The 56,489-nt window shown below is 31.6% G+C and carries 51 protein-coding genes, 1 other RNA gene and 1 riboswitch (1 of these 53 cut by a window edge); of the genes, 5 read left to right on the top strand and 47 right to left on the bottom strand.

Features of this window, described 5'->3' with window-relative positions:
- The 9 genes from BDW31_RS12710 to BDW31_RS06100 form a co-directional block, all read right to left on the bottom strand.
- Positions 1 to 4,192 (bottom strand): YSIRK-type signal peptide-containing protein (locus BDW31_RS12710; RefSeq protein WP_258365729.1); only part of this gene is annotated, 4,192 nt, incomplete at its 3' end.
- A 383-nt stretch (positions 4,193 to 4,575) separates the two neighbouring features.
- Positions 4,576 to 5,454, bottom strand: coding sequence for a 5'-3' exonuclease (locus BDW31_RS06135; RefSeq protein ID WP_053024442.1), 879 nt, complete (start codon positions 5,452 to 5,454; stop codon positions 4,576 to 4,578).
- Between the two features lie 16 nt (positions 5,455 to 5,470).
- Entirely contained in the window at positions 5,471 to 8,914 is a 3,444-nt protein-coding gene (locus BDW31_RS06130) for a dynamin family protein (RefSeq protein ID WP_110709342.1), read from the bottom strand.
- Between the two features lie 232 nt (positions 8,915 to 9,146).
- A complete protein-coding gene (locus tag BDW31_RS06125; protein WP_110709340.1) occupies positions 9,147 to 9,785 on the bottom strand; it encodes an SDR family oxidoreductase in 639 nt (212 codons plus the stop codon).
- A gap of 165 nt (positions 9,786 to 9,950) precedes the next feature.
- Positions 9,951 to 11,084, bottom strand: coding sequence for a THUMP domain-containing class I SAM-dependent RNA methyltransferase (locus BDW31_RS06120; protein ID WP_037550409.1), 1,134 nt, complete (start codon positions 11,082 to 11,084; stop codon positions 9,951 to 9,953).
- A gap of 113 nt (positions 11,085 to 11,197) precedes the next feature.
- Positions 11,198 to 11,581: RNase P RNA component class B (rnpB, locus tag BDW31_RS06115), an RNA gene on the bottom strand.
- A 133-nt stretch (positions 11,582 to 11,714) separates the two neighbouring features.
- Complete coding sequence (gpsB, locus tag BDW31_RS06110; protein ID WP_037550412.1) at positions 11,715 to 12,053, bottom strand: cell division regulator GpsB; 339 nt, start codon at positions 12,051 to 12,053, stop codon at positions 11,715 to 11,717.
- Between the two features lie 10 nt (positions 12,054 to 12,063).
- Positions 12,064 to 12,627 (bottom strand): SLOG family protein, encoded by a 564-nt coding sequence (locus BDW31_RS06105; RefSeq protein ID WP_053024445.1) that lies wholly within the window; start codon positions 12,625 to 12,627, stop codon positions 12,064 to 12,066.
- A 10-nt stretch (positions 12,628 to 12,637) separates the two neighbouring features.
- Positions 12,638 to 12,976 (bottom strand): DUF1798 family protein, encoded by a 339-nt coding sequence (locus BDW31_RS06100; RefSeq protein WP_037550417.1) that lies wholly within the window; start codon positions 12,974 to 12,976, stop codon positions 12,638 to 12,640.
- Between the two features lie 305 nt (positions 12,977 to 13,281).
- Here BDW31_RS06100 and recU point away from each other — a divergent pair, with 305 nt between their 5' ends.
- Together recU and BDW31_RS06090 are read left to right on the top strand one after the other, a co-directional pair.
- Entirely contained in the window at positions 13,282 to 13,908 is a 627-nt protein-coding gene (recU, locus tag BDW31_RS06095) for a Holliday junction resolvase RecU (protein ID WP_037550420.1), read from the top strand.
- Positions 13,905 to 16,184 (top strand): transglycosylase domain-containing protein, encoded by a 2,280-nt coding sequence (locus tag BDW31_RS06090; RefSeq protein ID WP_053024446.1) that lies wholly within the window; start codon positions 13,905 to 13,907, stop codon positions 16,182 to 16,184. The genes recU and BDW31_RS06090 overlap by 4 nt, the downstream gene beginning before the upstream one ends.
- Positions 16,185 to 16,347: 163 nt before the next feature.
- On the opposite strand, the gene BDW31_RS06085 is transcribed toward BDW31_RS06090, so the two are convergent.
- The 25 genes from BDW31_RS06085 to cmk all read right to left on the bottom strand — a co-directional run bounded on the left by BDW31_RS06085 (position 16,348) and on the right by cmk (position 41,419).
- Positions 16,348 to 16,677, bottom strand: a complete 330-nt coding sequence (locus BDW31_RS06085) for a YpoC family protein (protein ID WP_037550426.1) — start codon at positions 16,675 to 16,677, stop codon at positions 16,348 to 16,350.
- A gap of 4 nt (positions 16,678 to 16,681) precedes the next feature.
- Complete coding sequence (gene nth, locus BDW31_RS06080; RefSeq protein WP_037550432.1) at positions 16,682 to 17,341, bottom strand: endonuclease III; 660 nt, start codon at positions 17,339 to 17,341, stop codon at positions 16,682 to 16,684.
- The gene (locus BDW31_RS06075; RefSeq protein WP_037550435.1) at positions 17,331 to 18,017 is read right to left on the bottom strand and encodes a DnaD domain-containing protein; all 687 of its coding nucleotides are present in this window, start codon (positions 18,015 to 18,017) and stop codon (positions 17,331 to 17,333) included. The genes nth and BDW31_RS06075 overlap by 11 nt, the downstream gene beginning before the upstream one ends.
- An 89-nt stretch (positions 18,018 to 18,106) precedes the next feature.
- Positions 18,107 to 19,399, bottom strand: coding sequence for an asparagine--tRNA ligase (gene asnS, locus BDW31_RS06070; RefSeq protein ID WP_053024447.1), 1,293 nt, complete (start codon positions 19,397 to 19,399; stop codon positions 18,107 to 18,109).
- Between the two features lie 110 nt (positions 19,400 to 19,509).
- Positions 19,510 to 22,212: a helicase C-terminal domain-containing protein gene (locus BDW31_RS06065; RefSeq protein ID WP_110709338.1), complete on the bottom strand. Its 2,703-nt coding sequence runs from the start codon at positions 22,210 to 22,212 to the stop codon at positions 19,510 to 19,512.
- Positions 22,213 to 22,244: 32 nt separating this feature from the next.
- Positions 22,245 to 23,216, bottom strand: a complete 972-nt coding sequence (locus BDW31_RS06060) for a biotin--[acetyl-CoA-carboxylase] ligase (RefSeq protein ID WP_037550444.1) — start codon at positions 23,214 to 23,216, stop codon at positions 22,245 to 22,247.
- The gene (locus BDW31_RS06055) at positions 23,203 to 24,405 is read right to left on the bottom strand and encodes a CCA tRNA nucleotidyltransferase (protein ID WP_053024449.1); all 1,203 of its coding nucleotides are present in this window, start codon (positions 24,403 to 24,405) and stop codon (positions 23,203 to 23,205) included. Before BDW31_RS06055 ends, BDW31_RS06060 begins: the two co-directional genes overlap by 14 nt.
- 1 nt (position 24,406) lies before the next feature.
- Positions 24,407 to 25,537 carry an N-acetyl-alpha-D-glucosaminyl L-malate synthase BshA gene (gene bshA, locus BDW31_RS06050; RefSeq protein WP_037550450.1) on the bottom strand — a complete coding sequence of 377 codons (1,131 nt, stop codon included), beginning with the start codon at positions 25,535 to 25,537 and terminating at the stop codon, positions 24,407 to 24,409.
- Between the two features lie 27 nt (positions 25,538 to 25,564).
- Complete coding sequence (locus BDW31_RS06045) at positions 25,565 to 25,882, bottom strand: nucleotide pyrophosphohydrolase (RefSeq protein WP_011275748.1); 318 nt, start codon at positions 25,880 to 25,882, stop codon at positions 25,565 to 25,567.
- Between the two features lie 290 nt (positions 25,883 to 26,172).
- Entirely contained in the window at positions 26,173 to 26,871 is a 699-nt protein-coding gene (locus BDW31_RS06040) for a zinc metallopeptidase (protein WP_037550453.1), read from the bottom strand.
- A 44-nt stretch (positions 26,872 to 26,915) separates the two neighbouring features.
- On the bottom strand, positions 26,916 to 27,515 hold the full coding sequence (locus BDW31_RS06035; RefSeq protein WP_053024450.1) for a DUF1405 domain-containing protein: 600 nt from the start codon (positions 27,513 to 27,515) through the stop codon (positions 26,916 to 26,918).
- Between the two features lie 22 nt (positions 27,516 to 27,537).
- Positions 27,538 to 28,074 carry a YpiB family protein gene (locus BDW31_RS06030; protein WP_053024451.1) on the bottom strand — a complete coding sequence of 179 codons (537 nt, stop codon included), beginning with the start codon at positions 28,072 to 28,074 and terminating at the stop codon, positions 27,538 to 27,540.
- Between the two features lie 14 nt (positions 28,075 to 28,088).
- Positions 28,089 to 29,333 (bottom strand): tetratricopeptide repeat protein, encoded by a 1,245-nt coding sequence (locus BDW31_RS06025; RefSeq protein WP_110709336.1) that lies wholly within the window; start codon positions 29,331 to 29,333, stop codon positions 28,089 to 28,091.
- 6 nt (positions 29,334 to 29,339) lie between these two features.
- Positions 29,340 to 30,638 (bottom strand): 3-phosphoshikimate 1-carboxyvinyltransferase, encoded by a 1,299-nt coding sequence (gene aroA / locus BDW31_RS06020; protein ID WP_053024453.1) that lies wholly within the window; start codon positions 30,636 to 30,638, stop codon positions 29,340 to 29,342.
- Positions 30,639 to 30,650: 12 nt separating this feature from the next.
- Positions 30,651 to 31,715, bottom strand: coding sequence for a 3-dehydroquinate synthase (gene aroB, locus BDW31_RS06015; RefSeq protein ID WP_053024454.1), 1,065 nt, complete (start codon positions 31,713 to 31,715; stop codon positions 30,651 to 30,653).
- Between the two features lie 32 nt (positions 31,716 to 31,747).
- A complete protein-coding gene (gene aroC, locus BDW31_RS06010) occupies positions 31,748 to 32,914 on the bottom strand; it encodes a chorismate synthase (RefSeq protein ID WP_037550469.1) in 1,167 nt (388 codons plus the stop codon).
- Between the two features lie 292 nt (positions 32,915 to 33,206).
- Positions 33,207 to 33,656, bottom strand: coding sequence for a nucleoside-diphosphate kinase (gene ndk, locus BDW31_RS06005; RefSeq protein ID WP_037550471.1), 450 nt, complete (start codon positions 33,654 to 33,656; stop codon positions 33,207 to 33,209).
- 148 nt (positions 33,657 to 33,804) lie between these two features.
- A complete protein-coding gene (locus BDW31_RS06000; RefSeq protein WP_037550473.1) occupies positions 33,805 to 34,761 on the bottom strand; it encodes a polyprenyl synthetase family protein in 957 nt (318 codons plus the stop codon).
- A gap of 12 nt (positions 34,762 to 34,773) precedes the next feature.
- Positions 34,774 to 35,493, bottom strand: a complete 720-nt coding sequence (locus tag BDW31_RS05995) for a demethylmenaquinone methyltransferase (protein WP_037550475.1) — start codon at positions 35,491 to 35,493, stop codon at positions 34,774 to 34,776.
- Positions 35,486 to 36,073, bottom strand: coding sequence for a heptaprenyl pyrophosphate synthase subunit A (locus BDW31_RS05990; protein WP_053024456.1), 588 nt, complete (start codon positions 36,071 to 36,073; stop codon positions 35,486 to 35,488). The genes BDW31_RS05995 and BDW31_RS05990 overlap by 8 nt, the downstream gene beginning before the upstream one ends.
- 210 nt (positions 36,074 to 36,283) lie before the next feature.
- The gene (locus BDW31_RS05985; RefSeq protein WP_053024457.1) at positions 36,284 to 36,556 is read right to left on the bottom strand and encodes an HU family DNA-binding protein; all 273 of its coding nucleotides are present in this window, start codon (positions 36,554 to 36,556) and stop codon (positions 36,284 to 36,286) included.
- 168 nt (positions 36,557 to 36,724) lie between these two features.
- Positions 36,725 to 37,723 (bottom strand): NAD(P)H-dependent glycerol-3-phosphate dehydrogenase, encoded by a 999-nt coding sequence (locus BDW31_RS05980; RefSeq protein ID WP_037550479.1) that lies wholly within the window; start codon positions 37,721 to 37,723, stop codon positions 36,725 to 36,727.
- Positions 37,724 to 37,738: 15 nt separating this feature from the next.
- Positions 37,739 to 39,049 carry a ribosome biogenesis GTPase Der gene (gene der / locus BDW31_RS05975; protein WP_053026656.1) on the bottom strand — a complete coding sequence of 437 codons (1,311 nt, stop codon included), beginning with the start codon at positions 39,047 to 39,049 and terminating at the stop codon, positions 37,739 to 37,741.
- A 224-nt stretch (positions 39,050 to 39,273) separates the two neighbouring features.
- The gene (rpsA, locus tag BDW31_RS05970; protein WP_037550484.1) at positions 39,274 to 40,452 is read right to left on the bottom strand and encodes a 30S ribosomal protein S1; all 1,179 of its coding nucleotides are present in this window, start codon (positions 40,450 to 40,452) and stop codon (positions 39,274 to 39,276) included.
- A 310-nt stretch (positions 40,453 to 40,762) separates the two neighbouring features.
- Positions 40,763 to 41,419: a (d)CMP kinase gene (gene cmk, locus BDW31_RS05965; protein WP_011275729.1), complete on the bottom strand. Its 657-nt coding sequence runs from the start codon at positions 41,417 to 41,419 to the stop codon at positions 40,763 to 40,765.
- A 75-nt stretch (positions 41,420 to 41,494) separates the two neighbouring features.
- Between cmk and BDW31_RS05960 the strand changes: the two genes are divergently transcribed.
- Positions 41,495 to 42,469, top strand: coding sequence for an asparaginase (locus BDW31_RS05960; protein WP_053024459.1), 975 nt, complete (start codon positions 41,495 to 41,497; stop codon positions 42,467 to 42,469).
- Positions 42,470 to 42,646: 177 nt separating this feature from the next.
- Here BDW31_RS05960 and ypdA read toward each other — a convergent pair whose 3' ends face one another.
- The 4 genes from ypdA to BDW31_RS05940 all read right to left on the bottom strand — a co-directional run bounded on the left by ypdA (position 42,647) and on the right by BDW31_RS05940 (position 47,854).
- The gene (ypdA, locus tag BDW31_RS05955) at positions 42,647 to 43,633 is read right to left on the bottom strand and encodes a bacillithiol disulfide reductase YpdA (RefSeq protein ID WP_037537045.1); all 987 of its coding nucleotides are present in this window, start codon (positions 43,631 to 43,633) and stop codon (positions 42,647 to 42,649) included.
- A gap of 162 nt (positions 43,634 to 43,795) precedes the next feature.
- Positions 43,796 to 45,385 (bottom strand): elastin-binding protein EbpS, encoded by a 1,590-nt coding sequence (gene ebpS, locus BDW31_RS05950; protein ID WP_258365728.1) that lies wholly within the window; start codon positions 45,383 to 45,385, stop codon positions 43,796 to 43,798.
- Positions 45,386 to 45,528: 143 nt separating this feature from the next.
- Positions 45,529 to 46,908, bottom strand: a complete 1,380-nt coding sequence (locus BDW31_RS05945) for a RecQ family ATP-dependent DNA helicase (RefSeq protein WP_053024461.1) — start codon at positions 46,906 to 46,908, stop codon at positions 45,529 to 45,531.
- On the bottom strand, positions 46,901 to 47,854 hold the full coding sequence (locus BDW31_RS05940; protein ID WP_110709332.1) for a YpbB family protein: 954 nt from the start codon (positions 47,852 to 47,854) through the stop codon (positions 46,901 to 46,903). The genes BDW31_RS05945 and BDW31_RS05940 overlap by 8 nt, the downstream gene beginning before the upstream one ends.
- Before the next feature lie 109 nt (positions 47,855 to 47,963).
- Between BDW31_RS05940 and BDW31_RS05935 the strand changes: the two genes are divergently transcribed.
- On the top strand, positions 47,964 to 48,212 hold the full coding sequence (locus BDW31_RS05935) for a ferredoxin (RefSeq protein WP_002449743.1): 249 nt from the start codon (positions 47,964 to 47,966) through the stop codon (positions 48,210 to 48,212).
- Between the two features lie 71 nt (positions 48,213 to 48,283).
- Here the strand turns inward: BDW31_RS05935 and BDW31_RS05930 are convergent, their stop codons facing one another.
- The 6 genes from BDW31_RS05930 to BDW31_RS05905 form a co-directional block, all read right to left on the bottom strand.
- Positions 48,284 to 48,835 (bottom strand): ECF transporter S component, encoded by a 552-nt coding sequence (locus BDW31_RS05930; protein WP_110709330.1) that lies wholly within the window; start codon positions 48,833 to 48,835, stop codon positions 48,284 to 48,286.
- 64 nt (positions 48,836 to 48,899) lie between these two features.
- Positions 48,900 to 49,026, bottom strand: a riboswitch (FMN riboswitch).
- 136 nt (positions 49,027 to 49,162) lie between these two features.
- Positions 49,163 to 50,932 (bottom strand): ATP-binding protein, encoded by a 1,770-nt coding sequence (locus BDW31_RS05925; protein ID WP_110709328.1) that lies wholly within the window; start codon positions 50,930 to 50,932, stop codon positions 49,163 to 49,165.
- Positions 50,913 to 51,638, bottom strand: coding sequence for a response regulator (locus BDW31_RS05920; protein ID WP_037550503.1), 726 nt, complete (start codon positions 51,636 to 51,638; stop codon positions 50,913 to 50,915). Before BDW31_RS05920 ends, BDW31_RS05925 begins: the two co-directional genes overlap by 20 nt.
- Before the next feature lie 151 nt (positions 51,639 to 51,789).
- Entirely contained in the window at positions 51,790 to 52,527 is a 738-nt protein-coding gene (locus BDW31_RS05915; RefSeq protein WP_037550506.1) for a pseudouridine synthase, read from the bottom strand.
- Positions 52,524 to 53,063, bottom strand: coding sequence for an SMC-Scp complex subunit ScpB (scpB, locus tag BDW31_RS05910; RefSeq protein ID WP_037550509.1), 540 nt, complete (start codon positions 53,061 to 53,063; stop codon positions 52,524 to 52,526). Before scpB ends, BDW31_RS05915 begins: the two co-directional genes overlap by 4 nt.
- Complete coding sequence (locus BDW31_RS05905; protein WP_053024463.1) at positions 53,056 to 53,787, bottom strand: segregation and condensation protein A; 732 nt, start codon at positions 53,785 to 53,787, stop codon at positions 53,056 to 53,058. The genes scpB and BDW31_RS05905 overlap by 8 nt, the downstream gene beginning before the upstream one ends.
- Before the next feature lie 93 nt (positions 53,788 to 53,880).
- On the opposite strand from BDW31_RS05905, the gene BDW31_RS05900 reads away from it, so the two are divergent.
- Positions 53,881 to 54,402 (top strand): DUF309 domain-containing protein, encoded by a 522-nt coding sequence (locus BDW31_RS05900; protein ID WP_037550515.1) that lies wholly within the window; start codon positions 53,881 to 53,883, stop codon positions 54,400 to 54,402.
- Between the two features lie 104 nt (positions 54,403 to 54,506).
- On the opposite strand, the gene xerD is transcribed toward BDW31_RS05900, so the two are convergent.
- The 3 genes from xerD to BDW31_RS05885 all read right to left on the bottom strand — a co-directional run.
- Complete coding sequence (gene xerD / locus BDW31_RS05895) at positions 54,507 to 55,394, bottom strand: site-specific tyrosine recombinase XerD (protein WP_110709325.1); 888 nt, start codon at positions 55,392 to 55,394, stop codon at positions 54,507 to 54,509.
- 100 nt (positions 55,395 to 55,494) lie between these two features.
- The gene (fur, locus tag BDW31_RS05890) at positions 55,495 to 55,941 is read right to left on the bottom strand and encodes a ferric iron uptake transcriptional regulator (RefSeq protein WP_053024465.1); all 447 of its coding nucleotides are present in this window, start codon (positions 55,939 to 55,941) and stop codon (positions 55,495 to 55,497) included.
- A 104-nt stretch (positions 55,942 to 56,045) separates the two neighbouring features.
- A protein-coding gene (locus BDW31_RS05885) for an NUDIX hydrolase (RefSeq protein WP_053024466.1) crosses the window boundary here: on the bottom strand, positions 56,046 to 56,489 show its 3' portion. Its footprint extends 99 nt past the window's final position; only the last 444 of its 543 coding nucleotides appear in the window; the start codon falls outside the window, past its right edge; the stop codon is at positions 56,046 to 56,048.

Raw genomic sequence — 56,489 nt, 5'->3', positions numbered from 1 at the left:
CCGTAGGTGTAATCGTAACACGACCATTACTATCTGTTGTACCTGAACCAATGACATGATTATCCTTATCAAGTAAATCAACATGAGTATTTGGATCCGTTGTCACCGTAATTGGTGTTTTAGTCGTTGCCTTACCAGTTAAATCATTTGTCACAACAGGTTCCGTCGGAGGTGTAGTATCCGTCGCTTTTTTAGGTACAGAAGTTGAGACATTTGGGTGTTCCGCATTATCGTAAGCTTTCGCAGTTACATTACCTTCCGGTATTGGTTGAGTTGGCGTAATGATGACATGACCATTAGTACCTGTAGTCCCCGTTCCAATGACATGATTATCTTTATCTAGTAACTCAATACGAGTATTCGGATCAGAAGACACATCAATTGGAATTTTGGTTGTTGCCTTACCAGTTAAATCAGTATTAACAATTGGGCTACCTGGAGGAGTTGTATCCGTCGCTTTCTTCGGTTGAGACGTAGAACTGTTTGGATGTTCTGCGTTATCTGTTGCTTTAGCACGTACATTACCTTCAGGAATAGGTACTGTAGGTGTAATCGTAACACGACCATTACTATCTGTTGTACCTGAACCAATGACATGATTATCCTTATCAAGTAAATCAACATGAGTATTTGGATCCGTTGTTACCGTAATCGGTGTTTTAGTAGTCGCCTTACCAGTTAAATCATTCGTCACAACAGGTTCCGTCGGAGGTGTCGTATCCGTCGCTTTGACAGGATCAGATGTAGAACTATTCGGATGTTCTGCATTATCTATAGCCTTGGCAGTAACATTACCTTCAGGAATAGGACGAGTTGGCGTGATTGTAACACGTCCATTAGCACCAGTCGTACCCGAACCAATCACACGACCATCTTTGTCTAAAAGTTGTACGCTTGTATTCGAATCCGTAATAACTTCAATCGGTGTTTTAGTAGTCGCCTTTCCACCTAGTGGTGTTGAAACTCTAGGTTTAGTTGGAGGCGTCGAATCCGTTGCTTTGACTGGATCAGATATAGAGCTATTAGGATGTTCCGCGTTATCCGTTGCTTTGGCAATCACATTACCTTCTGGAATAGGACGAGTTGGCGTTATAGTAACATGTCCATTAGCTCCCGTAGTCCCAGAACCAATAACATTGTTATCCTTGTCTAATAATTGAACATTCGTATTAGGGTCCGTAATAACTTCAATTGGTGTTAAAGTTGTCGCCTTTCCACCTAGTGGTGTTGAAACTCTAGGTTTAGTTGGAGGTGTAGTATCCGTCGCTTTTCTAGGTGCAGACGTTGAAACGTTGTTAGCAGGGTCATACGCTTTGGCAATCACATTACCTTCTACAATAGGTGTTGTAGGAGTGATTATTATATGACCATTTCCGTCAGTCGTACCTGTACCTATAATGTGCCCATTTTTATCAGTTAAATCCACTCGTGTATTTGGATCAGTAGTAACAGTAATCGGTGTTAAAGTTGTTGCTTTACCAGTTAAATCTGTATCGACAGTTGGAATTGTTGGTGGAATAGTATCTGTTACTGATACGTGATCAGAATCTATTGAGTTTGGTGTCTCTGCACCATCTGTAGCGCGTGCGTAGATTTTACCTAAAGGTAGTGGTGCTGTTGGCGTAACAATACCGTGGCCGTCCATTCCAGTAAGAACTAAACCATAACTTTTTCCATTTTCATCAAAAATTTCCACTCTAGCCATAACATCTGTAGAAACATCAATTGGTGTTCTCGTACCTACTTTATTTACTAAATTAGTATTAATTACTGGTTTTCTAGGTGGTGTTGTGTCAGTAACGTGTCTTGGATCAGATGTTGCATTATTAGTTGCATCAGTTTGATCATATGCTTTCGCAGTGATATTACCTTCGAAAAGATAATGATCTGGAGTGATATTCACATGTCCATTAGAACCAGTAATTCCACGACCGATGACATTATTATTTTTATCTAATAGTTCTACTCGCGTATTTGGTGTAGATGTAATGTCGATAACTGGTGTAGAGAAAGCTTTACCTGCAACATCTGTGTTAATGACTGGTTTCATTACAGGTATAAGTGTTGTCGCTTGAACAGGAATCGAAACAGAACTATTCGGATGTAAAGCATTATCTGTAGCTTTCGCAGTCACATTTCCCTCAGGAATAACTCGATCTGGCGTAATAATCACATGACCACTAGAATCCGTTGTACCCGCTCCAAAAATACGTCCATTTTTATCAATTAATGCAACATGTGTATTTGGATCAGTAGAAACATCAATCGGTGTTAATGTACCAGCTTTATATACTAATCGAGTGTTAATGACTGGTGTTGTAGGTGGAATCGTGTCAGTTGCAAATTTAGGATTGGATGTTGAAACTTTTGATTCATCACTTTGATTATAAGCTTTTGCAGTGACATTACCTTCAGGTATAGGACGAGTTGGCGTAATGAAAGCATGTCCATTAGAACCTGTAGTACCTGTACCAATTTTATTGCCATTTTTATCGAAAATTTCTACTTTAGTATTCGGATCAGTAGAAACGTCGATGACAGAAGTTGTTGTTGCTTTACCTACTAAATTAGAGTTAATAGTTGGTTTTAATGGCGGCTGATTTTCGATAGAAGTTAATGCACTATCTTCAGGTAATAAACGACCTGATAAAACGGTATAGGCAGATTTACTTGTACCACCCATTGCTGCTGTGTTGGCATATGACCAAGCGTTTTCCAATTCTGCATTCGTCACATTATCTCTTAATTTAACTTCAAGATGCATGTGATAAGCGCGATTTGCACCTTCTGGATGGTTGGGATCTACTTGAATACCAATTCCATAGTTCCAACCACTGTAAATGCCTCTTTGGTCTTCGACTGCTTTTCTCAAATCAGGATTATTTCTATTTGAGTGGAAATATTCGTTCGCATCAGAATTATAACTTCTGCCAGGACGAACACCATAACTGAGATAAAATGTTGTGTGACCAAAGTCATGTTGATTGCTATTTAGCATATCAATTATTTGAGTACTGTTATCTGGATCGATGATAAAATCGTTCGGTGACTCACTCAATAGACTGTTACTACCACTTCTTCTTTCATAAGCAGTATAAGATAGATTTCTAACTGAATCACTCGAAAATGAACCATCTGAATTTAATTTCATTACTTTATATGGTAATAGCAATGTCATACCTAGACGATGTTGAGAACCACGTGGAATGAAATTAAATCCATCATTGTTGAAGAAAACATCATAAACTAAGTATTTTGAATTTCCATTACGTTTATAATAAGCACGCATTACGGTCTTTCTAGATGTAATATTTTCCACACCATTAACTTGTTGACCAGTACCTAACGCCCTACCATCAGGTAATGAGGCATAGTTACGTTGGTACACAATGACGTTTCTACCGGCATTCCAACGACCATTTAAAGTTGTAAATCTAAAATTAGTACCCTTTTCAATTTGTTGACCGTTTCTTGGATCGCGTTTACCTGAATGAGAACGAGTAATCACATTTGCTAATGAATTACGCGTTCGCTCTAATCTTGTAACTAATTCTAGAAGTGATTGTTGCGAAACATTACTAGATTGAGTGAAACGACTACTTTCTACAATTAATTTTTTCGCTTCTACAATATGAGGATTTGAAGGTTCTATAGTTTCAACTTCTAATAATTTACTTTGAATTTCTTGAGTAAGATTAGTCAGTTTAGAAATGTTTTTGTCATCAATTTTCTGTTTGTTATCCGACTTAGATTCTTTAGGTGTGTCTAGCTTATCATCAATTTGTTTATCTGTTTTTTCATCTTTAGTGACTGGCGATCTTTCTTCCATCTTTTCTTTAATAGATGTTGATGTCGAATTAGTAATTTCTTTTTCGCTTGTTTGAGTTTCTATTGCATTTTTTTCTGTAGTTATCTTGTCATTTTCTTTTGATTGCTTATTGATTTCTGTAGCTTGATCAGGAGTTTGATCATTTTGAATTGTTATTGCATCATTTGGATTACTATTATTGTCTCGGGATGCTTGTGGTTCAGTATTTTGCTGTGCTTTTTCAACTGTCGTGTTGGTATATTCATTCGCATGGGCTTGATCAGTATGCATTCCTAAAAATACTAACGTAGCGATTAATGTTGAGAAAGTTCCCACTGCATACTTTCGAATACTGAACTTTTGCAGTTTATCTCGATGATTCATTGATGTGCTTCTCTCCTATTCTATGTTGTATATTCTTGATGTTGATGTTATGAGTAGTTTTGAAAAAGTAATTCCGATAACACATAGCTCAATATCAAATGGATTGATAATTAAGTTACCATATTTATTGTCTTAATTTTTTCAGTCATTAGAACATAAAAAATTGCTCGACAAAAGTTTCGCAACTCCTCTCGGGTGTTAATTTCAATTATCATTATGAAATGAACAATTCAATAGTTGTTCTATTTAATTGTATCATTAATTTAATTGAGTGTGAAATAGATTTTATTTTAATAAAATAAAAAATAAATATTGAGAAACGTTATAAATTAGTCGAAAAAGAGACTCAAAACACATTATAGGTCTTGAGTCTTTGTACTAAATTATAATTTTGTTGATATATATTTTCCAGAAACATAAAGTTCATGTTCGTTGCAAATTGAAAGTATGTGGTTAAGTGAATGTGCATAAGCCATATCTCTATAAATTTCCATGCTATTTAGTGGCACATCAGTAAATATTTCGGCTAACTTTTTTGACAAAGTTAAATTATACTTATCTGCTTCAATTTTCTTACGTTGTCCAGGAGTCAATTGTTCAATATTGGATAATACGTTCTCAACACTTCCATAGGATTGAATCAATTTAAGAGCTGTTTTTTCACCTATACCTTTAACACCAGGATATCCGTCTGCAGAATCACCCATAAACGCTTTAATATCAATTAATTGTTGTGGATTTAACTGATATTCTTCATTAAAACGAGTTAAAGTATAACGATTATAAATATTAAATCCTTTCTTTATTAACCAAACTTCTACATTATTATTAATGCATTGTAATAAGTCTTTATCTCCAGTGATGATGTGGACCTCGTTATTATCAGAAAATGTTTTTGCCAAAGTTCCTATCACATCATCAGCTTCATAATTAGTCATTCCAACATTTATAAATCCAAATTGGTCTGAAATTTCTTTGACATAGTCAAACTGTGGAATAAGCTCTTCTGGTGGTGCTGGACGATTTTGCTTATAGTCAGTATACATATCATTTCTAAAAGTGGATTGTCCCATATCCCAACATACAGCTACATGACTAGGATTGATTTCATTTATTGCTGTGAAGATATGTCTAACGAAACCTTGAATTCCGTTAGTTGGTATACCTTTTGAATTATACATAAATTGATTGTGTAAACTTGTAGCATAGAAATGTCTAAATAATAAAGCCATTCCATCTACTAATAGGACACGATTTTTCATATTTTGTGCCTTCCTTCTATTTTAATAGTGCGTTTAATTTTTGATTCGCAATACGTAATTGCTCGATTAATGTATTGTCTAAATTAAATGATAATAATTCATCGATTTGATCTTGAATTGCATCCTCAATTTGCGCAAATTTCTCTTCAGCTTCTTTATTCATCCAAGCAACATACTGAATCAATGCCTGTCTAAATTCACTAATTTGATTTTGTAATAACTCTAACGTATTTGAACTGATTTGTTCTTGTAACTCTCGTTGAGTATTTGGATTCAAAATTCGACGTTTCGTTAATTGTTTAGGTAAAGCATTAATCATGTCATTTAAATCAACACGCAAGAATGCCTTTTCGGTAAAATTAGGCATAATTGAAAAATCTGAATTAATAAATACATGCAATTGATTTAATTTTTGGATTGTCGGTGCGACTTGTTCGCTAAGTTGACGGTTATAATATTTCTTGATTCGTTCAACTAATAAACTTTGTTCTAAATATAGTCGTTGATGTATTTGATCTAAAAATGCTTTAGAAGAAATTTTCTTTTCATCATTAAAATCACTATTTTGAGTCATCTGACTATTAAATATACTTTTAACATCATCCAATAATTGTAATTTTAATCTGCCATTTAAATGATAAATCTGATCTTCAACTTCATTATTAGTACGTTGTTCTGTAGTAAATAGCAATTGATTTGGTAACCTTTGTTCATTTTGATATTTCTTCAATTGTTGCTGACGTTGTTCAATATGAGATTGGTTAGTTTTATAATCATGAATCATCTCTTCGAAAGAAATATTGATTTGCTCAAGTTGTTTAACCATTTGTTGCTCTAAAATTATATTTGAATCAACTTCTACAAATTGGTCAATGGTATGACGCAGCTGATTAATACCTTCATCGTTCCCTCTCAATGCTTGTCTACTTGAAACACCAAAGATATCTGACTTCAAGTTTACTTGAGTTAAAGCATCTTTAACGTAATGTTTTACCGCAGCTAAATCATCACTGTTTTCTGCAAGGTCTACAGCGTTGATAACCATTTTGAATGCTTGATTTTCATTAAGTTGATTCATCTCATTCATATGTTCGATGAAGTTTTTATCATTATCTGTAAATGAATGATTAAAATAACTCACATATAAAATTAAATCGGATGAAGTTAAAATTTGTTCAGTTTCGTTTGTATGACGTTGATTATTTGAATGTAAGCCTAGTGAATCAACGATTATTTTTCCTTTCAACCATTCTAATGGTAAATTGATGTGCACGGTTTTAACAAAAGTAGCAAACTCATCTTCAGCACTCCATTTTTTTATTTCCTCTTGAGAAATCGTATGTTTCACGCCTTCATCCAACATATCTTTATACATAGAAAAATGTTTGTGAACTGCACTTACAAAAGCAAGTTGGTTCTTTTCTAATTTGTTTTTTAATTGTGGTACATCAGATTGGACAAATGCTTCGAGTGATTCGAAAGAAACATTATGGTATTCAATGAGTTGATTAAGTTCATTTAATAGTTGTTCTTCAGTTTTAAGTGTGATTTGACTATCCTCACCGTAAGATAATTCAGTCGTAGCTGCAGTTGTAGGATTTGGTGAACTTACTAAGTATTGCCCACCTAATAAGGCATTAATTAAACTACTTTTTCCTGCACTGAATGTACCAAATACACCAATTTTGACAAGTTTATTTTCTAATCGTTCTAATGTATCTTTAATATCATTTTTTGTTCTATCAAATAATGGTACAGGTTCAATAATGTTTAATGCTTCTTGAATGTTAACCTTTATAGTATTACGCTCATTTAAATTTTCATCAGACGCTCTCTCATCTTTTTCTAAAACTTGATCATTGTTTTCTAAAATATAGTTTGCTTCAGTTCTTCCTATTAATTTATCTAAAGAGTCATCCATATGGATATAATAATGTAGATAATTTTTAGTTGTTAGAGATTCTTTTAAATTTTGTAATTCAATATAATGCTCATATATCTGTAGATCATCATTAGTTTCTTCAGTTAAACCTTGCGCTTGTGTATGATCAATCGCTTGATTAAATAACGGATTGGATTGTTTTTCTACAAAATTAGTAATAGCTTTAAGCACTTCATCACTAAAAGTAAGTACATAAGTATTACTTATACTCGTTTGAGATTGATATAAATTGGAAATTAAACTTGAATCTATTTCGTAATGTTGATTTAATACATCATGATTAACTTCAGAGTTATTAATAAAACGCGTTAAAAATGACATGTCCTCTCGTAAGGGTTGTCGAATTTGTTGATTAACTTTGTCTTGAAGTTTAGAAACAACATTCTGTAAGCGTGCTTCTTGTTCCTCTTGCTTTTTCTTCTTTTTGTTTAAAAAGCCGCCAACTTTAAAATCATCACTCATACTTTCAAGATAATGTCTAATATCTTCACGCATGTCATGTGTCATAATGTATGCATTATCTAATATATCTTTTCGCTTTTGTTTTAAAAAACTTAATAATTGATCAGGATTATTTAAGAGTCGAGCTTCTTCACTAACGGCTTGATTTTGTTGAAATTTAGCATAGGCTTGTTCAAATTCATCTTCATTTATATTAAGCTGTTCTAGAATATCTTGTAGTTCATTTTGAATATATCCTAATTGAGCCTCTGTAATAAACTTAACTGTACGATTTACATAATCCTCAATAGGTTCTCTATAATTATCATTCTGTATTAAATATTGAGAAAGACGTGAAAGTTCATTTTCGGGATGATCGAATTTTGTTACATAGAAAATATCTGTAAGTTTAATATCCCAATCTTCTATTGATTTATTGACTCTTTGTTTGAAAGTTTCAAAAGTAATTTCATCTTCATTATGTTTATCGATTTGATTAATGATAAAAATGACTGGTATACCTACATCATTCATTCTTTTAATAAATTGAAAATTTAATGCAGATTGTACATGATTGTAATCTACTGTATAGAACAAAATGTTGCTTGTATACATGAATTGTTCAGTTGTAGACTGATGTGTAATTACGTTTGAGTCTACCCCAGGTGTATCTTGAAGCGTAAAACCATTTTTGAATTTTGAAGAAGGAAAATTAATTTCAACAGACTCTACATCTACATTTAAACGATTCATTTTTTTGACTTCGTCATATGTTTTTAATTTTGTATATTGTTGATTTTCTAAATTAGCTATAATTTCTTGTTTGTCTGCAACTGATACGATTGCAGTATTACTTGTGGTAGGTACTGGTGAACTTGGAAGAATATCTTGTTCTAATAATAAGTTAATTAATGTAGATTTCCCCGCTGAAAAGTGACCAACAAAAGAAGCGGTATATTGATTTAAATATACCTTTTTTATTACTTGATTAATAGTATGTATTAAAGTTGAATTTTTTGATTTTTCAACTTCTTTTTTTAATTTATATAAAATATCTAATTGTTCATTATTAGCCATGCTAAGTCCCCTTTGTTTCAAACATTCAAATAAAAAAGTAACAGCCTGAGACATACTTAATGTAACAGGCTATTCTTAATCGGGTAGGCAGATTTAAAATTAAATATACTGTTTAAGTTTATTCAACAAAAATTATACTTACTAAAGTAAAAACTTTAATTTTTATTTCTGACTGGCTACCTATTTATTAAATTTTATCACAACAATAGTTTGAAACAAATATAAAGAATAGTTAATTGAACCAAGCTGGTTTATCTCCATCAGTGTTTGGTTTATTAACACCTATGTTTTCTTTAGAATATAATTCTGGGTTTTTCGCTATACGTACAGCTAAACTTGCAATACTGCGTCTTGAAACTTCTGTTCCACTAAATTGAGTATCCTTCGATGTAACTTCGTAATCTGTCTCATTTTTAAATGTAAGCCATGCTGGACGAATAATTGTATAATCTAATGTTGATGCTTCAATAATATCTGCAGCTTTACGATATTTTGTCAATTTCTCTCCAAATTGAGATTTATTAAATTCATTAAATTTAGCTGGTAATTCATCGTAAATACCAGGGGCAGCTACAAAGATTAATCGTTTAACATCTTTTTTAGACATAGCATCTACAATAGCTTGTGCTTCGATATCTAATGAACCAGATAGACTAGCAAATACAACATCAACTTTATCAAGTGCTTGCTCTAAATCTTTTGAGTTTTTTGCATCGCCTTCATAAACTGTTACTCGATTTGATGCGTAATCAGGAATTCGATGCGCATTTCTTAAAAATAAATCTACATTAAAATTAGAATCCTCTAAAAATATTTTAGTAGCCTCGATAGAGACCTTACCATTTGCGCCTATTATTAATACTGTTTGCATATTATTTCTCTCCTAACTAAGATGTATATAAATTTATGTATTTGTATCTATATTTAACACTCTTACTATCACTTTACATCAGTAATAATAAGAGTGCTAATGAATTGATTAAATTAATTAAATATTATTAGCTACATTAAGAAAAATTTACAAATTTAATAAAAATTATATAGTAGTTGGCTTTTTACCCCAATATTGATAATAAGTACATTCAATATAGCCGTTAAATAATTTTCTTCTTTTAGTAGCTTTTCGATTAACTAAAAATTCAAATTCCTTGTTACTAGTCAAGATGTAAGTTGATAAATGTGAATGTTGATTCATTAATTTACCAATATAACGATACATTTCTTCGACTTCTTCCCTATCTCCAATTCGTTCACCATATGGAGGGTTTCCAACTAAAGCTACTGATTCATCGGTATCAATTGTTAATGTATTCACATCTTTAACACTAAATTGGATTATATCTGCCAAACCGACTTCTTTAGCATTACGTTTAGCAATTTCAACCATTTCAGGATCTATATCTGATGCAAATACTTGAATGTCTTTATCGTAATTAGCTTGTTGATCAGCATCATCTCGCATATCATCATAAATATTGGGAGGCATAATATTCCATTCTTCAGAAACAAAATCTCGATTGAAGCCTGGTGCAATATTTTGAGCGATTAAACATGCTTCTATGGCAATAGTACCTGAACCACAGAAAGGATCTATAAAAGGCGTATCTCCCTTCCAATTGGCAAGTCGTACCAGACTCGCTGCCAACGTTTCTTTAATAGGAGCTTCCCCCTGAGCAATACGATATCCACGACGGTTCAAACCTGAACCTGAGGTATCGATAGTCAATAATACATTATCTTTTAAAATAGCTACCTCAACAGGGTATTTAGCACCACATTCATTTAACCAACCTTTTTCATCATAAGCTTTTTTTAAACGTTCAACAATCGCTTTTTTAGTAATAGCTTGACAGTCTGGTACACTATATAATGTTGATTTAACACTTCTACCTTGAACTGGGAATTGCCCTTCTTTATCAATAATGTTTTCCCAAGGTAGCGATTTTGTTTTTTCAAAAAGTTCATCAAATGTTGTAGCGTTGAAACGGCCTACAACAATTTTAATACGATCAGCTGTGCGTAACCATAAATTGCATTGCACAATAGCTTTAGCATCACCTTCAAAAAAGATACGTCCATTTTCAACCTGTGTTTCATAACCGAGTTCTTGGATTTCTTTGGCTACAACAGCTTCTAATCCCATTGGACAAACTGCTAATAATTGGAACATTACGTTTTCTCCTTTTTTATAGATATATTTATATGTTAACAAAATTTATTATGTATGAGTAAAAAAATAAAAAGCTCTCCAATCAATGGGAGAGCTAAACTAGTTCATGATATTTCTGTAAGCCATGTTCTGTACCGTTGTACTCATAACGTACACTAGTTGTACTGGTACGTCGGTGGTAACCATCTGTCTACAAATCTTTATATTCCGAATAAAGATGTCTCGTTTATACGTTGAATTCCGCTAAACAAGTGCTCCTACCAAATTTGGATTGCTCACTCGAGGGGTTTACCGCGTTCCACCCTTCATATTTCTATGAAAGCTACGTCACTGTGGCACTTTCAAACTAATTTAACCATATCATAAGACTTAGGTTATTTCGTTGCCGTCAAATTAATGCCTTGATTTATTGTTTCATCAAGCACGAACACTACAATCATCTCAGACTGTGTGAGCATGGACTTTCCTCTATATTTCTATAGCGATTACCCAAAATATCACTTTTGCGATTATATCATAATTTTTTATACCATAACAGATATTTTTAAAGAATATCTGTTGTTAATTGAATACTTATTATTAGACAAAAAATATCCAATTGATAACATTCATTAATTAAGCTAAGTTAGATTACTTTCCAAAAACAGCTTTTTCTAAATTTGAAATTCTTTTTAAAATATCAACATTATTGTTTGATGAACTTGAGTTGTTTGAAGAAAACGATTTATTGTCAGAAGGTCTTGTTGTTGCCACTCTTAGTCTTAATTCTTCAACTTCTTTTTTTAATTTGTTATTTTCTTCAGACAATTTTACAACTTCATTATTCATATCAGCCATTTTTTGATAATCTGTAATGATATCATCTAAAAAAGCATCTACTTCCTCACGACGATAACCACGGGCCATAGTTTTTTCGAAATCTTTTTCATAGATATCTTTTGCTGAAAGCTTTAAAGAAACATCTGCCATTTTTTCCACCTCATTCGAAACTTTGAACTTGCTCCCACTGCATATCATTTATAAAATCAGTGAGTTCATCAAATGCCACAGTATCACAAGTATAGTTTGTTTTATTTATAAAATCAACTAACATCCTTTTAAAGAATTTTGGGCTTCCTTCTTGCTCTTCATCATATATAAGTATAGTCATATCTGTATGATCTAACATAAACTGATCTGTTTGTTTAAATTGATATGGTCCTTCATATTCGGTATGATGTACACTTTCCATAAAATCAGCTTCTTGAGCAATTTTATTATACTTCATTTGATTCTGTTCATTCCACTTAGAAGTATGCCCATAAAAAGGCGTTATAATTCCTAATTTTAAATCCGGATACTCAACTCGCAAATCAATAACTACTTCAGCAGTCCATAATTCAATACCAAGTTGTCCTTGAATAAGTACCCACTCAAGCCCCTCATCAATATATTGTAATAATTTATGTCTGATAAAAGCTTTTAAATAATATACTTCAGGTGCGTCATCTTTGAAAATATTTAGTTCAAAAGATTTATACCCTGTTACATACACAGTTTTCAAATGCTCAACATCACCCTTCAATAGTTTGATAAATATAATTTAAATCGTAGTTAACAGCTTTTAACTTCTCATTAAAAAGCTTTTTGCTTGTTCTATAAAAGTGACAATCTACTGATAATTCTTTATATGACTTAATTAGTAAATCAAACTTATTAGCATTCATATAACTCAATTGAATAATCTGGGGTTTTAATTTAATGAGATTTTCTAACTTAGTGTCTATCGCTTGCGAATAAGGGTAAACTACTTCATAAAAATCAAAGTTCGTCTCGGAATTTTTAACAATATTATAGCGATCTTCTATTGTATGTAATTCATTGATTAAATCATTTATCAATATAGTATCCATGAAGACGCCCCCCCTTATATTCAATTTAATTTATCATAATTTAAACTAACCGTCATTTAAATTGCTAGCTATATAAACAGGATAAATACATTGAAATATTGTTTTACTAGTTAATTAACGTTAAAATAAAGTAGATTAATAATGAAATTCATAGATAAGATTAAATACTTATTTGTCTATTTTTATTATTATCTATCATAGTTTGAACATATAATCATTTTTCATAAATGATTATTAATAGTATTAGTTAGTGTAAGTTTTACATAACCTCTATTATATGAATTCAAACTTGTGTGGTGAATTAAATGAATTACCCTAATGGAAAACCTTTTAAGGGAAATACGACTATGGTCGGAAGAAATGGTAAATCGAGTTTTAGTAATATAGAATATGGTGGCCGTGGTATGACTCTTGAAAAGGATATTGAACTTTCAAATGATTATTATTTAAAACATGGTAAAGCGGTTATCCATAAAAAACCAACACCTGTTCAAATCGTTAATGTTCATTATCCCAAGCGAAGTAAAGCAGTTATAAATGAGGCTTACTTTCGTACACCTTCAACTACAGATTATAATGGCGTTTATAATGGTCATTATATTGATTTTGAAGCAAAGGAAACTAAAAATAAAACATCTTTTCCTTTGAATAATATTCATGATCATCAAGTAGAACATATGAAAAATACATTTCTTCAAAAAGGAATTGTATTTTTAATTATAAGATTTAAATTACTTGATGAAGTATATTTATTGCCATTTTCCAAATTCCAAAAATATTGGGATAGATATAAAAATGAAATAAAAAAATCAATAACAGTTGAAGAAATAAGAAAAAATAGTTACTATATTCCTTATCAGTATCAACCAAGATTAAATTACCTCAATGCAGTTGATAAGTTGATATTAGATGAAAGTGAGGACCGCGTATGACGGAAAATAAAGGATCTTCTCAACCTAAAAATGGTAAAAATGGGAAGTCCAAAGCAAAAAAGAATAAGAATGTGAAAAGAACGATTATCAAGATTATTGGCTTTTTATTAATTGCCTTTATCGTTTTAGTTCTATTAGGCATTTTATTATTTGCGTATTATGCATGGAAAGCTCCTGCATTTACCGAATCTAAATTACAAGATCCTAAACCGGCAGAAATTTACGACAAAAATGGTGATTTAGTAAAAAAATTAGATAACGGCGCAAGAAGAGAACATGTTGAGTTAAAAGATGTTCCTAAAAATATGAGAAATGCTGTGTTAGCAACTGAAGATAACCGATTCTATGACCACGGTGCAATTGACTATAAACGTTTATTTGGTGCCATTGGTAAAAACTTGACTGGTGGATTTGGTTCACAAGGTGCATCTACTTTAACACAACAAGTAGTTAAACGAGCATTCTTAAGTGAAGAGAAATCTATCGGACGTAAAGCACAAGAAGCTTACCTATCCTACCGTCTAGAACAAGAGTACAGTAAAGATGAAATCTTCCAAATGTACTTAAATAAAATTTATTATTCAGATGGTGTTTATGGCGTTAAAGCTGCAGCTAAATATTACTTCAATAAAGATTTGAAAGATTTAGATCTTGCGGAAGAAGCATATTTAGCAGGTTTACCACAGGTGCCTAACCTTTATAATATTTACGACAACCCTAAACAAGCGGAAAATCGTAAAAACACTGTACTCTACTTAATGCATTATCACAACAGAATTTCTGATAAAGAGTATAATGCCGCTAAGAAAATTAATTTAAAAGCTAATTTAGTAGATCGTACAGCTAAGGAACGTCAAATTGGCACTGATAACTCTGATTCAGAATACGATTCATATGTGAACTTTGTTAAATCTGAATTGATGAACAATAAAGAATTCAAGAATAAAAACTTGAGTGATGTTCTTCAAAGTGGAATTAAGATTTATACAAATATGGACAAAGATGTTCAAAAAACATTACAAGATCGTATAGACAACGGTAATTACTATAAAAATGAAGACCAACGTGTTGGTTCTACAATTCTTGATAGTAAGACTGGTGGCTTAGTTGCAATTTCTGGAGGTCGTAACTTCAAGGACGTTGTTGACAATAACGCTGCAACTGATGCGCATTTAACTGGTTCATCATTGAAACCGTTCTTAGCTTATGGTCCAGCTATTGAAAACATGCAATGGGCTACGAATCATGCAATTCAAGACGAATCAAGCTATTCAATTGATGGTGGTACATTCCGTAACTATGATGGAAATGGACATGGTACTGTAACTGCGTATGATGCGTTAAGACAAAGTTTCAACATTCCAGCGCTTAAAACTTGGCAACAAGTTAATTCACAAGCTGGGGATAATGCAGCTAAGAAATTCGCATCAAAAGTTGGATTAGATTATCAAAGTGGCATTGGCCCTTCTGATGTACTTGGTGGTGGCGCTTCTGAGTTCTCACCTACTCAATTAGCATCTGCTTTCGCAGCAATTGCTAACGGCGGTACTTACAATAACGCACATTCTATCCAAAAAGTTGTAACAGCTGATGATGACACAATTGAGTTTGACCATACAAGTCATAAAGCTATGAAAGACTACACTTCTTATATGTTAGCTGAAATGCTTACAGGTACATTCAAAGCCTATGGTTCAGCCTATGGACATGGCGTATCAGGCGTTACTATGGGTGCTAAAACTGGTACAAGTACTTATGGTACTGAAATTAACCAACAATATAACCTACCTGATAACGCTGCAAAAGACGTTTGGATAAATGGTTTCACACCTAAATACACAATGTCTATCTGGATGGGCTTCAGTGAAATTAAAGAAGGTGGCGTTAACTCATTCTTAGGTCACTCAGAACAAGAATATCCACAATATTTATATGAGGATGTTATGTCTGATATTACTTCAAGTGATGATGGTGACTTCAAGAAACCAGATTCAGTTAATGGCTCAAGCGCTGATAATTTATCAGTAAGTGGTCACCCAGATAACAACACGACTAATCGTGAAGTAAATGGTAGCAGTGGCTCAAGTTCATCAAATAGCTCAAATAGTTCAAATAACTCAAGTAATTCTAATAGTAGTAACACTAATAATAGTGGCAATACTAATTCAGGAACTACAAACAATAATTCAACAACACAAGGTACTAATACTGTCGGAAGTACACTTTCAAACATCTTTAATTTAAATAATATTTTCGATTTTAAAAAGTCCTCATAGTGTTTTTGAAATGTTAAATAATTAAAAGAAGGCAATTTCTATTACATCAAATAGAAATTGCCTTTCTTTATAATCATTGATACAAACTTAAATATTTGAGTATAAATATAAGCCAGTAGATGAATTAAATAACTCATTTTACTGGCTAATTACTGTTATAGTATTAACTTTGTCGCTTTCTTCTAATTTGGTATGACGCATTCATTTTAATTAACTCATTTTTTAAAGTCTTCATTTGACTATAACCCATAAAGTGATATTTTCTAGCTAACATATATCGATAGCGTTCTTCAAAGTTCATTGGAACTACTGGGTATTGATCTAATAATTTGAAATCAATAGTTTTAATTTCATTAATTTCTTTAAAAAATTGAATTATTAAATCAAAGTACTTATCGATTACTGGCTTAGCGTTTGATGAATTTAATGCTCTTTGTTTAGTGTATTCATCAAGTAACTCTTCAATTTCATCAAATTCTTGTTTATTAATCATTTAATCAAGCTTCCTTTAATTGTCCTTTCATACGTTTTTGCCCTTCTCTACAATCATTTAGTAAGGGACATATGTCACACTTAGGCTTTCTAGCTAAACAATGGTAGCGACCAAAGAAGATAAGTTGATGATGACTTCTACTCCATCTTTCCTTTGGAATAATACTACATAATCTATCCTCTACTTGTGTCACATTATCTTTCCATCTATTAATTCCTAGTCGCTTAGAAACACGTTCAACATGCGTATCAACTGCTAATGATGGCTCATCGAAAGCTACACTCATAACAACATTTGCTGTTTTACGACCGACTCCAGCTAAACTTTCTAATTCTTTATGAGTACTAGGAATTTGACCATTGAATTGTTCGAGTAGTGACTGACAAAGCTTTTGTATATTTTTCGCTTTGTTACGATATAAGCCAATCGAACGTATATCATTTTGCAGTTCTTCGATATCCACATTCAAGTAGTCTTGAGGTGTTTTATACTTTTGAAAAAGCGTACGTGTAACTTTATTTACTAAATTATCGGTACATTGAGCTGATAAAAGGACTGCAATTGTTAATTCGAAAGCATTATCATGTTTGAGCTCGCATTCAGCATTTGGAAACATATCAGCTATGACATCTATCATTTCTAGTGCTTTCTTTTTACTTATCATCTAACTTCTCCCCATTTAACCAATCAAATTTTGGTATATGATTAACCGTATGTGTCATAGATGGCTTGTTAAATTGTTCTCTTATTTTCTTAGATTCTTCAGTAGTTGTGACATTATTCTTTTTCCAATTTAACAATATACGATCTACGTACTTGAAACTAAGTTTGTCATGACTATATGCTTCATCTAACGCTGCTCTAATTAAAGTAAAGTCATGCTTGTCTGTGTCAATCCATTGATTAAGTGTTTCAATTTCATATGGTGAAATAGGTCTAGCAAACAAGGATTCTATATATTGGAAAAGGTCTTTAAAATTTTGTTGAGATTGATTTGTTAGTTGTTTTGAATGATCTTGAGATAAAATATTGCTTAATTTTTCATAGAAACCATCTAAATTCATATATTCCGTAAATTTACCTTCTTCGTCCTTTTTTACATGAAGTTGTAATAAATCCCTTTGAATTAAATGCTGAATGATGCTAGTTATTTCACGTGGTTCCATATCTGAGCCTAATTTCAACTCATCGATGGATGGTTGTTTATTTGTTGTTTCAGAGGCATAAATCAATTTAATTAAAATAATTAAATCTTTTTCTGTCAGTCCTAATTCACTATAATGGTCAAATAATTCTCTTCTAACGACGACAGGACGTGTTTTGAGTTGAATTTTATTCAAATTGATATTCCCCCTCTTTAAAGTTGAAAAAGCGTCCAGTCAACATGCTGACTGGACGAGTAAATTAATATGGTATGTGGGATTAGAACTTATGGATATAAACGATTTAATAATCGTGGGAATGGAGCAGTTTCTCTTACGTGTTCCACACCAGAAATCCAAGCAACAGTTCTCTCTAACCCTAATCCAAATCCGCTATGTGGCACACTACCATAACGACGTAAGTCTAAATAATAGTTATAACTTTCAGTGTCTAATTGATGTTCATCTATACGTTGTTCTAATAATTCTAAATCATTAATACGTTCAGAACCACCAATGATTTCACCATAACCCTCTGGTGCAATTAAATCTGCACATAAAACTGTTTCTTCATTCTCTGGATTTGGTTGCATATAGAATGGTTTAATTTTAGTTGGATAATTTGTAATAAATACAGGTAAATCATAATGATTTGCAATAGCAGTTTCATGTGGTGCACCGAAGTCCTCGCCCCACTCAATATCATCGAAACCTTCTTCTTTTAAGAACTTAATTGCATCATCATAAGAAATTCTTGGGAAAGGTGCTGAAACCTTTTCAAGTTTACTCGTATCTCTATCTAGTGCTTTAAGTTCTAATTGACAATTATTAAGTACAGATTTAACGACATGTGATACATACTGTTCTTGGACTTCTAAACTTTCCACATGATTTGTAAATGCCATTTCTGGTTCAATCATCCAGAATTCAATCAAATGGCGTCGAGTTTTAGATTTTTCAGCTCTGAAAGTTGGTCCAAATGAGAATACACGACCATGAGCCATTGCAGCTGCTTCCATATATAATTGACCACTTTGAGAAAGGAAAGCATCTTCATCAAAGTACTTAGTATGGAATAATTCACTTGTTCCTTCTGGAGCACTTGCTGTTAAGATTGGAGGATCAATTTTAGTGAATCCATTTTCATTAAAGAATTCGTATGTCGCTCTAATAATTTCATTTCTGATTTTCATAACAGCATGTTGTTTTTTTGAACGCAACCATAAATGTCTATGATCCATTAAAAATTCAGTACCGTGATTTTTAGGTGTAATTGGATAATCATGTGCTTCGTGAATAACTTCAATTGATTTCACTTGCATTTCGTAGCCTAAATCTGAACGGTTATCTTCTGTGATAACACCAGTCACATAAAGTGATGATTCTTGTGTAATTTCTTTAGCTAGTTGGAATGTTTCTTCAGAAACCTCTGATTTAACCACTACACCTTGCATAAAGCCACTACCATCACGTAATTGTAAAAAGGCAATCTTGCCACTTGAACGTTTATTTGTTAACCAAGCACCAATAGTCACTTCTTGGTTAAGATGTTGTTTAGCTTGTTTAATCGTTGTTTTCATAACCAATCTCCTAATTGTCATTCTTTGTAATCAGTACTTATTTATTTTAACAAAATAAATTGTGAAGTTCTAGCATGTAAACATACTATCTCAATGTATAACAGTTTGAATCATTTATTAGCATCAATATTATGTTGGATTTTGTTAACAAGTTTGCTAAATTGTTTAATATCGCCCTTTTTTTGCTTATAATTTTCTAAAGTTTGAGCAAAAAAGTTTTTATAGTTACTGCTTACAAGACGATCATCAAAAGAGACAATCAACCCTTGATCATCTTCATTGCGAATTAAACGACCTAAACCTTGTCTAAAACGAGTAACTGCGTCGGGTAAAACATAGTCCTTAAAGGTAGAATCAAATTCAGAATCCATAAGCCAATGTTTCGTATTGTATTTATTCATAAATGGAAGTTTAGCTATCATAACACATTTAATACCTTTAGCTTGATAATCAAAACCTTCGAAAAACGTTGCTGTGCCAAGTAAAATTGTCTTATCAAAATTATTAAATTGTTGAACAATTTTATAGTTTTGATTTTGTTGTTGTGTAAGTACTACATAGTCTTCAAAAGTGGGTAATTCATTTAATAACTCTTGTACCATGTGCATCATACGGTAGCTTGTAAATAACACTAAACATTTCGAATCAGTGATTGTTACATACTCTTGAATATAATCCACTATAGATGCTACGTAATCATCGATATTTTTGAAGTTATAAGAACTAACATCATTAGGAATAAACACGTTCGTATTCGTGTGATTAGATAGTGTCGATGGAACTTGATACGTGTTAAAATGCACATCTTCTTTAAACCAATTTTTAAAGGCATCAAATTTATGATTAAACGTCAATGTTCCAGAAATAAATGTTAATGAATTAAATTTATCTAAAATGCGAGTCGTTAAAATATCACGAACTGCATAATCTTTAACAATCAATTTAATAGTTGACTTTTGAGTTAGATTCCTAATGGATAAGTAAGCAGTATGTTTATCTTTTAAACTCTGCTCTATATTTCGATAAGTATCATTAATATATAAAAGTTGTTTGCGTAAAGTCTTAATTGTTTTGTGCGTCATACCATTAAAAATTTCTAATGTCTTATTTATCTTATCAACAATCAAATGCAAATCTTTAAGTATCTGAGTTGAATCAAATTCAAATACATAATGGTGTCGATGTATATCATCATCATAAACGTCAGAGTTTTGAATGATTTCGAATATATGATTAAATAGACGTTCATTTAAATCATGTATTTCTGATATATTCATTTTTAAACCGAATACATCTATCGGTGCGATATCTAAACGTTCTAAAATTCGTTGTTGTTCTAGTTTATCAATCGCTTTTAATAATTTTTCATTTTCATTTTTTCCTATTAAACCAAGTTGATATTTTAAATCTGAATAATCGAGTTCATTAGTGACTTGGTTTAATGCATAGTCAGGTAAACGATGTGCCTCATCAATTATACAATCATCGAAAAGTTGATAAATTGAATTCTCTTGGTCTGAGTGTATGAGATGTGCATGATTAGTGATTCCGATTTGAATATGATGTGCATTTCGTTTGATGTCATTGTAATAATGTATATCATGTCTAACTGGTACATAAGTTTCAATCTTTTGGTCAAAATACATTTTCTGGCCACCTTTAAGATTTAAATCTTGAATATCTCCAGTTTCCGTTTCGATAATCCAGGTCAATAATTGCATTTTTAAAATATTAACTTCATAGTTGGTAGTTTCATCTTTCAAAATCTGACTAATTAATCCAAGTGAAATGTATTCAGATTTACTTTTTATAAGTGTGGCATTAATTTTAAAGTTTAGTGCTTGATTGATACTCGGAATATCTTTTAGCAAAAGTTGATTTTGCAACAGTTTAGTATTAGTCGAAATCATGACATGACGTCCAGTTTCAATGTTATACATCAAAGCTGCCAAAAGATATGCCAATGACTTTCCACTACCTAAAGGTGCTTCAATCATCGCTTTATCATTGTGCATGAGTTGCTCTAGGATGATTTCAGATAAATATAGTTGTTGTGGACGATATGTTAGATTAAGTGACTTAACTACTTCACTATACAATTCTTTAAGTGATCCATTAAATGTTGTTTTAGGTGCTTTTAAATCAATTTGCTTTTTATAAATTATTTGTTCGAATTGACCGTATTGATTATCTAAAGATGAATTTTCATGTTGACGTACCATTTCAAACAAGACATTAAATAAGTCATATTTTAAATTTTTACTTAAATAATAGAGTTGTTTTAATGTATCTATTGGTAGTTGTTCGAATTTTTGAAAGGCTTTAATCATTAGTAATGCAGTAGTAGTAGCGTCTTCATCAGCTCTATGTGCGTTGTCTAAGGGTATGTCGTGTGCCTCTGCTAATTCACTAAGTTGATAACTCTTATCAGTAGGATAAGCAATTTTAAATACTTCTAACGTATCCAGAACCTTTTTAGGTTCAAAATCTATATTACAGTTTTGAAAGGCTTTTTTTATAAAATTTAAGTCAAAATCAACATTATGAGCAACGAACACACAATCTTTCAATTGTTTGTAAATTTCTTGTGCAATTTCATGAAAATAAGGGGCTTGCTCTAACATGGTATCTTCAATAGAAGTCAACGCTTGGATGAATGGAGGAATTTCCAAATCAGTACGAATCATAGAATGATAAGTCCCAGATATTTTATTGTTACTTACAAAAGTAATACCAATTTGTATAATTTCATCATAATCAAGTTGATTGCCAGTTGTCTCTAAATCTACAACTGCATAACTTGTGTGTCCCATAACTAACTCTCCTTATCTTCATGTCATTCGCATTATATATCTATATCCGCACTAATAAGGCGTCTAACTTCATTATTTTCGTCTCTAACTATTAAGAAACCATCGTCATCAATATCGATTGCTTCACCTATAAATTGTTTGTCGTTTTCAGTGAAACGCAATTGTCGTTGCCATATATTTGAGGCTTCAATATACTCATTTCGAATTTCTGAAAAAAACTTTGTTAAAAATTGTGAATATCGTTTTTCGATTGATGAAATGAGCTTTTCTAAAAATGAGTATCGATTAATTTTATTATTACTATGTAAACGAATGCTTGTTGCTCTCTGTTTAATATCATCAGAGAAATCACTGTCACTGTGATTTAAATTAATACCTATACCACAAATAATAGCGTCAATTGAATCGTAATTTGCTATCATTTCAGTTAAAAAGCCACATACTTTTTTATCAGCAATATAGATATCGTTCGGCCATTTAATTTCTACTTTATCATTCGTGAAAGATTGTATTGCATCCCTAATTCCTAAAGCAATAAACAAGTTAAATTTTGGGATCATTGAAAAAGGTACATTTGGACGCAATACTAGAGACATCCATAAACCTTTTCCTTTTGAAGAAGCCCAATTACGATTAAATCGACCTCTTCCTTTTGTTTGTTCGTCACTTAATATAATCATAGACTTATTATTATCTACCAATTCTTGCTTAGCAATAATCTGAGTTGATTCAACACTTTCAAATACTTTTATCTCCGAAGCTAGTTGTGAATTTTTTAAAATATAAGATACAATACCATTATACCAACTATCTGGGAGTTCATTTAGTTGGTGGCCTTTATGATTGATAGATTCGATTTTGCAACCATCTTTTTTTAATTGATCAATGACTTTTTTAACAGCTGCTCTAGAAATATTTAGCTGATCAGCAATATATTGTCCCGAAATATATTCAGATTGATGCATATATAGCATACGTATAACATCTTGACTATATTTTGACATTCTCTTTCACCCACTTCAATAATTCATCTTTTAAATTTGGAACTTTATTTGTTAACACATCATTTTCTATTTGTCTAAGAACTTCTTTCAGCCAAGGGCCACTTTTTTTAGACGTAATTCTAAGTATATCTCCACCATTAATATTTAGATCTCTACGACTTCTAATAGGTAAATGTTGATCAATTTTTTTTATTGATTGAAGATTAAATATTAACGGAGAGGCTACTTTAATGTTATTGTCTTCAAGTATTGAATTAATAGCAATGATATCTAAAATATTATTCATACCATAGTCATAAACGAATAATTTTAATTGATCTTTAGATGAAACATGAGGCATCTCTAGCATTATTTTATGATATTGATTGATTTTGATTTTCTCATTGTTGCTTATATTTAAGTAAGAAAGTGAAGTATTTGTTTGTTCAACAGTCATTAATATTGCTAACCATAATTCAAAGCTTATTGGTGAATTAACTTTAGTTTGCTTCATATCAAGACTTCTAAAGAAAGGTACATAATTAAAGAAATTCAAACCTATTAGGTTTAGGTAGCTTTGACTTACATTTTGACCTTTAATTAATTTTTTTAATTCCACGACAATGCGTTCTATAGATAAATGTTCTACATCTGCGATTTGATGTTTCATCGCCTCAAAAGTATCACCTTCTATAGTAAAATTCAATTGGGATTGAAAGCGTAAGCCTCTTAAAATGCGTAATGCATCCTCTTTAAACCGTTCTTTAGCATCACCAACAGTTTTAATAATATGTTGATTCAATGCTGCATTACCGTCAAAATAGTCATAAATATTAAAATTTTTATCCATGGCAATTGCATTAATTGTAAAGTCACGACGTTGTAAATCTTCTTTTAAATCACGCACGAAATAGACTTCACTAGGCCTACGATGATCAACATACTCTGCTTCAGCTCTGAAGGTTGTTACTTCATAATTTGTTCCTTGATACACGACATTTATAGTGCCATGCTCTCTCCCGATTGGGATAGTCTTGTCAAATATTGTTTCTATTTCATCTGGTGTAGCACTAGTAGTAATATCGATGTCGTGAATGGGTCTGTTCATTAAGTAATCTCTCACCGATCCACCAACGAAATATGCTTCAAATCCATGTTGTTCTATTTTTTCTAAAATGGATTTTGCTTGATTAAATAGTTCTGTTCCCATACTAATCCTCTTTTTGATTTAACATTTTTCTATAGTAGTGTTCATATTGATCAGTTATTAATTCTGAACCAAATCGTACATCAATATCCTTTAACATAGCAGTTTGCATTTTATTATATAATTCTTTATTTGAAAGCAGTTGTAACGCATATTCACTTGCACTAGTGCTATCTCCTATATCCACAATGAAACCAGTCTCATCATGTTTAATAACCTCTTTAATCCCACCAGCATTAGAACCTATCGGCACTACTCCTGTTTTCATTGCCTCAAGCAAAGTTAATCCAAAGCTTTCTTTTTCACTTAATAGAAGTACTAAATCAGACATTTGGTAAAATTCACTTACTTGGTCTTGCTTGCCTAAGAATAGTACATCACTATCGATACCTAAGTGACGCGCTAACTTTCTCATGTCTAATAATTCAGGACCGTCTCCTAACAAGATTAATTTACTTGGTATGTTTTTATGAACTTTAGCAAATGTCTCTAATATAGTATCTATGCGTTTCACTTTTCTAAAATTAGATACATGTATAAGTACCTTTTCATCAGGTTTAATACCATATACTTCTTTAAGCGTTTCATCATGACGCGTTGGAAATTCATTTTCACGCACAAAATTATAAATAGGAACAATTTCTTTCTCGGTTTCAATGATTGATTTAGTTTGATGTGCTAAAGAGTGACTCACACTTGTAACAATATCACTTTGCTCAATCCCAAATTTAATGGCGCCTTTGAGTGAATGGTCGTAACCTAGCACTGTGATATCAGTACCGTGTAACGTGGTCATTATTTTAATATCTTTTCCAGACATTTGACGTGCTAAAATTCCACAAACTGCATGAGGTACTGCATAGTGCATGTGTAATACATCTAAATCGTATTCCTTTATAACTTCTGAAATTTTAGTACTCAAAGTAATATCATATGGAGGATATTGAAAGACTGCATATTGATTTACTTCAACTTGATGAAAAGTAATATTAGGTAAAGGTTTACGTATTCTAAAAGGAATATTGGAAGTTATAAAATGTACTTCATGGCCTCTTTCTGCCATTTTTATTCCTAGCTCAGTAGCAATAATACCAGAACCGCCCATAGATGGATAACATGTGATACCTATTTTCATGAAAATCTATCCTCCTCTTGTTTATATTTATTTGCGTTCAAAACGATTTTTATCTCTAGTGTTGAACTTTTCCATTGTTTCATTAAAACTTTCAGTCATATCAATATCTAATGAATTAGCTATACAAAGTAAAACAAATAAATTGTCTCCTAATTCAGCTTTAATTGTATTATCTTCTTCAGTTTCTTTCTTTTTCTTTTCACCATGATAGTGGTTTATCTCTCTAGCAAGTTCTCCAACTTCTTCTGTTAAACGTGCTAAATTTGCCAGTGGAGAAAAATAACCAGCTTTGAATTGTCCAATGTACGCATCCACTTCATTTTGCATTTCTTTCATAGATTTCATTACGATCACTTTCTCCTTTATTATTGACTCTTATTAAGTATATATCATATTAAAAAATCATGCATTTTATGAATATGAAAAGAACAGACTATATTTTAAATCATACTGCTATATTTAAAAAATAAAAAAGGAGCAGAACAGAATTCATCTTGAATTCATTGTTCTACTCTCTTATAAAGATATCTAAAGTTAAAAATTTTGGTACTTGAACATTCAAAGTTTTAAATAACTACTAAAAATTTATAGTAGTTTTTACATCATTGTTTTTTATACCTATAATCCTAATTTCATTAATTATCACTTGCTTTAGCGATTAGAATAATTCTAACTAGTTCTGCAACAGCTGTCGCAGTAGCAGCAACATAAGTCATTGCAGCGGCTGAAAGAACCTTTTTAGCATGTTTATATTCTTTTTCATTTACAATGTTTAATGCAGTTATTTGTTTCATTGCTCTTGAACTTGCGTCAAATTCAACAGGTAAAGTTACGATTGAGAATAAGACTGCAAGTGACATTAACCCAGCACCAATCCATAAGGCTGTTGAGCCAAATGCACTACCCATAGCTGTTAAGATGATACCTAACATGATAATCATGTAACTTAATGAACTACCTAAATTAGCTAGTGGTACTAATGCACTTCTAAATCTTAAAAATGCATACCCTTGTTGATGTTGAATCGCATGTCCAACTTCGTGTGCAGCAATAGCTGTACCAGCTACTGAAGGTCTATCAAAGTTTGCAGGAGATAAACAAACAACTTTCTTTTTAGGATCATAGTGGTCTGTTAAGAAACCTTCACCCTTTACTACGTCAACATCATAAATACCATTTGCATGGAGTATTTCTTCTGCTACCTCGCGACCAGTTTTACCACTTGTTGATCTTACTTGTGCATATTTTTCATAGTTAGATTTTACTTTGTGTTGTGCCCACATAGGAATGAGCATAATAATGACAATATATATTATATAAGACATTATAGACAATAATTCCACTCTCCTTTAATCATATTCTACTGACTATCTTGTATTTAATCAAATAATTTAACCGATAAGATTTTTTTAAAATTATAATATAAACTTAGTGAAAAAACACTTAGCCAGAAAGCAATATAGCCTACCATCTCTTTGTGCTGTTCAATAAAATCATAGTACGGATACTTATTTAAAACATAATCCATATAGTCATTGTTAAATACCCAGATCATTGCCACTAATAGCCCACTAATCCTAATTTTTAAACGAGGATAGAAATAAATAGCTTGAATCGCCATAATACCATGACTCATAATCAAAAAAACATTCATTATGGTTAAGTTATGATCTAGATTAAGCATGAGAATATTCATTATTATTGCCCAAAATCCATATTTAAGTAAAGTTACGAATGCAAGCGCCTCAACAAATGGGATATGCTTATTAAAAATGAGACAAATAATAACAATACACAAAAAAAGTGAAGCGATTGGGCTATCTGGTATAAATGGCAAGAAATACCAAGGTGTTTTAACTAATTGATCACCATACCAAATAAATCCATATAAGGTACCGAGTATGTTGCAAATAAGTAAAAAGATTAAGCAAGAGTGGCGATATAAGGTTAACTCCCACATCTGTTTTAATGTAAGCATGTGATTAAATTCCTTTATGACTTTATCGGTTTTCAAGGACTTCTAAAATCTGTGTTAATTGGTAAAAATGTTCTCGATCATTAAGTTGTAAGCTTAAATCTATATTATGTCGTAAGTGTTCTACTAGCGAATGCACTTTTGTAGAATCGAGAGGTAAATTATAAATTGTGTTTAGATAAGCCATGTACTGAGGAGAGTACATTAATTGATGAATAATTAAATCATTGAATCTAAAATCTATCGAGTGTTGGTCGGAAAAATGAATAAGAATATCGAAGTCGTTATGATGAGTTGTTACGTATTCGAATATCTCATTTGTATTGATGAGTAAGTGATTATTTTTAACTAATCTAATTGCTGGTGCATCTGTATTTGTTAAAGCAAGTTCTAACGTTTCATGGTCAAATATTCTTTGATTTACAAAATGTACATGTTCTAGTAACTCGGTATGAGATTTAATATAATTTAAAATCCACACGCTAATTCGTGATTTAAAATGATAATGAAACAAAGCATATTCAATATAACTTTGTTTCATTTGTGTAAGTGTTTGAGTCAAAAGAATCACCTACATTAATAATCAAGACGATTGGCTTCTTCTTGCCATGTCTCATTACTAGGGTCCATTTTTATTAATTGTTGTAATATTGTTTGCGCTTTTTCTTTATAACCGATTTCGATTAAATAATAGTAATAGTCACTTAAGAAAGCGCTTTGAGTTTTCATTGTAGGATAAGCTAGTTCAAAGAAATGTTGTGCTTCTTTATCACGTTCTTCTTGGCTAAATGCATGAGCTAAATGCCACATGAATACAGGGTCCAAATCATCTTCATCCACATATGATAGCAATGCGATGATTGCTTCATAATCTTCTTCATTTCGGAACAAATCACTCAAAATTAATAAAGGTTCATGATAAGCATTGTCCACTTCAAGTGCTTGTTTTAGTAATTCAACACCTTCATTTGCATCACCATGTTCAATTTCTAAACTTCCTGTTGAAACCATCAATTCTTTATAAAATTGATTTAAACGTAACCCCTCTTTGCCGGTCTCAATGGCATCAAGAAAATTTTTTTCATTTTCATAAAGTGATTGTAAATAGAAATATCCTTGAATAAAATCGGGATCTTTCGATAGAAGGTTCTTAGTAATTTTAATGGCTTCATGAGTGATATCATTTTTTTCATACGCGATTGCTTTTTTGAAGAAATCTTCAGAAGTCATTTCATCTTCATTAATTTCATCATATAAATTAATCGCATCACTATAGTTACCACTTTGTAATGCACAATCTGCCATACGAGCAAATAAATTAATACCATTCACTTCGTATTCACCAGTATCTAATACGACTTCATATTCACGTGTAGCGCGCAAATATTGACCATCAAAATATAGCATCTCAGCTAATGCGAAATGTATGATTGGATCATTTGGCTCTAATTCCCTAGCTTCAATTAATTTATCAATGGCAACTTCTGTCATATTAATTTGCTGATATAAATCAGCCTCTAACATTAATTTTTCTGTTGATATTGTAACTTGACTTAAATATTCTAATGCTTCATCAGTTTGATTCTCTGACATTAGACCTTCAATAAAATATATAAGTAATTCACTTTCATCTGGATATTTATGATATAAAGTTCTAAATACCTCAAGACCTTGAGGTGTTAAACCAAAATTATATAGGGTTTCACCAAGAATAAATAATGCATCGTCATTATTAGAAGCTAAAGCATCATCTACACGAGAGTCTAAATTATCTAATTTTTGAAGATTGATATCGTCTATTAATTTATAGATATCTTCCATACTGTTTTATCCCTCATTTTCTAAAAGCATTAATTTAGGAAGGAAACCTGGGAACGATACATTTACTGCATCAAACTGACGGATATTCAGTGGTTCATCACTTAATAATGATGCAATAGCTAACATCATCCCTATTCGGTGATCTGTTAAACTATCTACGGTTGCTGTTTTTTTAAATTCTGAAGGATGAATAATAAGTCCGTCATCAGTGGGTTGCAATTCAAACCCTAATAAACCGAGCATGTCTGCAGTCGTATCAATTCGATTAGTTTCTTTCACTTTTAATTCTTCTGCATCTTTAATAATACTAGTACCACTTGCTTGTGTACACAATAGTGCAATAATTGGTAACTCGTCAATAGCTTTTGGAACTATATCACCTTCAATAAGAACAGGTTTTAAGTTTGGTGTGTATTTAACACGGATTGATGCAGTAGGTTCTGATGTATCTGTAATATTTAAACATTCAATATTTCCTTCCATTTGTTTAACGATATCTATAATACCTGAACGAGTCGGATTGATGCCAACATTATGAATTGTAATATCACTACCAGGAGTAATAAGTGCTGCCACTATAAAAAATGCTGCTGAAGAAATATCACCAGGCACATAAAAATCTTTAGCTTTTATATGTTCGATAGCATTTGGTTGAGTAATAATTTCTTTACCAGAAATGCTAATCGGAATATTAAAATGTTCAAACATTGTTTCAGTATGATTTCGACTTACATCTAACTCAGTAATTTTAGAACTGTCATTAGAAAATAGACTTGCAAATAATAATGCACTTTTGACTTGTGCACTGGCTACTTCCATTTTATAGGTAATACCATTAATTGAAGCAGGTTTAATAATTAATGGTGTAAAATTATCATCAATGCCAGTAATATTTGCCCCCATTAATCTGAGTGGCTTCATTATTCTATCCATAGGTCGCTTACCTATTGAAGCATCACCGGACAAAACGCAATTTAGATTGAGCCCACTTAGTAAACCAGCTAATAATCGGGTTGTAGTACCAGAATTTCCAGTATATAGTGTTTGATGTGGTGTTTTAAATTTATTATAACCAGGTGAATCAACTATAATCTTTTCATCAGCAAGCTGTAAGTTAACACCTAATAATTTAAATATTTCTATTGTGCGTAAACAATCTTCACCCAAAAGAGGCTTATATATAGTCGATTGACCAGTTGCTAAAGACGCCAACATAATCGCTCGATGGGTCATTGACTTGTCTCCGGGCACTTCAATTTCTCCAATTAAAGGCCCTTTTATATCTATTATTTGCTCATTTGACATACTGTAATCCACCTACTTTAATACTAGTTGTAAATCGTTAAATGCTTTTATTAATATAGTTTTTTCAACGTGACATACTCGTGGTTTTCCAAGTTCTTCAAGTAATACCATTTGAATACCTTCACCATTATTTTTCTTATCAGTTAGCATATAGTGATACATATCATCAAAGTTTAATTGCTGAACAATTTGAACTGGATAATGAAGTTTCTTTAAATAGTTAGCATAATATGAGATGTCGAATTGTGTATCAAGTAAAGTATTAGCAACTATAAATTGGTAAATCATTCCAATCATAACAGCATGACCATGTGGTATTTTAGTCTTGTACTCAACGGCATGACCGAATGTATGTCCTAAATTTAAATACTTTCGCATATTGTGCTCTTTTTCATCTTTAATGATGACGTTTAGTTTAGCTTTAATTCCTTTGAAGATAAACTGATCTATATCATTCAAAGATTCTAGTTTTTCTTTTGTGGAGAAGTGCTTTTCAATATCATCTACTGCAACTTGACCTGTTAATAGTGCATGCTTATAAACTTCAGCATACCCACTTAGTATTTCGTCATAAGGCAATGTTGCTAAGAAATTTAAATCGTATATCACAGCTTTTGGTCTATAAAATGCGCCAATTAAATTTTTACCGTGAATGGAATTAATCCCTACTTTACCTCCCACGCTAGAGTCATGGGCAAGTATTGTTGTAGGTACTTGTATGAAATCAACACCTCTTAATAAAGATGAAGCAAGAAATCCAGTGAAATCTCCAGTAGCACCGCCACCTATCGCAACTAAACAAGTATTACGTGTTAAATTGTATTCAAGAAGGTGTTCTAGCGTTTGTTGATAATGTTCAAACGTCTTCATCTTCTCACCAGCTGGAACTATTATCTTATATATATGTGTTGATTCAAGTAACAGTGTAAACTTAGTTTTAAAGTTAAAATCGACGTACTCATCAATGATAAGAAACACTTTATCATAGTCTTGTATATATTCAGATAACTCCTCGAAAGCATTATGTTCAACTATAATTGGATAATTATTATTTGGATAGGTTGTTTGTAATTGCATATGAAATACCTCGTTCCTTACCTAACAATTTATTAGAATTCAATATTAAGGCGTCTTCGTTCATCAATTTGGGCTTTTAGCTGATCGATATGATTGGATTGAAACTCTTCTGTAATGGCTTTAGCAACCTCAAAAGCAACAACATGTTCACAAACAACACTTGCTGCAGGTACTGCACAACTGTCAGATCGTTCAATCGTGGCTTTGAAGTCTTCTTTAGTATTAATATCAACGGAATTAAGTGGTTTATATAAAGTAGGAATTGGCTTCATAACACCATTAACAATAATTGGCATACCATTTGTCATTCCACCTTCAAAGCCACCTAAATGATTGGAGCCTCTATAGAATCCACTTTCATTATCATATAAAATTTCGTCTTGAATTTCGCTACCTGGTTTTTCAGCAGCTTTGAATCCTTCACCGAAGCTTACTCCTTTAAATGCGTTAATACTTACAACACCTTGTGCTATACGACCATCTAATTTACGATCATATTGCACATAACTACCGACTGCAACAGGCATATTTTCAACCATAACTTGAACAACACCACCAATGGAATCGCCATCTTTTTTAGCAGCATCAATTTTATCTCTCATTTTTTGAGCGATAGTTTCATCAATTACACGTACGTCATTCTTATCAATATTTTGTTTGAATGTTTCAGTATCATATAAACCTTCATCTTTAATACCACCAATTTCAACAACACGACTATACATGTGAATGTCTAATTGTTCTAGAAGAATTTTAGATACTGCACCTACTGCAACACGTGCTGCTGTCTCTCGAGCCGATGAACGTTCTAAAACATTTCTTAAATCTCTATGATTATATTTCATACCACCGATTAAATCTGCGTGTCCAGGACGGGGTTTTGTAATCGTACGTTTCATATTATCTCTTTCTTCATCAGAAATAGGCTCAATACCCATAATATTTCTCCAATGAGTGAAATCATCATTTGTGACAACAATCGTAATTGGACTACCAAGTGTATATCCATTTCTGACTCCTGATACAATCTCTACTGCATCTTTTTCAATTTGCATACGACGTCCTCTACCGTAGCCACCTTGACGTTTAAACATTTCTTTATTTATATCTTCCGCTTTAATTTCTAAATTAGCAGGCACACCTTCAATAATTACTGTTAATTGAGGACCATGTGATTCTCCAGATGTTAAATATCTCATGAGAATACGCTCCTTTCCCTTTACTACGTTAAATTGTGATATGGGTTATCATATCACATTCAACCTTATAACATAACTAGTGTGCTACAGTATTTTTTAATTTATTAGAATATTTTAATAATTATCAAATGATAGATTAGTGATTTAATATTCAAATTAAAAAAAGAAGGTAGGACAGAATTCATTGTCCTACCTTTAAAATGTTGAATATATGCTTAATTTAAGAAATTACTTATTTCAATCAACTAAAGCCAATTTGAATTGTAAACGCTTAATAAAATATTTCAATTTACTATTCATATAACCAAGTATCTCTAGGTGCTTCGTAGCTACTTAATTCCTCTTCTTTGAACCATAAATTAATCTCTCTTTGTGCTGATTCAACTGAATCAGAACCATGAATTACGTTTCTTCCTACTGTTAAACCTAAATCTCCTCTTATAGAACCTGGCGTAGCTTCAGAAGGATTTGTTTTACCTATAATATGTCTTGATACATCTACAGCGTCTTCACCTTCGACAACCATTGCAAAAACAGGTGCTGAAGTAATAAATGAAATTAATTTATCATAGAATGGCTTGTCAGTATGTTCGGAATAGTGTTCTTCAGCTAGAGATTGAGGAACTGTCATTAATTTAGCACCGACAAGTTTTAACCCTTTTCTTTCAATACGTGAAATAATTTCTCCCACTAAATTACGTTGTACTGCATCTGGTTTAATCATTAAGAAAGTTCTTTCCATCGTAATTGATCCCCCCTGTGAATTAAGTCTGATTAATTTAAGACTTAAAATATAAATGTTTATTTATGTATAGTAATATTGTGTAACAAACAACCTGCTACTATTCAATAGTAACAGGTTGTTAAAGCGCTTTCAATATTTTTTCGTTCTAAACACTACGTGATCCCATTTTCTTTATTAATTTAATAAAAAGACTTTGAGCATTGGGTTCATCAAGTTCATCAATTAACTTAAGCGCCTTAGCTAAATATTTATCACTAATTGCTTTTGATTCTTTTATACTATAAGAATTTCTAATCTGTTCAATTAGAGGTTTAAACTCTTGAGATTCAGATTGATGATTTAGAGTAGAAATTTTTTTCTTAAATGACGTATCTTTTTTCATTTCAAGTAATACTGGTAACGTTATATGTCCATTCATTAAATCGCTACCAACTGGTTTGCCAAGTTTCTTTTCAGTGCTCGTGAAATCCAAAATATCATCTACTATTTGGAAACTCATACCGATATAATGACCTATCATTTTAAGTTTTCGAATGGTTTCATCATTAGCTTCTGAAGTAATTGCTCCTACTTCAGTTGCTAGCTGAATTAATAAAGCTGTTTTTCTATTGATACGTCTCAGATAGTTAGTAATACTTTGTTCGCTATTAAATTGATCTTGAAATTGGAATAACTCACCAAGTCCTACATTTACAATTGAATTTGAAATTATGTGATGAATTCGATTGTCACGAATTTCAGATAAATGTTCCAGTCCTAATGCTAGTAGAAAGTTTCCAGTTAGTATTGCAGTAGTAACATCCCATTTTTTTACTATGGTTAATCGTCCACGTCGTTTGTCACTCTTATCTATAACATCATCATGAACGAGCGTTGCCATATGAATTAACTCTAATGCAACTGCGACGCGATACGTGTCTTCTGTTTTCTTTTGTGGACCGAATTGACTACTTAATATAACAAATGCAGGTCTAACTCTTTTACCTCCTGAAGAAAGCAAATGTGATGAGGTTTCACGTAATATTGGATCATTGCTTTCAATAGCTTTTTGAAGGCGTTTTTCTACATTTTTTATCTCGCTATTCATGTTTAACTTTGCCACGTTAATCACCTTTTATTTAGTCGAACTTTTTTGTTTATAGCCTAGATGCATTGCAGCAACGCCACCTGTAAAGCTACGAATTTTAATTTTATTAAAGCCAGCTTGTTCAAACAATTGTTTTAACTTATCCTTATCTGGAAAATCGAACGTAGATTGTTGTAACCATTCATATTCTTCTTTTGATTTGGCAAATAATTTACCAAATACTGGCATTACAAATTTAAAGTACAATTTATAAATTTGTTTAAACACAGGCATTGTTGGTTGACTTGTTTCAAGACAAACAATCATTCCACCTGGCTTTAAGACTCTGTTCATTTCTTTTAATGCAACTAAATAATCAGGTACGTTACGTAGACCGAAACCAATAGTTACATAATCAAATGAATTATCTTCAAACGGTAAATTCATTGCATCGCCATGTACTAAATGAATATTGTTCATATGTTTAGTTTTTTCTTTACCAACTTCTAACATGTTTTCACTAAAGTCTAAACCCGTCACCTCACCATAAGCACCAACTGCTTTACTTAAGGCTATTGTCCAATCAGCAGTACCACAACAAACATCAAGTGCTTTACTACCAACTTTAACGTGCATATCTTTCATTACATGTTTGCGCCATACTTTGTGTTGTTCGAAACTAATTATGTTATTTAAACGATCATATTTACTTGAAATATTTTGAAAGACTGTATGAACTTGTTCTTTTTTTGCATTATTTTCAGTCATTAATATTACCTCTACTTTTCTCTATATAACTTTGATTGATATCTTTTAAAAACTGATGTACATCAGCGGCTTGATACATTTTAAGGTAAGATGGATAGTAATCATCAACCTCAGGAATTAATTTTTGATACAAATTTAAAGCGGCTACTTGTTCTTTACTGAAATGAGACAAAGTTATATATGGGAAGATTGTTTCTATTTCAATAATTGCATCATAGATATCTTCAGTTTCTATTACTTGATGATGTATAGATGATTTTAATTCATTAGATTTAACGATTGCTTTACTCATTGCTAATTGAAAAGTTGGATCATTTATTTCAGCTAACAACGTATAAAAATGAGCACTTAGCAAATCACCAATCAAAATAGATTTTTTTGACTTTTGATTTTGAGTAATTTCATCAAGGTGTTTCATTGAAGTATCGATAGTGAGGCAAGCAAGTTTAGCATTCTCAGGAATATCATAACAATCTAATAATTCACCCAATCTAGAGTTTATGTTAATAGCTTCATAGTCATGAATTCCCTTAAGCTTTTGATTAATTTGTCTATTTAATTTGCTTATAGTTCTTTCCATGTTCACACCTCACGTTATTATCACTATACATCTTAACATTATATGAATAAAAATAAAATATAGCGACTTAACGTTACAATTACTTTATTTATTGAATTGAAAAGCTATTACGGAATAACAACATATATAATATAGTAATAAATTATATGCATTAATTCTCTATAATGATTTATGTATAAAAAAAAGCCCTTTATAGGGCTTTTAAGTAAATTATTTAACAGCATCTTTTAATGCTTTACCAGCTTTAAATGCTGGAACTTTACTTGCAGGAATTTCAATTTCTTTACCTGTTTGAGGGTTACGTCCTTTACGTGCAGCACGTTCACGAACCTCAAAGTTTCCGAAACCAATTAATTGAACTTTTTCACCTTTAGAAAGTGATTGTTGTATTGATTCGAAAATAGCATCTACAGCTGAACCAGCTTCTTTTTTAGTTAAATCAGCTTGTTCTGCAACTGCATTAATTAAATCAGTTTTATTCATTACGAGTTCACCTCCAGATGAATGATAATGATATCTTTATATCATTATGCTATGACTTTAACACAACAATTAATGTTACCGCAATAATTTATGCACTTAAAACACTGAAATATCAGTATTTTATGTACAAATCTACGAAAAATTTTTGATAATGAGTAATATTACACTTTATTCAGATTTTTTATCTCTTCCCATTAAATCTTTAACACTGTCTTTAACCGGATTATCTTCGAATAAAACATTGTAAAGTGCATTAGTTATAGGCATATCAACATTTTGTTGTTTAGCTAAATGGTATACAGAATTAGTAGTATAAATACCTTCTACTACCATATTCATTTCATTTAAAGCTTCATCCATCGTTTGGCCTTGTCCTAATTTAAATCCTAAAGTGTAATTACGTGAATGCGTTGATGTACAAGTAACAATTAAATCTCCAATACCACCAAGACCTAAAAATGTCATTGGATCAGCACCTAATTTTTCACCTAATCTGCTTATTTCAGCTAAACCTCGTGTCATTAAAGCAGCTTTAGCATTATCACCATAGCCCATGCCGGCTACAATACCACTTGCAACTGCAATGATATTTTTTAATGCTCCTCCTAGTTCAACACCGACTAAATCATTATTAGTGTATACACGTAGATAATCATTCATAAATAAATCTTGAATCAGTTTGCTAACTTTTTCATCTTTTGATGATGCGGCGACTGTAGTTGGTTGTTTAATCACTACTTCTTCTGCGTGACTAGGACCTGATAAAACACCGATACCACCATTGTGTTCTTCTGAAATTGAATCTTCAATCATTTCTGAAACACGTTTGAATGTATCATTTTCTATTCCTTTTGCAACATGTATAAAAGTTTTCTTAGTATTAATTAAACTATCAATTTCACTTGTAACTTCGCGCATTGCTTTAGTTGGTAGAGCCATTAAATATATATCAGTAAAATTCACGGCTTCTTTAATATCACTAGTTGCTTTAATACTACTGTTTAAAACGACATCTTTTAGATAGCGTTTATTTTGATGGTGATCATTTAATTCTTTCACACTATCTTCATTTTTTCCCCACATTAAAACAGTATGGCCATTTTCAGCTAATACATTAGCTAATGCAGTACCAAAACTTCCCATACCAAAAACAGTAATTTTAGTCATAGTTTTATCTCCTTCTTAGTTTCTTCTTCTTGGAATGATGTGAATAGGTGTTCCTTCAAAACCAAATGCATGACGGATTTGATTTTCAAGGTAACGTTTGTAAGAAAAATGCATTAGTTCGACATCATTAACGAATACAACAAATGTTGGAGGCTCGATAGCTACTTGTGTAGTATAGAATACATTTAAACGACGGCCTTTATCTGTTGGCGTAGGATTCATAGATATAGCGTCAGTGACAACTTCATTTAAAGTAGAACTTTGAACACGTTTTTTATGGTTTTCGCTTGCTTCATTAATATATGGGAATAACGTGCGTAAACGAGTGCCTTCCTTAGCAGAAACAAAAGCAATTTGAGCATAATCTAAAAATTGGAACTGATTTCTGACATCATCAGCAAATTTCTTCATTGTGTTACTATCTTTGTCAACTGTGTCCCATTTATTCACTACAATGACAACTGCTTTACCTTCTTCGTGAGCATATCCTGCAACACGTTTATCTTGCTCGATTATACCTTCCTCAGCATCGATTACAATCAAGACTACATTAGATCGTTCAATTGCTTTAAGTGCACGTAGTACTGAATATTTTTCAGTTGATTCATACACTTTCCCTTTTTTACGCATACCTGCTGTGTCTATTAAAACATAATCTTGTCCATCAAAACTGTATTCAGTATCAACAGCATCTCTAGTAGTTCCTGCAACATTTGATACAATAACGCGTTCTTCACCAAGAATTGCATTTACTAAACTAGATTTCCCTACATTAGGACGACCAATTATTGAGAGTCTTATAGTATCTTCATCATATGGATCTTCAGTTTCTTCATTAAAGTGCTTAACTACCTCATCTAATAAATCCCCTAAACCTAAGCCGTGTGATCCTGATATTGGATATGGATCTCCAAAACCTAATGAGTAAAAGTCAAAAATGTCATTTCTCATTTCAAGGTTATCTACTTTATTAACGGCCAATACAACAGGCTTTTTAGATTTATATAGCATCTGTGCAACCATTTCATCACTTTGGGTTAAACCTTCTCGAACGTTCACCATAAAGATAATGACATCTGCTTCATCAATTGCGATTTCAGCTTGTGCTCTTATTTGGGTTTGAAATGGAGCATCTCCAATTTCTATTCCACCAGTATCAATAATATTAAATTCATGTGTTAACCATTCGCCTGATGAATAAATTCTATCACGTGTAACACCAGGTGTGTCTTCGACAATTGAAACACGTTCACCTACTACTCTATTAAATATTGTAGATTTCCCTACATTAGGCCTACCTACAATAGCTACAATAGGTTTCGTCATAAGCTAACTTCCTCTCTTTCTAAAATCTCTATAATTTTATCATATGACCTACTTATTTCAAACAAAGTATGTAAGTTAAGCAAAAATATGGTTTTTAAAACAATAAATCTCGCTACATTTCATAATTTAATTATCATTATAATCCATTAAATTGTGAGAAAATGAAAATTCCCAATTAAAGTCTTAAACTTTAATTGGGAATGAGTTTGTATGATAACTTGAAATTAAAATTTTAAGTCTTTAAATTTATCGCCAAAGACATCACCTAATGTTGGATTGTCTTCATTTGAATCATTACTTAAATAAGATTGAGTTGTAGCATCATCGCTCTCAACAACGTCCTCTTTAGGTAATGTAGCTTTAATTGAAAGTGAGATACGTTCATTTTCTTCATCTATACCTAAAATTTTAACATTAACTTGTTGTCCTGGCTCAAGTTTTTCACCTGGTGTGCCAATATGTTCATGAGCAATTTCTGAAATATGCACTAAACCTTGAACACCTGGAGCAATTTCAACGAAAGCACCGAAGTTAGCTAAACGCACAACTTTACCTTCAATATCATCATCTTCATGAAATTGTCCTTTAATGCTTTCAAATGGTGTAGGTAAAGTATCTTTGATAGAAAGTGAAATACGTTCAGCATCTTTTTCTACAGACTTAACTTTTACATCTACCTCTTGACCTACAGAAACCACATCTTCTGGAGAATCAACATGTTCATGAGATAATTCAGAAACATGGACTAAACCATCTACGCCACCAATATCAACAAAAGCACCAAAGTTAGTTAGACGAGCGACTTTACCTTTAATAACATCACCAGCATTAAGTGATTCTAATAAAGTAGCTTTTTTTACATCATTTTCAGCTTGCTCTACTGCTTTACGGCTTAAAATGACTCTATTATTTTCAGGATCTAATTCTTCTACTTTAATGCGAATAGTTTGTCCATCGAATACAGAGAAATCTTCAATGAAATCAGTTGAAATTAGTGAAGCAGGTACAAAACCGCGTTGACCTACATCTACGACCAGGCCACCTTTAACTACTTCTGTAACTTTAGCCTCAATTATTTCGTCATTATCAATTTTTTCTTGTAAATACTCATATGATTTTTCAGTTTCAAGTTGACGTTTTGAAAGAATATATGCACCTGAGTCATTTTCTTCATCAACTTCGATTTTAGTAACATATGCTTCAATTTCATCACCTTGTTTAACTACCTCACTTGGGTTCTCAATATGATGAGTTGAAAGCTGGCTAATTGGAATGATTCCATTGAATTTGCCACCATTAATATGAACTACGACTTGTTTGTCTTCAACTTGTTGAACCTCACCAGTGACTTTGTCACCTTCTTTAATATCATTAATCATTGATTCATTGAATTCTTCAGTCATCTTGTTTGCCTCCTTATACACTACATACATATAACATCTTATAAACCAGTATGATTGTCAAGAAATTCCCCTTTAGTTTCATAAGTTCTTAAAAAAAATATCAATTATTAAAATTATAAAATGAAAATTCAACTGATTTATAACTTTTGAAAATTTAAAATTTTTATACGAACTAAATATATGTTATACGATTAAAAAGTGCTTAATAGTTAACACTTTTAATTATATAGAATAAAAATAGCTATTTAAAATAATTCGCACTTTAAACATAGTTAAGTACGAATCACTCTAAATAGCTGTCATTATTTATCTAAATATTGTTAACCAAAGTCATTATTTCTTCAGTTACTTCCTCAATCGTTTTACCAGTTGTATCCACTGTGACGGCGTCATCAGCTTTTTTTAAAGGTGAAATGTCCCGATTCATATCGTAATGATCTCTTTCTTCTATTTCTTTTTTTAATTGCGATAGTGTTGATGGGATACCTCTTTGTTCATTTTCTTTTTGACGTCTTTCAGCTCTTTCTTCAACTGAAGCGATCATGAACACTTTTAATTCTGCATCTGGTAATACTACTGTGCCAATATCTCGGCCATCCATAACAATTCCTTTTTTAGCTGCTAGATCTTTCTGCTTTTCAACTGCAAATGTTCTAACAGGTTCTTTAGAAGCAACATAAGATACATTTTGAGTTACATCATTTTCTCTTAAAAAATCAGTGACGTCTTGATTATCTAATAAAATTCGTTGTCCTTTACTTTTGTCATAGGTTAATTCTAACGTTGTTTGATTAACGAGTGTTTTAAAATCCTCTGGTTTATCATTTTGAAGATATTTATAAGTAATCGCACGGTACATTGCACCTGTATCAACGTAAATCATAGACAATTTACTAGCTACTTGTCGTGCAATAGTACTTTTACCTGCAGCTGCAGGACCATCCAAGGCAATATTAATTAAGTCCATTTTATTTATCCTTCCTTGTTGTTTTATTTGTATTATTTTATCATAAATATGTAAATTAAAAATAGGAGGAACGAAATGAAAAGATTATTAGTTATACATACTGGTGGCACAATTAGTATGTCCCAAAACCAATTTAGTCAGGTAGTAACAAATGATGTGAATCCAATATCTCTTCATAGAGACATTATTGGCCAATACGCTGATGTTGATGAAATTCATCCATTTAACATTCCGTCTCCTCATATAACAATTCAAAATGTCGAGAAGTTGAGAAATATAATTATTGAAGCTAATGAGACAGATAAATATGATGGTTTTGTAATTACACATGGTACTGATACTCTTGAAGAGACTGCATACCTTTTAGATTTATTATTAGACATTAGATGTCCTGTTGTTATAACTGGTGCAATGAGATCTTCTAATGAAATTGGTTCCGATGGATTATATAATTTCATTTCATCAATTCGTGTAGCCTCTTCTAGTGATGCAAATGACAAAGGCGTTATGGTCGTATTCAATGATGAAATACATACTGCTAGAAATGTAACGAAGACGCATACTTCTAACATCAATACCTTTCAAAGTCCAAATCAAGGACCATTAGGAATATTAACTAAAGATAATGTTCAATTCTATAATCAACCTTATAAACAACAGTCATTTAAAATAATAAATTATCAGTTGAAAGTACCATTGATAAAAGCTTATATGGGTATGGAAAGTGACATATTTAATTTTTATGCGCAACAAAACGTAGATGGTATCGTCATTGAAGCTTTAGGCCAAGGAAATTTACCTCCAAGTTGCTTGAAAGGTGTCCAATCTTGTTTAAATAATAATATACCTATTGTGTTAGTTTCTAGATCTTTTAATGGGATTGTAAGTCCAGTTTATGCCTATGAAGGTGGTGGCTTTCAATTAGCGAATAAAGGTTTAATATTTTCAAATGGATTAAATGGTCCTAAAGCAAGACTTAAGTTACTAATTGGCCTAAGTAATCAACTCAATATTGTAGAACTAAAAAATTATTTTGAAAAGCAAAATTAATTACAAGATTTTAGAAAAATAATGTGATTTAATTTGATTTGCTTGAGAAGTTACTACTTAATAATCTTTTGGTATCATATTAATTTATCTTCATAAGGATGATAAGAGCTGAGAAGACACTAATGTTGCGTCGTTCTCAGCTCTTATTAACTATACTGCTGTTTTATACTTCTGTCCTTAACTTTCAAGTGGTGTTTGCTTTTTACTTAAAATACTCTGAGTAATAATCCCGCCATGATATTTACCATTTTCAATAAAGATTGCATTATTATCATTACCTGCAGCAATTACGCCAGCAATATAGCAATTCTCAACATTTGTCTCAAAAGTTTCTTTATTATGAACTGGAGCAGTTCCATATTCATTTGTATTAATTTCAATTCCAATAGATTCTAAGAAATCGTAATCAGGGTGATACCCTATCATTGCAAATACATGATCATTAGGTATCTCTGTAACTTTACCGTTCTTTTCATAAATCACGCTATTCTCTGTTATTTCAGTAACGTTCGCATTGAACTCCATAGTGATTTTTTCATGATTAACTAATGATTCAAAATTTGGCAATATCCATGGTTTAATGGCAGCTGAATATCGATCACCTCTGTATAGTACAGTTACATTTGCACCTGCTTTTTCTAATTCTAATGCAGCGTCAACAGCAGAATTTTTACCACCTATGACAGTAACATCTAAATTAAAAAACGGGTGTGCTTCTTTAAAATAATGTTGTACTTTAGGAAGTTCTGCCCCTTTAACCTCTAACTTATTATGTTGACCATAATAACCGGTTGCAACAGTTAAAAATTTACACTCATAAACATCTTTAGTAGTTGTTATAGTGAACTTATTGTCAATTTTTTTAACAGTGAGTACTTCTTCAAATGCATGAACATTTAACTGATGATGTTTAACAACTTCTCTATAATATACTAGTGCTTGATTGCGTCGGGGTTTACTTTCTTCGACTATAAAAGGAATATCACCGATACTTAATTTATCACTAGATGAGAAAAATGTTTGGTGTGTTGGATATTTATATATAGCATCTACAACATTCCCTTTTTCGATGACTAATGTATCAATACCCTTTCTTTTTTGTTCAATAGCAGCACTTAAACCGCATGGGCCTCCGCCGATAATAATACTTTCTATGCTTTGCATGTCATTGGCCTCCTTTAATCACCCATATATTATAGCAGTTGTTTCGCTATTTCTAAATAGAATAGCACTCACAATATTTATATAAAATTAAAATTATATGTGCATTGAAACAAAAAAAGACTGAAACAATTTTGTTTCAGTCTCTTTAGAATAATGATTAAGTTATTGTGGGATTATTAATTTTTGACCGTTAGAAATATTATTACTTGATAAGCCATTAGCTTGTTTAAGTTTATTTACATTTTCAACAGTACCTTCTCCGTAGTATTGAATAGCGATACGGTATAAGTTTTCATTACCTGATACTACGTGAGTTTGTTGTCCTGAATTAGAACTATTTGATTGATTATTATTGCTGTTACTTTGACTGCTACTGTTTGATGTAGCTTGAGAGTTACCATTGTTATTGTCACTATTTGAGTTACTACCATTATTATCTGATGATGAAACGTTATCAGATGAATTTGATGAAGTACTATTATCTGAAGTGCTACTATTATCATCACTTGAATTACTAGATGATTCATTGTCTGTTGTAGCTTTGTCATTTGAGTCGTCATCATTAGTTGCTTTTTCTTTATCTTTGTCACTGCTAGCTTTGTCTTTGTCGCTATCATTACTAGCTTTGTCTTTATTATCTTTGTTGTTATCTTTGTTAGCAGTTTGTTCTGTTTTGTTATCTGCTTGGTTGCTATCTTTTTTATCGTTGTTTAAATACATTCCAATAAAGATAGCAAGTGCAGCTAGAATAAGTAATAAAGCGATAAGTGGAAGTAAAATACCTGCTAGACCACGTTTCTTTTTACCATTGTGAGCTTGGAATCCATCATTACCATCGTCATGTTTATGATTTCTATGATCGTCTTGATGATCTCTGTTATGGCTATGATTATCTTTATGGTTATGATTATTATTTTTATGGTCTTTTTTATGTTTTGCAGCTGCTACTCCAGCTGCGCCAGCCGCACCAGCCGCACCAGCTGCACCGGCACCAACTGCTGCTTTTTTACCTTTATTACCTTTTTTGGGTTCTTCTTTAGAATGGTTATCTTTGGCGTCAAGATGGTCGTCATGAAGGTCTTTATCATGTTTTCTGTTTTGATCATATTGATTATCGTTATTTAAACCACGATCATCTTTATGTTCGTTATATTTTGAGTCATGATGTGCATCTTTTTTACGTTTGTCTTTTGCAGCTTTAGCAGCAGCAGCTCCAGCGACTGCGGAACCTCCAGCTATTTCAGCGTCTTTGCCATGTCGAGACTTTTTGTTTTGTTGATCTTTGTGATTTCGATTATCTTGACGTTTATCTTTGTGATTTCGATTATCTTGACGCTCATCGATATTTTCTTCATGATTACGACGATTACGATCATCATCATTAAAGTCTCTATCAAAAGAACGTTTGTCATCCTTATGTATTGGCTCGTTATCTAGATGCTCTTCTTGCTGATTGTGTTGTAACTCATTGAAAGAGTCTTCATCGTGTCGATCATCAAGTGAACCATTAGCGTTTGAATCAGAACTTTGATTATCAAATTTTCTGTTTTTATTAGTAGCTTGGTTACGTCTTCTTTGACGTCTTTGTGCGTTTCTAGGTGGGAATTGTTGGTCTGATTGATTATCAAAGTCATTGGACTCATTTGAATTTTCATCAAACTCGTTTGTATTATCTTCGAATTGATCATCAGAATTAATAGACTGACGATTTTTTTCGAAATCATCTCTAAAATTATTTTTAGACACGGTCATCATCCTCTCTTAAATAATTATTTAAATATCACATACCATATACCCCACAAAGCGTGAAATATGTATAGTATTTAAATATTTCTTGAAAAACTTTAAGTATTATAATTATATCCTCTTAAAATAAATTTAGTAAAGAAAAGAAACTATACTTTAAATAAATATTTTAACTTTTCAGTATAACTTAACTTTCTTTTAACTTTTTTTCTATTGGTAACTTTTATAGGCATCAAATTAGAATCTATATCACAACATTGCTGAGGTTGAGTTGGATTATCACCAAAAAATTCTAATAAATAACGACGTCTACATTGATCTAGGGATGTATAACCGATCATTCTTTGATAACCTAATTTTTTTCGAATTAATGAATTGTCAAAAATTGTTTTGAGTACGTTGGATGAATATCTTTGACTCAATATGGTTAGTATTTCTTGCTTTTGAGGAGGTAAAAAAGCACCTATATCAAAAGCATCGATGTCTTCAGTAGTTATCGCATCACTAAACAATAATGTCTCTAATATATAGCTATCGTCTGGCTGATATAGACTAATCGCTTGGCTTTGTAAATTATCTCTCCCGGCTCTACCAATTTCTTGTAAGTAATTTGAAGGACTTGTTGATAAATGAAAATGGATGACTGTTCTAATGTCTTTTTTATTAACGCCCATGCCAAAAGCACTAGTAGCCACGATAACGGGTATAAAGTTCTCCATAAATTGATTTTGTACAGTATGTCGTTCTTGATAAGATAAATCACCATGATAAATACCGGTTAAATAACCATGGTCGTATATCATATTGGCTAATTCTAAACAGACCTTTTTAGATGAAACATAAATAATAGTTGGACCGGATTGTTCTAAAAAGTTTAATAGCCACTTAATTTTAGCACCATCATTTTCAAAGTTAAGATGAGAAAAAGATATATTCTCCCGATTCATAGAAGTCTTAATTACGTTTAATTTCCTAGATAAGATAAGATTCAAGTCATTTTCTAAATGAGGTGGTGCTGTAGCTGTTAAAGCCAGTATTGATGCATTTTTATAATGAGATGTTATCTTACCTATTAATGCATAATGAGGTCGGAAATCATAACCCCATTCAGATAAACAATGTGCCTCATCAAGTACAATTAATCCGAAGTCAATTTTCCTAATTAATTTAAAGTTTTGTGTTTGTAAAATAAATTCTGGACTTAAAAAAACAAAGCGACTTTTGTGTAATGAATTTATATTTTGTTGTTTTTCATTTTCATCCATGCCTGAATGAATAGAAGTAACAAATTTCTCACCTTGAGCTTTCAATTGCATCACTTGGTCATCCATAAGAGAGATTAACGGAGATATTATTAATGTTGGCTTTCCTTTCATATAGGTTGGCATTTGGTAACATAAGCTTTTACCACTCCCCGTAGGAAGAATACCTAGGGTATCTTTCTTACTAACTACACTTTTGATTATTTCTTTTTGACCAGGATTAAATGATGAGAATCCGAACCATTCTCTCAATTTTTCTTCAAGCACTCAATTCACCTCTCTCAATACCGACTATTAACAATTTAATTTGAAAATAAGATAATTGATCAAATTCTTCTTTATATAATTTTAATCTATGTCCTCTGTTTTGATAATAAAATGCTATAAATTCACTTGTTTGTGGGCCATTAACAAAGGTTTGGTATTCTGAAAAATATCCTTTTATAAATAATTCAAGAACGTGATCTTCGATTGTGTTAATTTTAACATTTTGGGTCACTGCAGCCTCATCCATAGAAAGACCTTTGAGTAATTGATGATACGTAATTGTCGTCTTATTTAACAAAGTCGGTAATATGATTGTTTGAGTTAATATAGTAAATTGTTTATCGTTTTCTAATGCAAACATCATTTGCACTAAATTATTGAGTTCAAGTTCAAATAACTTAGTTACAGGTATATCTTCTATTAAAGAAACTTGCTGTCGCGTATACATAGGTTCTTCATAACCTTGTAGATAATAATGGATTAAACAGTTGTTACTACATTTTTCATCAATAAAATGAAAGAGCTGTTCGATTTCTTTTTCAAAATCATCAACTAAATTTTGTTCCAGTATTTTTGAATAGATTTGTTTCACTCTACTTTGAACAGTTATTTGTTGTGTAATTGGTATAAAGTTTAAGTGGTTGTTTTTAAAATGAGTTATAGTTTGTATTAGTAATTGAATGCAACTAAAAGTTTGAATCATACTATCGTATGTATATCTTGGATGTATTGTAATGTCAGTATTTTGATTATTATAGGTATCTAAAAATCGCTCAAAAGACGGATATTTTAATTTAGGTAAACTATGATATAATGATAAAAGTTGTTGGGAACATGCATCAAAAAATGTTTGATGTGATTTTTTTCCATTCAAAATATTATAAATACTTTTATTGGTTTTATAATCGAATGAATGATTTGATGCATAGGTAATAATTGAGTGCATTAATGAATCCTCACTTTATATAACTAATAGAATAGTAAATAAATTAATCGAAGTGTTATTTAACATTTGTTATACTAGTGTAGCATTTTTATCAAAGGAGGCGAAGAATTTGGCAAAGTATACAATCGTTGATATGGATACATGTATTGCTTGTGGAGCATGTGGTGCTGCTGCACCTGACATTTACGATTATGACGACGAAGGTATTGCTTTCGTAATCCTTGATGATAATCAAGGTACTGCAGAAGTACCAGAAGAATTATATGAAGATATGGAAGATGCGCTTGAAGGTTGTCCGACTGATTCAATTAAGATTGAAGAAGAACCATTTGATGGTGATGCTCTTAAATTTGAATAGTCACATATTGTGAGTGAATTAATAATGAAACCTCCTAATGTTGAATAATTAGTTCAACATTAGGAGGTTTTCTATGATAATACGCGTTTTAATCTTCTGTATAAAAGCGTAAATATAATTGAAATCACGATACCTTTTATAATATTGAAAGGTATAACTCCTGATAAAATGATAATTTTTAGATTGTTAAAGACATCACCTAAATTAAAAATCATTCCATATAATGGAAGTAAAACAAAGTAATTCAGTATACTAAGTACGATAGTCATCACTATAGTACCTATTGCTAGCCCCACAACCAATGAACGTGGTGTATCACTATGATGGCCTTGACGCTTAGTTACATAATAAGCGGATAACAGGAAACTAACACCTGCTAAAAAATTGGCAAATGGACCAACAGGATCTCCCATATTGAATAAAAAATTAAGTATATTTTTGATAAGTGCTACTAAAATACCAGCAATGGGACCTAAAAGAAATGTTGCTAATAAAGTTGGAACATCACTAAAGTCTAATGTTAAGTATGGTGGTAAAAAAGGTAGCGGAAATTTAATGAATGTTAAAATAAACGCTATGGCACTTAACATGCTAATAGTGATAAGATGTTTGTTTTGTTGCATATTTAATTTTCTCCTTCCATTCATCTTACATAGAATAGGAGATAATTTTGCACAACAAAAAAACCTCCATCTTCTCCCATCCAGACTATACTGTCGGCTTCAGATTTCCACTGAATCAGCCACTTCAAAGAAGCGGGTCGCAGGCTTAATTTACTGCCGGTTGGGAATTGCACCCTACCCCGAAGATGAATTATATAATTGATTAATTTAATTTTTATATTACCTTATGTGAAAGCATTGCGCAATAATGATGCTTAGACTTATTTTAAAAAGAGCAATACACCATTCTTAAGTAGAAGGTGTTTGCTCTTAGATAAAATAAATATATTAATAGGTATATTTATTTTTAGGCTTTGGTAACTTAATTATGAATGTTGTACCTTTGTTTACTTCACTTTCAACTTTAATAGTACCACTATGTTCTTCGATTATCATTTTACAGATAAATAGTCCTAAACCAGTTCCCTGTTTACCTCTAGTTCTTGAAGTCTCTACTTTATAAAATCTGTCGAATACGAGTTCAAGATGCTCTGGGGATATGCCACTACCAGTATCTTTAATGTACAATGTTTGATAGGAATCATCCGTAGTTGTTGTAATTGATATTGAATCACCTGGTTGAGTATAACGTGTGGCATTGTCAATTAAATTTGTTAGAACTTGGTCTATGCGATCGGCATCGTATTCCCACAATTCATCACCGATGTTTGGTTCTAATGACATATTTAATTCTAAATCATCAGCCTGTTGTTTATATTTCATTTGCATTTTAGATAGTAAAGGTTTAATGGGTTGTTTTTCTTTATTAACAGTTAAACCCTCTGCATCCATGCGAGCTACATTTAATAATTCATTTACTAATCGATTTAAACGTTTAGTTTCATCTAATACAATTGATAAAGAATCTCGAATTTCTTCTGGTTCAGTGACAATACCATCTACAATTGATTCAGTGTAACCTTGTAATAACGAAATAGGTGTACGTAATTCATGTGAAACATTGGCAATGAAATCTTTCTTCATCTGATCTAAATTATGTTCATTAGTCATATCTCTTACAATGACTACAATTCCACTACGGCCATCTTGTTGAATTCTCTCTACATAACTCATGATTATGACGTAATATTTATTATTAATCTCATATTCTTGGAATTCGGTGTCTTTTGAAACAAATGTAGTTTCAATTTGCTTTTCAATGTCTTTATATACAGTTTTGTCTATTGATTTAATAATATCGTCAGCCATTTTATTTGAAAGAATAACTTCCCTCTTATCATTTAAACCCAATACACCTTCAATCATAGAATTAATCAAACTATCTCTTATATTTTTTTGAGTTGAAAGTGCCTCTATATTCTCTTGTATTTCAGAACTCATATTATTAAACGTATGTGATAATTCGCCTATCTCATCTTTAGTTGAAACACTTGTCTGTTTTGAATAATCACCTTTAGAAATATTAATAGCTTGAGTTCTAAGTTGTCGTAAAGGTTTAGTAATTCTATTTGACAAAAAGAATGCAAATATTGTTGAAATAGCGATAAATATAATGGCGGTGATTAAAATGATAATGGTAATTGCATTATTAGTATCTTCAATAGACTTTAAATCTTGATAAATGAATACTGCACTATATTTTGAATTTGCATTTTCTTGTGCTTTCATAGGATAGCCTAACAAAATATAGGAATGGGAATTACCGTTATTACTTATTGTTATATTTTGAGTGGTAGACTTTCCTTGAGAGAAGACGCGTTGGAATTGCGAATTCTTGTGTATCTCTTCAAGCATTTTGTCTTTAGTATTGCTATTTGAATTTTTAAAACTTGAAGATTTATTAGCCATTATAATAACGCCACCTGATCCATCTATTAATTGTTGGCTGTGTTCTATAGCTAAAGTTTTATTATCAGCTTGTTCAACTAAGTGGCTGATTCTAGACGCATCTTCTCTTATAGCATTTTCAGTTTGTTGTGTGTAGTAGTATTGTATAAAAGTAATTAATGCCGCACTTAATAAAATTAAAACTGTCGTTACTATGAAAAGTATAGTTAACCACAGTTTTATTACCACACTATTTAGTCGATTCGTCATTAGATTTTACCTCGAATTTGTAACCAACACCCCAAACAGTTTGAATCATATGTGCAGCATCTTCTGATACACGATTAAGTTTCTCACGCAGGCGTTTAACATGAGTGTCTACTGTTCTTAAATCACCATAAAATTCATAATGCCATACTTCTTTTAAAAGTTGTTCACGATCAAACACTTTATTAGGCGTCTTAGCTAAATAAATAAGTAATTCGTACTCTTTTGGAGTTAAATTAACTTGTTGGTTATCTGCTAATACACGATGCGCATCATTATCAATAATTAAATGGTTAAATTCAATAACATCTCTTGCATGAGGTTCACTTTGTTCAGGTTTAGAAGATTGCGTTCTACGTAATAATGCTTTTACTCTTAAAACAACCTCTCTTGGTGAGAATGGTTTGACGATATAATCATCTGCGCCAGACTCAAATCCTTCTACCCTATTTGTTTCTTCGCCTTTAGCTGTAAGCATAATAATAGGTGTGTCTTTATGTTCACGTAACTTAGATGCTACTTCAATACCTTCCATTTCTGGTAACATCAAGTCTAAAAGTATGCACGCATAGTCATTTTCTATAGCAAGATTATAAGCTTCTTTGCCATTACTTGCTTCATGAATCGTAAACGATTCTCTCTCTAGGTATAGTTTTAATAATCTTCTGATTCTATCCTCATCGTCTACAATTAATATTTCATTTGTCATTTTGTTTATACCTCCTACACATGCTCAATTCACTCATTATTATAGCATACAGCATGATTGAAAGCTTTACTTTAAAATTAACTTTGTGAAAAAAATAGCAAGAGAAATTAATATCATTTAATTTCTCTTGCTATTGTTAAATATACTTCATTTATTTTCCATTTTCTGCCATATGTCTTAGTACTTTAACTTCATGAGGTGTCAGTACTCTGCCCTCACCTGCATTTAATCCTTTAAGGTTCAAGTTGCCGAACTCAATTCTTGTTAATTTATCAACTTGATGTCCAAAATGCTCGAACATACGACGAACTTGTCGATTTCGTCCTTCACTAATAGTGATTTCTACAAGTGTAATATTTTTATCTTTATCTTGCTTTTTTACTTTGACTTGAGCTGGTTGGGTAAAACCATCTTCAAGTTCAATTCCATTTTCTAAAGCTTTAACTTCTTCTCTCATGAGGTAACCTTTTAATTTAGCCACATATTTTTTTTGAATATGATATCTTGGATGGGTCATTAAGTTTGTAAATTCGCCATCATTAGTAAGTAACAATAATCCTGATGTATCATAATCTAATCTACCAACAGGATAAATTCTTGTCTCTAAATCTTTAAAGTAGTCAGTAACCACAGTTCGTCCTCTATCGTCAGACACACTTGTTATAACTTGAGTTGGTTTAAAGAACAAAATATACATTTTGTCTTCTTGTTCAATTTTAATTCCTTCAACCTCAACTGTATCAGAACTTTTTACTTTAGTACCTAATTCAGTTACGGTTTGACCGTTAACTTTAACTTTGCCTTCGGTAATTAAAGTTTCAGCTTTTCTTCGTGATGTGTATCCACTATTAGCAATTCGTTTTTGAAGCCTTTCTAATTCTTTACTCATTTTGTATCTCCTTTTTGATTTACTAAATTACTAAAGAAATCTTCCATTTCTTCTTCATCTTCTTCAGTTGTTGGTAGATCTTCAATTTTTTCTATTCCAAATACATTTAAAAACAAATTCGTTGTTTGTAAAGCATGACTACGAGAATTTTCTACATCTTTAGCTTCAATTAATCCTCGTGCAATTAATGTTCTAACTGCACCATCAGAATTAATTCCTCTAATTAATTCTATGTCACTACGACTCAATGGCTGATTATATGCAATAATTGATAATGTTTCCATTGCAGCTTGAGATAATTTCATATTAGATTTTTGTTCAATTAATTGTTCGATATAAGGGGAAGCTTCTTTTTTTGAAGTTAAAATATATGTTGAACCAAATTTTTGAATTATTAAACCACTAGAGGTGTATGATGAAATTAATTCAGATAATTTAGCTTGATTAATATCGAGAATTTCTAATAATTGCTTTTCGTCAAGCCCTTCATCCCCAGCTGTGTATAGTAATGCTTCTATGATTCCGTGTTTATCCAATATTAAAATTCACTCCTCTAATGATACGTATATCATCAAAACTTCTAACTTGTTCTATGTTGATTACTCCTGATTTAGACATCTCTAATATAGCTAAAAAGTGAGTAACCACCTGTTCTATTGGCTCGCTAAAAGTAAATAAACTGAAGAAATTAAAAGATGTATGATGCTTTAATTGTGTAGTTACCTTTTCAGTAGCTTGTTGAATAGTGAAACTTTCTTTAATTATTTCAACTGTCTTAGGCTTATTAAGAGCTAATCTGCTTTTAACGCGTTGATAAGCAACAATTAAATCTGTTAAATCTAAGGTTTGGCTTTCATCCCATGTTACGCTTTTCTCAAGATGGGATAGGTCAGTTGGGTGTTTAGTAAAATAGTGCTCTCGCTCTTCTTTTTTCTCAGTTAACAATTGTGTGTATTCTTTATAATTTTGATATTCAATTAATCGCCCTACCAAATCTTCACGTGGATCTTCTTCAAGGTTATCGTCTACATCATGTTGAGGGAGTAATAATTTACTTTTTATCATTAATAGCTCTGAAGCCATAACTAAATATTCACTAGCTACATTTATTTCTAGTTGCTTCATAGCGTGGACGTATTGCATATATTGCTCTGTTAATGATTTCATTGGTATATCATAAATATCAATTTCATATTTTTGAATTAAGTGGAGTAGCAAATCTAATGGGCCATTAAAGGCATCTAATTTTACTTCATACATATTAATCGTCCTCATATTGAATCTCTATCGTGCATAATTTCTTAAAATATTATAGCATGAATAATACAAACATTAAATTAAGGATGAGATGGATTGGACAAAGCCTTAATCGATTTTTATTATTATTTTCACAAACACCAACATTATTTCTTGTGTCATGATATTTTGGAAGAAGCATGGAAATCAAATATAAATTTTTCTAAAAAGGATGGCATAGTGAGTTTAATTTTATTTTCAACTGCTATGTACCATTATAGAAGAGGTAATACAAAAGGTGCACTTGTAACTTTGAAAAAGTCATTGAGCACTTTTGAAAAAGCAAATGATAAAACGTTGTTGCAACTTAATGAGCAAGATTATAAAACATTAATTTTAAGTCAAATTAAATCCATTGAAGATTCAAAATCTTTTAAACCTGTATACATACCGGTAAATAATATTTTTGAAAAACAGATTATTAATACTTATCCAGATTACAAATTTACAACACTTTTAACTCAAGATGAATATATAGTTAATCATCATAAAAAACGAGATAGAAGTGATGTAATCAGTGCAAGACATCAAGCGATGATTGAAAAACAAAATATTAGGAGTGGAAAAGATTTAAAATAAAATGTAGTGTAGCTCGACTTACATTAATTATAAAATATATTTTTGGAAACTTTTATTAAAGTATTCTTAATCCACTCCCAATTTAAGGAGTATTTATTTGTGGTCTAGGCTCTCGGATGAAATTGGTTATACATCTGTCTGATTTGAGTTTTAGAAACATGTGTATATAACTGAGTAGTAGAAATATCAGAATGACCTAACATCTCTTGAACTGCTCGTAAATCTGCGCCATTTTCTAATAAATGAGTAGCAAACGAGTGTCTTAATGTGTGTGGGGTCAAAGTTTTAGTAATATCCGCTCTTAAACCATATTGTTTAATTAGTTTCCATATACCTTGACGTGTCAAAGGTCGACCATGCAAGTTCAAAAACAGTACATTCGTTACCGTTTTTTTAAGTAATTGAGGTCTAACAGTATTGATATAAGTATCTAAGTATTCAATGACAGTGTCACCTAAAGGAATGATTCTCTCTTTGTTCCCTTTACCGAAAACTTTAACAAATCCCATAATTAAGTTGACATCATCTATCTCGATTTGTATTAATTCAGTAACACGCATGCCTGTTGCGTATAATAACTCTAAAATTGTACGATCGCGATACCCATTATTTTTAGTTAAATCCGGTGTTTCTAGTAACTGAATTACTTCTTCAACATCTAAAACATCTGGAAGTTTTTTTTCGTACTTAGGCGTTTCTATTAAAACGGTGGGATCTTTAGCAGCATATTTTTCGCGTAAAGCAAATTGATGAAAACTACGTATTGTTGAAATAAATCTTGCAATGGATTTCGCGGACGCGCCTTGATCTATTAGAGAACCAAGGCATTCTTGTATTGTTTGTCTATCTATAAAATCAATATGAGCAATTTTTTGTTCTTGCATATATAATTGATATTTTTTCAAATCTCTGCGATAAGCGCCAATCGTATTTTCACTTAAACCTTTTTCAATTTGTATAAATTTTAAATATTCCTCGATAATTGTTTCCATGACAACACCTCTATTTGAATAAACTCAAAATCATTTTTATGTAATAGTATTAAGAAAGACTAAGACAATGATTTAAAATTGTCCTAGCCTATAAGTTAATCTATTTTCCTTTAGCTTGGCATTCAGCGCAAACGCCGTGAAAAGTTAATCTGTGATCAAGAATTTTAAAGTTATATTCTGTTTCTACTCTTTCTTCAACTTGAGGTAATAAGTCTTCATGAATTTCATCAACTTTACCACATTCCATACACACTAAATGGTGATGGAAGTGTTTAGCGCCCTCTTTTCTTAAATCAAAGCGTGCAACACCATCACCAAAATTAATTTTGTCAACTACTTTTATTTCAGCTAAAAGTTCTAATGTTCTATAAACAGTGGCTAGTCCAATTTCAGGTGCTTTGTCTTTCACTTTTAAATAAACATCTTCCGCGCTTAGGTGATCCTTTTCATTTTCAATTAGAACTCGTACTGTGGCTTCTCTTTGTGGTGTTAATTTATATGAAGACTGTTGTAATTGTTGTTTAACTCGATGTAATCGTTCTTCCATGGGAGCGACACTCCTCTATCAATAATTATAATCATTTTAAATTGAAAATATTTCAATTACTAAATTACCAATATTTTCAGTTAAATGCAAGAGATTTACAGCACTTAATTAGAATGATTATAATTTAATAATATATATTGTAAACCAATTATTGTTTTAGCATCTTCTATTTCATGATTATCAAGCAATGCTTTTATATCTGAAATCGGTACTTTATGCAATTCAACAAACTCATCTTCATCTAGGTTAAGTTGCCCTTCGCTTAGATTATTGCTGAAGTATATAGTGAGTTTTTCATTTGTGAATCCAGGACAACCATACATGTCTGTTATAAATTCTAAATTATTGGTCACATAACCTGTTTCTTCTTCTAATTCTCGTTTGGCAGCCTCTTCACGAACTTCATCTTGTTCTAATTTTCCAGCAGGTATTTCTAACAAAGCTTTTTCAACTGGTTTACGAAATTGCTTAACAAGTAATACTTCATCATTAGGCGTTATTGCACAGACTGCCACTGCACCGTTATGGTAGACTAATTCCCTTCTAGA

The sequence above is a fragment of the Staphylococcus sp. AtHG25 genome, assembly GCF_003217445.1.
Taxonomy (GTDB): Bacteria; Bacillota; Bacilli; order Staphylococcales; family Staphylococcaceae; genus Staphylococcus; species Staphylococcus haemolyticus.
The sequence above is the reverse complement of the archived record's forward strand: the minus strand, read 5'-3'. Positions and strand labels throughout refer to the sequence as shown.

What these genes read in the sequence shown, in the direction of transcription:
- asnS (WP_053024447.1), bottom strand. Translation starts at nt 19,399, where the DNA reads ATGAAAACAACGATTAAACAAGCTAAACAACATCTTAACCAAGAAGTG.
- BDW31_RS06090 (WP_053024446.1), top strand. Translation starts at nt 13,905, where the DNA reads ATGACGGAAAATAAAGGATCTTCTCAACCTAAAAATGGTAAAAATGGG.
- BDW31_RS05920 (WP_037550503.1), bottom strand. Translation starts at nt 51,638, where the DNA reads ATGACAAATGAAATATTAATTGTAGACGATGAGGATAGAATCAGAAGA.
- ebpS (WP_258365728.1), bottom strand. Translation starts at nt 45,385, where the DNA reads ATGACCGTGTCTAAAAATAATTTTAGAGATGATTTCGAAAAAAATCGT.
- fur (WP_053024465.1), bottom strand. Translation starts at nt 55,941, where the DNA reads ATGGAAGAACGATTACATCGAGTTAAACAACAATTACAACAGTCTTCA.
- BDW31_RS05930 (WP_110709330.1), bottom strand. Translation starts at nt 48,835, where the DNA reads ATGCAACAAAACAAACATCTTATCACTATTAGCATGTTAAGTGCCATA.
- aroA (WP_053024453.1), bottom strand. Translation starts at nt 30,638, where the DNA reads ATGTCAAATGAGCAAATAATAGATATAAAAGGGCCTTTAATTGGAGAA.
- BDW31_RS06055 (WP_053024449.1), bottom strand. Translation starts at nt 24,405, where the DNA reads ATGGGAACAGAACTATTTAATCAAGCAAAATCCATTTTAGAAAAAATA.
- xerD (WP_110709325.1), bottom strand. Translation starts at nt 55,394, where the DNA reads ATGGAAACAATTATCGAGGAATATTTAAAATTTATACAAATTGAAAAA.
- BDW31_RS06045 (WP_011275748.1), bottom strand. Translation starts at nt 25,882, where the DNA reads ATGAAATCTATGAAAGAAATGCAAAATGAAGTGGATGCGTACATTGGA.
- BDW31_RS06130 (WP_110709342.1), bottom strand. Translation starts at nt 8,914, where the DNA reads ATGGCTAATAATGAACAATTAGATATTTTATATAAATTAAAAAAAGAA.
- der (WP_053026656.1), bottom strand. Translation starts at nt 39,049, where the DNA reads ATGACGAAACCTATTGTAGCTATTGTAGGTAGGCCTAATGTAGGGAAA.
- recU (WP_037550420.1), top strand. Translation starts at nt 13,282, where the DNA reads ATGAATTACCCTAATGGAAAACCTTTTAAGGGAAATACGACTATGGTC.
- BDW31_RS06065 (WP_110709338.1), bottom strand. Translation starts at nt 22,212, where the DNA reads ATGGGACACACAAGTTATGCAGTTGTAGATTTAGAGACAACTGGCAAT.
- rpsA (WP_037550484.1), bottom strand. Translation starts at nt 40,452, where the DNA reads ATGACTGAAGAATTCAATGAATCAATGATTAATGATATTAAAGAAGGT.
- BDW31_RS06135 (WP_053024442.1), bottom strand. Translation starts at nt 5,454, where the DNA reads ATGAAAAATCGTGTCCTATTAGTAGATGGAATGGCTTTATTATTTAGA.
- BDW31_RS06125 (WP_110709340.1), bottom strand. Translation starts at nt 9,785, where the DNA reads ATGCAAACAGTATTAATAATAGGCGCAAATGGTAAGGTCTCTATCGAG.
- nth (WP_037550432.1), bottom strand. Translation starts at nt 17,341, where the DNA reads ATGATAAGTAAAAAGAAAGCACTAGAAATGATAGATGTCATAGCTGAT.
- BDW31_RS05925 (WP_110709328.1), bottom strand. Translation starts at nt 50,932, where the DNA reads ATGACGAATCGACTAAATAGTGTGGTAATAAAACTGTGGTTAACTATA.
- BDW31_RS06035 (WP_053024450.1), bottom strand. Translation starts at nt 27,515, where the DNA reads ATGCTTACATTAAAACAGATGTGGGAGTTAACCTTATATCGCCACTCT.
- BDW31_RS05985 (WP_053024457.1), bottom strand. Translation starts at nt 36,556, where the DNA reads ATGAATAAAACTGATTTAATTAATGCAGTTGCAGAACAAGCTGATTTA.
- BDW31_RS05940 (WP_110709332.1), bottom strand. Translation starts at nt 47,854, where the DNA reads ATGCACTCAATTATTACCTATGCATCAAATCATTCATTCGATTATAAA.
- BDW31_RS06120 (WP_037550409.1), bottom strand. Translation starts at nt 11,084, where the DNA reads ATGTTCCAATTATTAGCAGTTTGTCCAATGGGATTAGAAGCTGTTGTA.
- cmk (WP_011275729.1), bottom strand. Translation starts at nt 41,419, where the DNA reads ATGGACTTAATTAATATTGCCTTGGATGGTCCTGCAGCTGCAGGTAAA.
- BDW31_RS06100 (WP_037550417.1), bottom strand. Translation starts at nt 12,976, where the DNA reads ATGGATACTATATTGATAAATGATTTAATCAATGAATTACATACAATA.
- ndk (WP_037550471.1), bottom strand. Translation starts at nt 33,656, where the DNA reads ATGGAAAGAACTTTCTTAATGATTAAACCAGATGCAGTACAACGTAAT.
- aroC (WP_037550469.1), bottom strand. Translation starts at nt 32,914, where the DNA reads ATGAGATATTTAACATCTGGAGAATCACATGGTCCTCAATTAACAGTA.
- BDW31_RS05960 (WP_053024459.1), top strand. Translation starts at nt 41,495, where the DNA reads ATGAAAAGATTATTAGTTATACATACTGGTGGCACAATTAGTATGTCC.
- gpsB (WP_037550412.1), bottom strand. Translation starts at nt 12,053, where the DNA reads ATGGCAGATGTTTCTTTAAAGCTTTCAGCAAAAGATATCTATGAAAAA.
- bshA (WP_037550450.1), bottom strand. Translation starts at nt 25,537, where the DNA reads ATGAAAATAGGTATCACATGTTATCCATCTATGGGCGGTTCTGGTATT.
- BDW31_RS06085 (WP_037550426.1), bottom strand. Translation starts at nt 16,677, where the DNA reads ATGATTAATAAACAAGAATTTGATGAAATTGAAGAGTTACTTGATGAA.
- BDW31_RS05905 (WP_053024463.1), bottom strand. Translation starts at nt 53,787, where the DNA reads ATGTATGAAGTAAAATTAGATGCCTTTAATGGCCCATTAGATTTGCTA.
- BDW31_RS05990 (WP_053024456.1), bottom strand. Translation starts at nt 36,073, where the DNA reads ATGGAAAGAACTATAAGCAAATTAAATAGACAAATTAATCAAAAGCTT.
- BDW31_RS06025 (WP_110709336.1), bottom strand. Translation starts at nt 29,333, where the DNA reads ATGGAAGATATCTATAAATTAATAGACGATATCAATCTTCAAAAATTA.
- BDW31_RS05995 (WP_037550475.1), bottom strand. Translation starts at nt 35,493, where the DNA reads ATGACTGAAAATAATGCAAAAAAAGAACAAGTTCATACAGTCTTTCAA.
- BDW31_RS05980 (WP_037550479.1), bottom strand. Translation starts at nt 37,723, where the DNA reads ATGACTAAAATTACTGTTTTTGGTATGGGAAGTTTTGGTACTGCATTA.
- ypdA (WP_037537045.1), bottom strand. Translation starts at nt 43,633, where the DNA reads ATGCAAAGCATAGAAAGTATTATTATCGGCGGAGGCCCATGCGGTTTA.
- aroB (WP_053024454.1), bottom strand. Translation starts at nt 31,715, where the DNA reads ATGCAATTACAAACAACCTATCCAAATAATAATTATCCAATTATAGTT.
- BDW31_RS05915 (WP_037550506.1), bottom strand. Translation starts at nt 52,527, where the DNA reads ATGAGTAAAGAATTAGAAAGGCTTCAAAAACGAATTGCTAATAGTGGA.
- BDW31_RS06060 (WP_037550444.1), bottom strand. Translation starts at nt 23,216, where the DNA reads ATGTCAAAATATAGTCAAGATGTTATACGTATGCTATATATGCATCAA.